Annotated in this window: 43 protein-coding genes (1 of these 43 only partly in view); 15 read left to right on the forward strand and 28 right to left on the reverse strand. The window is 52.3% G+C overall.

Annotation, left to right across the window (positions count from 1 at the left end):
- The 6 genes from ACOTX2_RS15935 to silC all read right to left on the reverse strand — a co-directional run.
- Nucleotides 1–1900, reverse strand: a 1900-nt coding sequence (locus ACOTX2_RS15935) for a heavy metal translocating P-type ATPase (protein WP_421625943.1), incomplete at its 3' end; no start/stop codon positions are given.
- A gap of 126 nt (nucleotides 1901–2026) precedes the next feature.
- Nucleotides 2027–2467, reverse strand: coding sequence for a DUF411 domain-containing protein (locus ACOTX2_RS15940; protein WP_000758228.1), 441 nt, complete (start codon nucleotides 2465–2467; stop codon nucleotides 2027–2029).
- A gap of 86 nt (nucleotides 2468–2553) precedes the next feature.
- A complete protein-coding gene (gene silA, locus ACOTX2_RS15945) occupies nucleotides 2554–5700 on the reverse strand; it encodes a Cu(+)/Ag(+) efflux RND transporter permease subunit SilA (protein WP_000574029.1) in 3147 nt (1048 codons plus the stop codon).
- Between the two features lie 10 nt (nucleotides 5701–5710).
- Entirely contained in the window at nucleotides 5711–7003 is a 1293-nt protein-coding gene (silB, locus tag ACOTX2_RS15950; protein WP_000157620.1) for a Cu(+)/Ag(+) efflux RND transporter periplasmic adaptor subunit SilB, read from the reverse strand.
- A gap of 113 nt (nucleotides 7004–7116) precedes the next feature.
- A complete protein-coding gene (gene cusF, locus ACOTX2_RS15955; RefSeq protein ID WP_001246155.1) occupies nucleotides 7117–7470 on the reverse strand; it encodes a cation efflux system protein CusF in 354 nt (117 codons plus the stop codon).
- 27 nt (nucleotides 7471–7497) lie between these two features.
- A complete protein-coding gene (gene silC, locus ACOTX2_RS15960) occupies nucleotides 7498–8883 on the reverse strand; it encodes a Cu(+)/Ag(+) efflux RND transporter outer membrane channel SilC (RefSeq protein WP_000475506.1) in 1386 nt (461 codons plus the stop codon).
- Nucleotides 8884–9072: 189 nt separating this feature from the next.
- Here silC and silR point away from each other — a divergent pair, with 189 nt between their 5' ends.
- From silR to copM, 4 genes are all read left to right on the forward strand, one after another.
- A complete protein-coding gene (gene silR / locus ACOTX2_RS15965; RefSeq protein WP_000697968.1) occupies nucleotides 9073–9753 on the forward strand; it encodes a copper/silver response regulator transcription factor SilR in 681 nt (226 codons plus the stop codon).
- Nucleotides 9746–11227, forward strand: coding sequence for a copper/silver sensor histidine kinase SilS (gene silS / locus ACOTX2_RS15970; RefSeq protein WP_000555736.1), 1482 nt, complete (start codon nucleotides 9746–9748; stop codon nucleotides 11225–11227). Before silR ends, silS begins: the two co-directional genes overlap by 8 nt.
- A 244-nt stretch (nucleotides 11228–11471) precedes the next feature.
- The gene (silE, locus tag ACOTX2_RS15975) at nucleotides 11472–11903 is read left to right on the forward strand and encodes a silver-binding protein SilE (protein WP_000790485.1); all 432 of its coding nucleotides are present in this window, start codon (nucleotides 11472–11474) and stop codon (nucleotides 11901–11903) included.
- 147 nt (nucleotides 11904–12050) lie between these two features.
- The gene (gene copM / locus ACOTX2_RS15980) at nucleotides 12051–12401 is read left to right on the forward strand and encodes a CopM family metallochaperone (RefSeq protein WP_000647570.1); all 351 of its coding nucleotides are present in this window, start codon (nucleotides 12051–12053) and stop codon (nucleotides 12399–12401) included.
- Between the two features lie 168 nt (nucleotides 12402–12569).
- Here copM and ACOTX2_RS15985 read toward each other — a convergent pair whose 3' ends face one another.
- The 8 genes from ACOTX2_RS15985 to ACOTX2_RS16020 form a co-directional block, all read right to left on the reverse strand.
- Nucleotides 12570–14396, reverse strand: coding sequence for an AAA family ATPase (locus tag ACOTX2_RS15985; protein ID WP_001239419.1), 1827 nt, complete (start codon nucleotides 14394–14396; stop codon nucleotides 12570–12572).
- A gap of 563 nt (nucleotides 14397–14959) precedes the next feature.
- Nucleotides 14960–15259, reverse strand: coding sequence for a helix-turn-helix domain-containing protein (locus tag ACOTX2_RS15990; protein WP_001097216.1), 300 nt, complete (start codon nucleotides 15257–15259; stop codon nucleotides 14960–14962).
- Between the two features lie 352 nt (nucleotides 15260–15611).
- Nucleotides 15612–16538 (reverse strand): hypothetical protein, encoded by a 927-nt coding sequence (locus ACOTX2_RS15995; protein WP_000262423.1) that lies wholly within the window; start codon nucleotides 16536–16538, stop codon nucleotides 15612–15614.
- A gap of 11 nt (nucleotides 16539–16549) precedes the next feature.
- Nucleotides 16550–18106, reverse strand: coding sequence for a TnsD family Tn7-like transposition protein (locus ACOTX2_RS16000; RefSeq protein ID WP_001324699.1), 1557 nt, complete (start codon nucleotides 18104–18106; stop codon nucleotides 16550–16552).
- 40 nt (nucleotides 18107–18146) lie between these two features.
- Nucleotides 18147–19595, reverse strand: coding sequence for an ATP-binding protein (locus ACOTX2_RS16005; RefSeq protein WP_421625944.1), 1449 nt, complete (start codon nucleotides 19593–19595; stop codon nucleotides 18147–18149).
- Nucleotides 19595–21718, reverse strand: coding sequence for a transposase (locus ACOTX2_RS16010; protein ID WP_000351437.1), 2124 nt, complete (start codon nucleotides 21716–21718; stop codon nucleotides 19595–19597). The genes ACOTX2_RS16005 and ACOTX2_RS16010 overlap by 1 nt, the downstream gene beginning before the upstream one ends.
- The gene (locus ACOTX2_RS16015) at nucleotides 21705–22547 is read right to left on the reverse strand and encodes a TnsA endonuclease N-terminal domain-containing protein (RefSeq protein ID WP_000090707.1); all 843 of its coding nucleotides are present in this window, start codon (nucleotides 22545–22547) and stop codon (nucleotides 21705–21707) included. Before ACOTX2_RS16015 ends, ACOTX2_RS16010 begins: the two co-directional genes overlap by 14 nt.
- A 142-nt stretch (nucleotides 22548–22689) precedes the next feature.
- Nucleotides 22690–23892 (reverse strand): NAD(P)/FAD-dependent oxidoreductase, encoded by a 1203-nt coding sequence (locus ACOTX2_RS16020; RefSeq protein WP_063148108.1) that lies wholly within the window; start codon nucleotides 23890–23892, stop codon nucleotides 22690–22692.
- A 228-nt stretch (nucleotides 23893–24120) separates the two neighbouring features.
- Between ACOTX2_RS16020 and pitA the strand changes: the two genes are divergently transcribed.
- Nucleotides 24121–25620, forward strand: coding sequence for an inorganic phosphate transporter PitA (pitA, locus tag ACOTX2_RS16025; RefSeq protein ID WP_022649706.1), 1500 nt, complete (start codon nucleotides 24121–24123; stop codon nucleotides 25618–25620).
- A gap of 54 nt (nucleotides 25621–25674) precedes the next feature.
- On the opposite strand, the gene uspB is transcribed toward pitA, so the two are convergent.
- Entirely contained in the window at nucleotides 25675–26010 is a 336-nt protein-coding gene (gene uspB, locus ACOTX2_RS16030; protein WP_003861224.1) for a universal stress protein UspB, read from the reverse strand.
- Between the two features lie 283 nt (nucleotides 26011–26293).
- On the opposite strand from uspB, the gene uspA reads away from it, so the two are divergent.
- Nucleotides 26294–26731, forward strand: a complete 438-nt coding sequence (gene uspA, locus ACOTX2_RS16035) for a universal stress protein UspA (protein ID WP_003861223.1) — start codon at nucleotides 26294–26296, stop codon at nucleotides 26729–26731.
- A gap of 92 nt (nucleotides 26732–26823) precedes the next feature.
- On the opposite strand, the gene rsmJ is transcribed toward uspA, so the two are convergent.
- Together rsmJ and prlC are read right to left on the reverse strand one after the other, a co-directional pair.
- Nucleotides 26824–27576, reverse strand: coding sequence for a 16S rRNA (guanine(1516)-N(2))-methyltransferase RsmJ (gene rsmJ, locus ACOTX2_RS16040; RefSeq protein WP_063148107.1), 753 nt, complete (start codon nucleotides 27574–27576; stop codon nucleotides 26824–26826).
- A 7-nt stretch (nucleotides 27577–27583) separates the two neighbouring features.
- On the reverse strand, nucleotides 27584–29626 hold the full coding sequence (prlC, locus tag ACOTX2_RS16045; protein WP_063148106.1) for an oligopeptidase A: 2043 nt from the start codon (nucleotides 29624–29626) through the stop codon (nucleotides 27584–27586).
- A 208-nt stretch (nucleotides 29627–29834) separates the two neighbouring features.
- On the opposite strand from prlC, the gene ACOTX2_RS16050 reads away from it, so the two are divergent.
- The 3 genes from ACOTX2_RS16050 (at nucleotide 29835) to ACOTX2_RS16060 (ending at nucleotide 33933) form a co-directional block, all read left to right on the forward strand.
- The gene (locus tag ACOTX2_RS16050; protein WP_022649709.1) at nucleotides 29835–30677 is read left to right on the forward strand and encodes a 23S rRNA (adenine(2030)-N(6))-methyltransferase RlmJ; all 843 of its coding nucleotides are present in this window, start codon (nucleotides 29835–29837) and stop codon (nucleotides 30675–30677) included.
- A 71-nt stretch (nucleotides 30678–30748) separates the two neighbouring features.
- On the forward strand, nucleotides 30749–32101 hold the full coding sequence (gene gorA / locus ACOTX2_RS16055; RefSeq protein ID WP_022649710.1) for a glutathione-disulfide reductase: 1353 nt from the start codon (nucleotides 30749–30751) through the stop codon (nucleotides 32099–32101).
- Between the two features lie 182 nt (nucleotides 32102–32283).
- Nucleotides 32284–33933 carry an alpha,alpha-trehalase gene (locus ACOTX2_RS16060; RefSeq protein WP_032626866.1) on the forward strand — a complete coding sequence of 550 codons (1650 nt, stop codon included), beginning with the start codon at nucleotides 32284–32286 and terminating at the stop codon, nucleotides 33931–33933.
- 110 nt (nucleotides 33934–34043) lie between these two features.
- Here the strand turns inward: ACOTX2_RS16060 and ACOTX2_RS16065 are convergent, their stop codons facing one another.
- The gene (locus tag ACOTX2_RS16065; RefSeq protein WP_063148104.1) at nucleotides 34044–35630 is read right to left on the reverse strand and encodes an STY4199 family HEPN domain-containing protein; all 1587 of its coding nucleotides are present in this window, start codon (nucleotides 35628–35630) and stop codon (nucleotides 34044–34046) included.
- 146 nt (nucleotides 35631–35776) lie between these two features.
- On the opposite strand from ACOTX2_RS16065, the gene ACOTX2_RS16070 reads away from it, so the two are divergent.
- Nucleotides 35777–36316, forward strand: a complete 540-nt coding sequence (locus ACOTX2_RS16070) for a GNAT family N-acetyltransferase (protein ID WP_063148103.1) — start codon at nucleotides 35777–35779, stop codon at nucleotides 36314–36316.
- 71 nt (nucleotides 36317–36387) lie between these two features.
- A complete protein-coding gene (locus ACOTX2_RS16075) occupies nucleotides 36388–36726 on the forward strand; it encodes a lysozyme (RefSeq protein ID WP_063148102.1) in 339 nt (112 codons plus the stop codon).
- Here the strand turns inward: ACOTX2_RS16075 and ACOTX2_RS16080 are convergent.
- Together ACOTX2_RS16080 and ACOTX2_RS16085 are read right to left on the reverse strand one after the other, a co-directional pair.
- Nucleotides 36705–37307 carry a response regulator transcription factor gene (locus ACOTX2_RS16080; RefSeq protein WP_022649715.1) on the reverse strand — a complete coding sequence of 201 codons (603 nt, stop codon included), beginning with the start codon at nucleotides 37305–37307 and terminating at the stop codon, nucleotides 36705–36707. The two genes, ACOTX2_RS16075 and ACOTX2_RS16080, sit on opposite strands and share 22 nt — an antisense overlap.
- A gap of 174 nt (nucleotides 37308–37481) precedes the next feature.
- Nucleotides 37482–38240 carry an SDR family NAD(P)-dependent oxidoreductase gene (locus tag ACOTX2_RS16085; RefSeq protein ID WP_023298834.1) on the reverse strand — a complete coding sequence of 253 codons (759 nt, stop codon included), beginning with the start codon at nucleotides 38238–38240 and terminating at the stop codon, nucleotides 37482–37484.
- A 119-nt stretch (nucleotides 38241–38359) separates the two neighbouring features.
- Between ACOTX2_RS16085 and ACOTX2_RS16090 the strand changes: the two genes are divergently transcribed.
- The 3 genes from ACOTX2_RS16090 (at nucleotide 38360) to ACOTX2_RS16100 (ending at nucleotide 41918) form a co-directional block, all read left to right on the forward strand.
- On the forward strand, nucleotides 38360–39259 hold the full coding sequence (locus ACOTX2_RS16090) for a LysR family transcriptional regulator (protein WP_032621978.1): 900 nt from the start codon (nucleotides 38360–38362) through the stop codon (nucleotides 39257–39259).
- 50 nt (nucleotides 39260–39309) lie between these two features.
- Nucleotides 39310–40335, forward strand: coding sequence for an inner membrane protein YhjD (gene yhjD, locus ACOTX2_RS16095; protein WP_022649719.1), 1026 nt, complete (start codon nucleotides 39310–39312; stop codon nucleotides 40333–40335).
- A gap of 260 nt (nucleotides 40336–40595) precedes the next feature.
- Entirely contained in the window at nucleotides 40596–41918 is a 1323-nt protein-coding gene (locus tag ACOTX2_RS16100; protein ID WP_022649720.1) for an MFS transporter, read from the forward strand.
- Between the two features lie 93 nt (nucleotides 41919–42011).
- Here the strand turns inward: ACOTX2_RS16100 and ACOTX2_RS16105 are convergent, their stop codons facing one another.
- On the reverse strand, nucleotides 42012–44054 hold the full coding sequence (locus ACOTX2_RS16105) for an AsmA family protein (protein ID WP_023298835.1): 2043 nt from the start codon (nucleotides 44052–44054) through the stop codon (nucleotides 42012–42014).
- A 65-nt stretch (nucleotides 44055–44119) separates the two neighbouring features.
- The gene (gene pdeH / locus ACOTX2_RS16110; RefSeq protein WP_015571521.1) at nucleotides 44120–44893 is read right to left on the reverse strand and encodes a cyclic-guanylate-specific phosphodiesterase; all 774 of its coding nucleotides are present in this window, start codon (nucleotides 44891–44893) and stop codon (nucleotides 44120–44122) included.
- A gap of 230 nt (nucleotides 44894–45123) precedes the next feature.
- Here pdeH and ACOTX2_RS16115 point away from each other — a divergent pair, with 230 nt between their 5' ends.
- Nucleotides 45124–46053, forward strand: a complete 930-nt coding sequence (locus ACOTX2_RS16115; RefSeq protein ID WP_063148101.1) for a sugar kinase — start codon at nucleotides 45124–45126, stop codon at nucleotides 46051–46053.
- Between the two features lie 392 nt (nucleotides 46054–46445).
- On the opposite strand, the gene ACOTX2_RS16120 is transcribed toward ACOTX2_RS16115, so the two are convergent.
- The 6 genes from ACOTX2_RS16120 to bcsB all read right to left on the reverse strand — a co-directional run.
- Nucleotides 46446–47936, reverse strand: coding sequence for a M16 family metallopeptidase (locus tag ACOTX2_RS16120; RefSeq protein WP_022649723.1), 1491 nt, complete (start codon nucleotides 47934–47936; stop codon nucleotides 46446–46448).
- A gap of 221 nt (nucleotides 47937–48157) precedes the next feature.
- Entirely contained in the window at nucleotides 48158–49444 is a 1287-nt protein-coding gene (dctA, locus tag ACOTX2_RS16125) for a C4-dicarboxylate transporter DctC (protein ID WP_022649724.1), read from the reverse strand.
- Nucleotides 49445–49603: 159 nt separating this feature from the next.
- Nucleotides 49604–51610 (reverse strand): biofilm formation regulator HmsP, encoded by a 2007-nt coding sequence (hmsP, locus tag ACOTX2_RS16130; RefSeq protein ID WP_023307153.1) that lies wholly within the window; start codon nucleotides 51608–51610, stop codon nucleotides 49604–49606.
- A 120-nt stretch (nucleotides 51611–51730) separates the two neighbouring features.
- Nucleotides 51731–55213, reverse strand: coding sequence for a cellulose synthase complex outer membrane protein BcsC (gene bcsC / locus ACOTX2_RS16135; protein ID WP_063148100.1), 3483 nt, complete (start codon nucleotides 55211–55213; stop codon nucleotides 51731–51733).
- Nucleotides 55195–56301, reverse strand: coding sequence for a cellulose synthase complex periplasmic endoglucanase BcsZ (bcsZ, locus tag ACOTX2_RS16140; protein WP_063148099.1), 1107 nt, complete (start codon nucleotides 56299–56301; stop codon nucleotides 55195–55197). Before bcsZ ends, bcsC begins: the two co-directional genes overlap by 19 nt.
- Before the next feature lie 6 nt (nucleotides 56302–56307).
- Nucleotides 56308–57671: the 3' portion of a cellulose biosynthesis cyclic di-GMP-binding regulatory protein BcsB gene (gene bcsB / locus ACOTX2_RS16145; protein ID WP_074172185.1), read on the reverse strand. Its footprint extends 1060 nt past the window's final position; the window shows 1364 of its 2424 coding nt (coding positions 1061–2424); the start codon falls outside the window, past its right edge; its stop codon occupies nucleotides 56308–56310.

The raw sequence follows: 57671 nt of genomic DNA on the forward strand, positions 1-57671 counted from the left end.
TTTTCACGGGATCCGAGATAGCTATCAGGCCTGCAAGGTCCCCGTCTGTGGCCACATAGATAACGGTAGCGCCTTCCATCCGCAACGTATCCGCAACGGCCTTTTGATTATCAATAACTATACTGTTTTCCTGCATAGCCAGTTCATTACCAATAACAACCCGTTGACCTTCGACATCGCCTGAGACACCTTTACCCGACGGTGCATCGAAATGAGTGACTGCGGGTATTGCGATCCCCTTTTCCTGTGCTGCTTTAACTACTGCCATACCCAGCGGATGCTGCGAGCCTTTTTCCACTGCGGCTGTTACACGCAAAAGAGATGTTTCCCCACCCGGATTGAGACTGATAATCCCTGTCACCGTAGGCGAACCTTCCGTGAGCGTGCCTGTTTTGTCGACAACCAGCGTGTCCACTTTTTCAAGACGCTCAAGGGCTTCGGCATTCCTGATTAACACCCCGGCCTGGGCTCCTTTGCCCACCCCCACCATTATCGACATCGGCGTGGCCAGCCCCAGCGCGCAGGGACAGGCAATAATCAGGACCGACACAGCCGCAATGAGACCGTGCGCCATCCTGGGCTCGGGCCCCCAGACAGACCAGATCACGAAAGCAACAACCGCGATAAGTATCACCAGAGGAACAAACCAGCCTGAAACGCTGTCAGCCATTCTCTGGATGGGGGCACGCGAACGCTGTGCATCAGCGACCATCTGAACAATTCGTGAGAGCATTGTTTCATCACCGACTTTCTCTGCACGGATGATGAGACTCCCTGTCTGATTAATGGTCCCCCCGATGACAGGGTCACCCTCCGTTTTGGTAACCGGCATAGATTCCCCGGTCACCATCGATTCATCAACGGTTGTTTTGCCTTCGATCACGATACCGTCGACCGGAATACTCTCTCCAGGTCTGATGCGGAGCTTATCGCCAGGCAGGACATCTTCCGCATTAATATCCGTTTCATGACCGTCATGATCCAGCCGTCTGGCGGTTTTGGGGGCAAGGTTCAGAAGCGCAGTAATGGCGCCTGAGGTTTGTTCCCGTGCCCGCAGCTCAAGAACCTGTCCCAGCAGAACAAGCACCGTAATAACTGCTGCGGCTTCAAAATAAACGGCCACCAGGCCATCCATGTTTCTGAACGATGCAGGAAACCAGGAGGGGAAGACGGTTGCAATGACGCTGTAAACCCAGGCTACGCCGGTCCCCATTGCAACAAGGGTAAACATATTCAGGGAGCGGTTACGTAACGACATTCCGGCCCGGGCGAAGAATGGCCAGCCACACCACAACACGACAGGGGAGGCCAGAAGCAGCTGCAGCCATGTGTTGTACTGTGGCGGTACTGTATTCCTCAACTCGGGAAACAGATGAGATCCCATTTCGAGTACCAGAACCGGAAACGCCAGCAACAACCCCAGCCAGAAGCGTCTTGTCATGTCGTGAAGTTCATCACTCGGCCCCGTGGATGCCGTAGCTACGAGCGGCTCCAGTGCCATTCCACAGACAGGACAGCTTCCGGGACCACTGCGGCGTATCTCCGGGTGCATCGGACATGTCCACACACCTTCAGAATTCTCTTTTTCCGCCTGGTGGTGAGGCTGTTTTATCTGATCAGGGCTGACTTCGTGATGATCGTGGTGATGGTGATGGGAATGTTCACTGGCATCTTCGGTAAGATAACGATCGGGATGGGCTTTAAATTTACTCTCACAGCTGGCGGAGCAGAAATAAAGTTGATGGTCCTGGTATCGAATGCTGCTGTGCGCCCTGTCGGGCAGGATGGCCATCCCGCACACGGGATCTCTCACCTTATGCAATACGTGGCCCTCGTCCGGGGATAATGTCTGCTCAGAAGCAGTCTGGTTGTTGTGTTGCACTGCATTGTCATTTTTCACAGTAACTCTCCTTATGCATACCGAAGCATCTTCTGTCTTCAGGGTATGTCATGGATGCGATTACCACGAATATCGCCGGCACAGGAGTGCCTGCTACCGGCGTCCCGTTATCAGCCGTTCCGCTGACTATTCGATTCGCTGGAAGACTTTTTTACTTCCATCCGGTGAGAATGCGATAACATCGTAAGCCTCTTTTCGGGCTCCCATCTCCATTCCAGGACTTCCTGCTGGCATACCGGGGGTGGCGAGACCGTATATACCTGAACCAGACTGCATTGCCTTATGTATCGTTGTCGCAGGCACATGGCCTTCAATGATCAAATTACCGGCAACCGCGGTATGACAACTTCGCAGTCCTGCAGGAATAGCATGCTTTTCTTTCAGGGCTGACAGCGCCTGATCATTCATGACGTGAGTTCGTACTTCAAACCCGTCTTTTTCCATCGCTTTGCCCCACAGGGAACAACAGCCACAGTTTTCAGATTTGTACATATCAATCACTTTTTCACTCGCCATCGCGGGCAGTGAAAGGCCGAGAGCCAGCGCCATCAGAACCACTTTTTTCATACTCACCTCTGTATATTATCGATTTAAACCCTGACGTCAGGGTGAATCAGTAAAGAAGGACACCCACAGGGGGTGCCCTTTCAGGTTCAGGACACGCTTTTTTTATGTCTGCGCAGCCAGATTAATTTGTAGGCGGCAGGAATAATGAACAGGGACAGCAGCGGAGCCGTGATCATCCCACCAATCATGGGTGCCGCGATACGGCTCATGACTTCTGAACCTGCACCGGTTCCCCAGAGTATTGGCAGCAGACCCGCAATGATCACCGCCACGGTCATGGCTTTCGGCCGGACACGCAGTACGGCACCATGATAGAGGGCTTCATCAAGGCCTTCCGGTGTGAACGTCTCTTTACGGGACAATTCCGGGTGCGCTTCAATGGCATGACGCAGATACATCAGCATGACCACGCCAAACTCTGCTGCCACCCCGGCCAGAGCGATAAACCCCGTTCCGGTTGCGACAGACATATGGAAGCCCTGCCAGTACAGGAACCATATCCCGCCAACCAGGGCGAACGGCAGGCTCATCAGGATCAGCAGGGCTTCATCAACCCGGCGGAATGCCAGATACAACAGGATGAAGATGATCATCACCGTCATCGGCACCATCAGCTTCAGTTTCTTGTTGGCATGCTCAAGCAGTTCAAACTGTCCGGAGAATGACACGCTGGTACCCGGTCTCAGTTTCACTTTCTGACTGATCGCCGTTTTAATGTCATTAACCACCGACACCATATCCCTGCCGCGCGCGTCAATGTAAATCCAGCTGGCTGGACGGGCATTTTCCGTTTTCAGCATAGTCGGCCCGGAAACGACCTTAATATCCGCAACATCGCCCAGCGTGATCTGCTGCTTCATCGGGGTCAGGATCGGCATCTGTTTCAGGGCCTGCGGGCTGTTCCGGTAATCCTGCGGATAGCGGATATTAATCGGGTACCGGGCCACGCCTTCAACCGTTTCCCCTACCGTCGCGCCGCCGATGGCTGATGAGATGAACAGCTGCACATCGCCCACCGTCATTCCGTAGCGGGAGGCTTTTTCCCGGTTGATATCCACATCAATGTAGCGCCCGCCTTCCAGTCGCTCTGCGAGAGCAGACACTACGCCGGGTACGGTTTTGGCGACCGCTTCGATACTCTGCGCCGTTGCATCGATATCGGACAGAACCGTTCCGGACACCTTGATACCTATCGGGCTTTTGATCCCGGTTGAGAGCATATCAATACGGTTACGGATTGGCGGCACCCAGAGGTTTGCCAGCCCCGGTAAACGGACGGTCCTGTCGAGTTCTTCAATAATCTTGTCAATCGTCATGCCTGGACGCCACTGATCCTCAGGTTTGAGCTGGATCGTGGTTTCAACCATTTCGAGCGGTGCGGAATCCGTGGCGGTCTCTGCTTTACCGGTCTTGCCAAATACAGAGGCCACTTCAGGAACGCTTTTGATTAACTTGTCCGTCGTCTGCAGGAGCGCTGCAGCTTCAGCCGGAGAGACACCCGGCAGGGTCGACGGCATATACAACAGGTCGCCCTCGTTAATCTTCGGCAGAAACTCACCGCCCACCTGGCTCAGCGGCCAGATAACGGTGAAAATGGACAAGGCCGCAACCAGCAGGGTTGTTTTTGGCCAGTGGAGAACCCGCAACAGCAATGGATGATACGCTTTGATCAGTACCCGGTTCAGGGGGTTACTGGTCTCTGCAGGAATTTTCCCCCGGATCCAGAATCCCATCAGAATCGGAATGACGATGATGGCCAGCGCGGCCGCGCCCGCCATGGAGTACGTTTTCGTGAATGCCAGCGGGCCAAACAGACGTCCTTCCTGACCTTCCAGGGTAAAGATAGGAATAAAGGACAGGGTGATGATCAGCAGGCTGATAAACAGTGCGGGTCCCACTTCAACGGAGGCATCGGTAATCACCTTCCAGCGGGTGGCGTTGTCAATCTGCTCACCCGGATGCTGATGATCCCACTCCTCAAGCCGCTTATGCGCATTCTCAATCATCACAATGGCGGCATCCACCATCGCACCGACGGCAATCGCTATCCCTCCCAGCGACATGATATTGGCGTTCAGTCCCTGGAAGTGCATGACGATAAAGGCGATACACAGACCAAGCGGCAGAGAGATAATCGCCACCAGGGCAGAACGTACGTGCCACAGGAACAGGGCACAGACGATGGCCACCACGATAAACTCTTCCAGAAGTTTGGAACTGAGGTTATCAATCGCCCGGTCGATGAGCTGGCTGCGATCGTAGGTGGTCACGATTTCAACGCCTTCCGGCAGGCTGGCCTTCAGCGTCTCAAGTTTATCCCTCACTGCCGTGATAACGTCGCGTGCATTTTTACCCGACCGCAGGATCACCACGCCGCCAGCGACTTCGCCCTGGCCGTTCAGCTCGGCAATACCACGCCGCATTTCAGGCCCGGTCTGCACGCGGGCAACATCCCGCAGATAAACCGGCACGCCGTTCTCGCCTGTTTTCAGGACGATGTTATTAAAATCATCAATGCTCTGAAGATAACCGCTGGCACGGACCATATACTCAGCTTCGGCCATTTCAACGGATGAGCCACCGGCCTCCTGGTTAGACGATTCAAGGGCCTGTTTCACTTCGGGCAGGCTGATACCATACTGAGACAATTTTACCGGATTGACCTGAATCTGGTACTGTTTCACCACGCCGCCAACCGAAGCGACCTCAGCCACGTTCGGGATGGTTTTCAGCTCAAATTTCAGGAACCAGTCCTGCAGAGAACGCAGTTCTGAAAGGTCGTGTTTTCCGCTGCGATCGACAAGGGCATATTCAAATATCCAGCCCACCCCCGTGGCGTCCGGACCGATTTCAGAACTCACACCGGCGGGCAGTTTTCCCTGTACCTGGTTCAGGTACTCCAGCACGCGGGAACGGGCCCAGTACAGATCGGTGCCGTCTTCAAAAATGACATACACATACGAATCACCGAACTGTGAAAAACCACGCACGGTTTTTGCGCCAGGCACGGACAGCATGGTGGTGGTAAGTGGATAGGTGACCTGGTTTTCTACAATCTGCGGGGCCTGGCCGGGATAGCTGGTTTTGATAATGACCTGCACATCTGACAGGTCAGGCAAGGCATCGACAGGCGTGTTAATAATCGTCCATGTGCCCCAGATGCTGAGAAACAGGGCCCCCATCATGACCAGGAAACGGTTGGCGACAGAGCGCCGGATAATCCATTCAATCATCGTCGTCTCCTCAGTGCCCTGAATGCATATTTACAGGCTGGTCAGACATTGCTGGCATACTGCTTTCTGTTTTTTCAGGGTGGCGCATACGTTCCAGTGCGCCCGTAATATTGGCTTCAGAGTCAATGAGGAACAGGCCACTGACCACCACGGTATCGCCTTCATTCAGGCCGGAGCCGATGCCGGACTGTTGCTGTGACTCATGCAGAACGTGGATCTGTTTCGGCACAAACTTGCCTTCATCATCAACAGTAATCACGCGCTGTTCTTTGCCGGTATCGATAACGGCCTGGCTTGGTATCAGCAGCATCTCCTGGCTTCTGGTATTCAGTTTCAGATAGGCATTCATGCCCGGCTTGAGAAACTCATCCTTATTAGAAACCTGGAGACGGACCTGAAGCGTACGGGTTGTCTGATCCACGCTGGGAAGAATATTCCATTTTTCGACATGGAATGTTTTATCCGGATAAGCCGGTACCGAAATTTCAAACTGCGACGTATCTTTCAGCAGATAGGCGATAGATTCTGGCACTGCAGCGCTGATCCAGACCGGGTCCATTCCCTGAATCTGAGCCACCACCTTATCTTTCGAAATATTCATGCCGGTGCGCAGGTCAAATGCAGTAATGACACCATCAATAGGTGCTTTAATGGTAAAACGGGTCTGAATGCTCCGGGTAGAACGCAGTCTCTGAATATCCTCTTCCGGCATACCTGCCAGGCGAAGCCGTTCCAGAACGCCTTTAATTTGCGTGGAAGTACCACCGGTGCTGGATAACAGAAGGAATTCACTCTGTGCTTCCACCCAGTCCGGAATGGTAATATCGATAAGTGGCGTCCCCTTCTTCACATGATCGCCAATCGTCATGGGGTAGACTTTTTCGACAAACCCGTCAGAACGCGCCTGCACAATAACAAACTGATACTCGTTATAGCTGACATTAGCCGGGATTGTCTGAGAATAATTCAGCATTCCTCGCGTGACTTTTTGCGTTTTTAATCCCAGATTCTGAACCTGGGTTGGGTCGATACGGATCCCGCCACTGCTTTTATCGCCACTGTCATCAGCATATTTTGGCACCAGGTCCATATCCATAAAGGGCGATTTTCCGGGTTTATCAAATTTGGTATCCGGTTTCATTGGGTCATACCAGAAAAGCACCTTTCGTTCCGGTGCCTTTTGTTCTGTTTTTTCTGTCTTTTGTGCTGAGTTTACATACTGCCAGGCAGTAACCGATATCAGCCCCCCTGCTATGAGGCTGCTGATAATTATTGCAGCATATTTTATCTTTAAAGAAGCCATACAATTTTCCGCTAAAAAATCAAAACACCTGGCATATGCGCCTGACGGTTAACTCACACATATACCTATGTGAATGTACAGGCGCACAGGATGTAATCGCTCCGGACAGCCAATCAGGACTGCGTCACGTTAATGCTTTTGAGTAAGGAGATATTGCCCTGCTGAATAAACGAGAAATCGACATGGTTGCCTGTTTTCAGGGCATTAATAGCATCGTCTGCATTAACAAAAGTAAAGCGCATGGTCATTGCAGGCCAGCCCACCGCTGGAATTGCTTCATGCGAAATGGTGATTTTCTTAGTATTCATATCAATGTCTTTAACGACACCGGTGCCCTTGATAACTTGCTGTACCGAAGCATCACTGGCAGTATTCATATCGCCATGCTGATGTGTTTCAGCATGAAGACCGGCAGAAAACATGACAGAGAAGGCACCAAATAAAACGGCTTTAAGTGAATTACGCATTTTAATTTCCTGATTAATTAAATAAATTTACTCTACCCAACCGCCACCCAGCGCGGTAAACAGATTAATTTCGTTAACCTGCCGGGAATAGGTAAGATCGAGAATGGTTTGCTGGGTAGCGAAGAGGGAACGTTCTGCATCCAGCACTTCGATGTAACTGACAGCACCACTTGCATACAATCCTCTGGCACGCTGGAGAGTTATCTGAAGTGAATCAAGATAACGCTGCTGTGACTCAAGTTGCTGGCTAAGGCTGTCGCGCAGCGCAAGCGTGTCGGAAACATCCTTAAAGGCTGACTGAATTTTTTGTTCGTAATTAACCACCGACTGTTGCTGGCGAATTTCAGCCAGCTTCAGATTGGCTTTATTCCTGCCAGCATTAAATATAGGAATTTCAATTTTAGGGATAAAATTCCACATTCCACTTCCTGACGTAAACAGGCTGGACAGCTCCGTACTGCTTGCGGAAAGACCACTGGTCAGGGTAATTGAGGGGAAAAAGGCCGCTCGCGCTGCGCCAATATTGGCATCAGCCGCTTTCAGCTGATATTCCGCTTCCATAATATCCGGTCGCTGCAGCAAAATTTGTGAAGACAGATTTGGTGGCAATTTTACTGGGGCTATCTCCCCGCCTTTCATCCCTTTTTCTGACGGAAGTGCGCGGTACGTTCCCAGCACCAGTTGCAGGGCATTGTTTGCCTGAGCCAGATCGCCTTCTCGTTTGGCTATTTCGGCGCGGGTACTTTCGATTTGTCCTCGCGCCTGTTCAAGTGCCAGAACGTTCGTACTCCCGGTCACGAGCTGCTGCTCAACGAAAGCATAGGACTGTTGATAATTTTTCAGCGTTTCCCGCGCAATACGAAGTTGTTCGTACGCCAGTTGCTGGCTGAAATAGCTTTGTGAAACGTTGGATACCAGCAGGATGTGTACGGCCCGACGGGCTTCTTCGCTGGCAAAGTAGTTCTGGCGATCAGCATCACTCATGTTCTTAAGTTTGCCGAAAAAATCGAGCTCATAGCTGAGCTCCAGTCTCGCGTCGTACTCCTGTGTGGTCGGCTTGTCACCTTTCAGACCACCGCTGTATGTTATCCCGGATGAGGCATTCAGCTGGGGATAACGATCTGCATCCGTGACGTTGAACTGGGCTCGGGCCTCTTCAACCTTCAGGGCAGCCATTCTCAAATCACGGTTATTAGTCAGAGCTTCACCGATCAACCGGGTAACCTGGGGATCGACAAAAAAGTTACGCCAGCCCGTATCCTGATAGCCATTTACCGCTGGCGTCAGGCTGTTATGGGACAGTGAAAACTGCTGGGGTACCGGTGCTGCGGGCCGCTGATATTCAGGCGCAAGCGACACGCAGCCTGCCAGGATGAATATCGTGCTAATGCTGAGTAATTTTAATTTGAACATAACGCTTCTCGTCCAGGCAGACCTGGTAAATGGTTCAAATGAAGTCCAGAGTATTGATAGGGGTACTTTACCTAACGCTCTCTGTTTGCCGGGTGACAGGATAATGACAATGTTGTCATTTTTGCTGTAATCCGTTGATAACGATCGTGGGCGCAATAGAATGACATTAGCAGCCAGCCGGGGAGCAAGATGAAAATATTGATCGTCGAAGACGAAATTAAAACAGGTGAATATCTCAGCAAAGGGCTTACAGAGGCAGGGTTCGTAGTGGATCACGCTGATAATGGTCTTACCGGATATCATCTCGCCATGACAGCCGAGTATGATTTAGTCATTCTGGATATCATGCTACCTGATGTGAACGGCTGGGATATCATCCGCATGCTGCGCACTGCCGGAAAGGGTATGCCGGTCTTACTGCTGACAGCCCTCGGCACGATCGAACATAGGGTCAAAGGACTGGAACTGGGTGCGGACGATTATCTGGTTAAACCCTTTGCGTTTGCCGAACTGCTCGCCCGGGTGAGAACCCTTCTGAGGCGGGGAAACACGATGATCACGGAAAGCCAGTTTAAGGTGGCTGACCTCTCGATTGATCTCGTATCCAGAAAAGTCAGTCGCGCCGGAAACCGCATTGTGCTCACCAGTAAAGAGTTCAGCCTACTGGAATTCTTCATTCGCCATCAGGGAGAGGTTCTTCCCCGCTCCCTGATTGCCTCTCAGGTCTGGGACATGAATTTTGACAGCGACACTAATGCAATCGATGTCGCAGTAAAGCGACTCCGCGCTAAAATAGACAACGATTACGAGACAAAGCTGATCCAGACAGTCCGGGGCGTGGGCTACATGCTGGAGGTCCCGGATGCATAGCAAACCTTCCAGACGCCCTTTCTCACTCGCTCTGCGGCTGACCTTTTTTATCAGCCTGTCCACGATACTGGCTTTTATCGCATTCACCTGGTTTATGCTGCATTCTGTTGAAAATCATTTTGCCGAGCAGGATGTCAGCGATCTTCAACAAATCAGCACCACACTGAACCGTATACTGCAGTCCCCGGTGGATCCGGATGATAAAAAAATAAGCAAAATAAAGGAATCAATTGCCAGCTACCGCAACGTTGCCCTTTTGCTCCTCAATCCCAGGGGGGAAGTGCTCTTTAGCTCAGCTCAGGGGGCGGCACTACGCCCGGCAGTGAATTCAGCAGATTTTAGCGAGCACAGCCGCGCACGGGATGTCTTTCTCTGGACGGTGGAGGATCCTGCGGGACCGATGGATACCGGGTCCGAAATGAAGATGGAAACATACAGGATTATCGCCTCCTCTGGTCAGGCGATATTTCAGGGCAAACAGCAGAACTATGTCATGCTGACTGGCCTATCCATTAATTTCCATCTCCATTACCTCGATGCGCTGAAAAAGAACCTGATTGCGATTGCCGTCGTGATAAGCCTGTTGATTGTTCTGATCATTCGAATCGCTGTCCGTCAGGGGCACCTGCCCCTTCGTAATGTCAGCAATGCCATTAAAAACATCACCTCCGAGAATCTTGATGCGCGACTGGAACCGACACGCGTTCCCATTGAGCTGGAGCAACTGGTTATCTCGTTCAATCATATGATTGGAAAGATTGAGGATGTCTTTACCCGCCAGGCCAATTTCTCTGCCGATATCGCGCATGAGATCAGAACGCCCATCACCAATCTGGTGACGCAGACTGAAATCGCACTGAGTCAGGATCGAACACAGAGGGAACTTGAGGATGTCCTCTATTCCAGTCTTGAAGAGTATAACCGGATGACCAAAATGGTCAGCGATATGCTGTTCCTGGCACAGGCAGATAATAATCAGCTGATACCTGACAGGGTCATGTTTGACCTCAGAGCGGAAGTCATGAAAGTCTTCGAGTTTTTCGAAGCCTGGGCCGAAGAACGCAATATCACGCTCAAATTTAACGGGATGCCCTGCCTGGTTGAGGGAGATCCACAAATGTTCAGAAGGGCGATCAATAATCTGTTATCCAATGCCCTGCGTTATACCCCGGAGGGACAGGCAATCACCGTCTCAATAAGAGAGCAGGAGAGCTTTTTTGACCTTGTGATTGAAAATCCGGGGAAACCAATCCCTGAAGAGCATTTATCAAGGTTGTTTGACCGTTTTTATCGGGTGGATCCGTCCAGACAACGAAAAGGAGAAGGCAGCGGCATCGGCCTTGCGATTGTGAAGTCAATCGTGGAAGCACATCACGGAAGAGTGCAGGTGGAATCGGACGTACACTCAACGCGTTTTATCTTATCCGTGCCCAGACTGGAGAAAATGATTCCGGACACCCAGTGCTGGGAATAAAGATTTAAATGACAAAGATGTCATTAGCCTGTCATGCAGCAAACAGAAGCCATTCGATATAATTAGTGCAACTTATCAGGAAGGCTGGATTGCTTTATCAATATCCGGCGTCAGTGGACGCCAGGAAATGAATATCCAGTCCCCTCCCGGAGAAATAAACACTTCCGAACCTGTTTCAGTTATGGAACTGAAAACACCGGTTGTACTCCCCCGGACATCACTAATTAAGAAATGGAGAGTTATCATGAAAAATATCGTATTAGCATCCTTGCTGGGCTTTGGCTTAATTTCTTCGGCCTGGGCCACTGAAACCGTGAATATCCATGAGCGGGTCAACAATGCACAGGCACCTGCTCACCAGATGCAGTCTGCTGCGGCTCCTGTCGGGATCCAGGGGACTGCACCTCGTATGGCCGGTATGGACCAGCATGAACAGGCCATTATTGCTCATGAAACCATGACGAACGGGTCGGCGGATGCGCACCAGAAAATGGTGGAAAGTCATCAGAGGATGATGGGAAGTCAGACCGTTTCCCCTACCGGGCCGTCGAAGTCATTAGCGGCAATGAATGAGCATGAAAGAGCTGCAGTTGCCCATGAATTTATGAATAACGGTCAGTCTGGCCCACATCAGGCCATGGCCGAAGCGCATCGTCGCATGCTCAGTGCAGGCTGACGGCGAGGGAAGTATCTGTGCTGTCCTTATTTCCTTGATAGATTTTTCCGTAACCGGATATATGGCAACATCTTTGCCCCCTACAGGGGGCATTTTTATCAGATTCTGCTACAGTTAACGGGCATCAACGCTAAAAGGATATTTTTTATGAAAGCCAGAAACACTTTATTTGCAGTATTAATGTTATCCCTGCCAGCGATTTCAGCAGAACATTCAGAAATGAAAATGACTGATATATCTACCTCGGCTTCGTCACAGGAATATATGGCTGGCATGAAAGACATGCATGACAAAATGATGGCTGCCGTAAATGAGTCCGATCCCGACAAGGCTTTTGCGAAAGGCATGGTAGCGCACCATGAAGGGGCAATAGCAATGGCTGAGACCGAGCTCAAATACGGAAAAGATCCGAAAATGAGAAAGCTCGCGCAGGACATCATTAAAGCTCAAAAAGGTGAAATTGAGCAGATGAATAAATGGCTTGATAGTCAAAAGTAAACATTGTAGACATGTCACGACAAGCGTGATTTTACATCGTTCCTGGGCGCGGGAGTCGGTTAATCTTTATATAATTCAAACCCGATTAATTTCGGGTTTTTACTACTCTGTACTCCGGTCCTTTGTTGAGGACCGGAATATATGCACCTGAGATGCTTATTTAATACATTATCTCGTCATGGATACAATGTCGCTCAGGATCTCAACCAGCTCGCTTCTCTCCTGCGTTCCGTCATGATAGGTTGATCTTGAGATGATTCTTTCTGATGTCATCTGAGGCCAGAATTTATCTAGTACATTATCGGGTTTCATTCCCACAGCCCGGCCGATTATTTTTTTAGCGTCACAGGTGTCCGTAAACGTGACGGCTACACCAGTAATTTCCTCGATAAGATCCGGGCACAGATAGTTTTCTATCTCACGTTTGCGCGTAGCGAAAAATACCTTACCGGCCTCCTCTACTTCTTTTTTACGCTTCTGGATGGACAGAACCTGTGCAGGGTCTCCCCCAATATCGGAGTCCAGAAATACGCACCAGGGAAGCCCCAGATCTTTGGCCAGATTCAATGTAACCCAGTGTTTGACGCTACCACACCCTCCTATGAGGACTGGCACTATTTTCACGTCCTCCAGAGAGGCTGGCAGCGCACCTGACTGTTTTAATGAACTGGCCGCATGCCTCAGGAAAGTAACATCCGACTTTCCCTCTACCAGAACAATCCCCTGCGCCCTTTCCATACCGGTCTCTGGCAGCACCCCCAGGCTTTCAGTGGCTTCCTTCAGCACTGCGTCATCCGGCATTTTTACTACGGGTTCACCCGCCTCATTTCGGGTAACATAACGTACGCCTTCGACAGGGATTAATCCGGCCAGCGCCGGGACATGGGTGGTGACGATAATCTGACGATGCGGCTGGCCTGCCAGTGCCAGTAACGCTTTCATCAGCATCATCTGATAGTTCGGATGCTGTGACGTTTCAGGCTCCTCTATGGCATAAATCACATTTCTGGGCGTCCCCGCGACATTCTTTTCAGCCTCAGCCCGAAAAAAATTCAACAGGATAAGCCTCCTTATCCCGCTGCCGCGCTTATTGATGGGGATGCCATTTTCCCCGTCCAGGGTGAAATTGAAGGTCCACTTGGGTTTCTCCTTAAATCGTGGAGTCAGTTCACTGGCGAGTTCGGGGGCCATTTCACGTAATTTATCCAGCGTTCTCTGTGCGACATCCAGGACGCTGTCCTGAATCTCATTTTCCAGCGCTGTAATTTTGTCCTGCAGCGCAGCCTGAGCGTCTTTTACGGCCTGCTGTAAGGGGTTTTTAGCTTCGGAATCCCCGTCGCTGCTTTCCCTGTCGGCTTTGAAAATCGCATACGTGGGCAGCAAATCGAGGATCTTACCCCATAATGATTTTGTGTCGGTTCCGAACTCTTTATCGACATCCAGCATAATTTCCGAACAGGTATAGGGGGCTGCGGCTTCCCTGATGGCCTGACGCCATAACGATGCAGTGCGTTTATCCGCCACATTTTTTTCAACTTCTTTTCCCACCGCCTTGAGCTCAGAAATTTTCATGCCCAGTAAATTTCTCAGGGGCTCCTCATCCGGGTGGATGCAGCGGATGCAGGTCTGCTCCGGTTTTCCTGAGGTCGTTGCTTTAAACGTTTTGACGATTTCAAAATTGCCGTCCTCATTCAGCAGATGTTCTGAGGCGAGCGTGGTCTGCACCCTGTCGTCGATCATGATAAAATCGGGCAGGTCATCAAATTCACAGGCTATTTCAAAACGGCCGTCCCCTTCTCTTAGGCTGAAACAGTTCATGTCATTCTTGTCAGCCTTCATTCCTTCTGTTTCAAAAAAAATAGCCAGCGCTTCCAGAAGCGTTGATTTCCCAAAGTCATTACGACCGACAATACCCGTCATGCTTTCATCAATAATGATTTCAGTAGAGTTTCTGTAGCCTCTGAAGTTTTTCAGTTTTAATTTTCTGAGCCGCATATGAAGTCCTGTGTGTAAGAAAGCGTTTTGCTGCAACCTGAATACAAAATATATTTTCAAATGCCTGCCAACAAGCAGGGATAACCGTTATTCAGAATATCTTAACGACATTTCGGGATTATGATCTGGTCGCGCTTTCAGAACTTTACTGCCCCTCAAAACACCGGAAACTAACTTGTGGTTGGTTACATGGCAAAGTTAAAACTCCAGAATCACGGGTAATGATTTCAATGCTTATTATATTTTTTGGAATTGACTCATGAGCTTTATAATTTAAATGATAATAATAACCATTCTTTTATGCGTAATATTTGCTACTGACACTGATGAATTTAAAAGAAGATAGATTTTCATTTACGGATAATTTCCTAAATTTATCGATAATGTGATCGACATAAAATTTTCACTGAAGAATGAAGAGATAATTTAAGGCCGAGCGAAATAGCTCAAAATGGTGTATTTAACATAACAGAAGAAATGAAAGGCTCTATCGCAACCTGATACTTCAGGCCGCTAAGGGGTTAATCTTGTTGAAGAAAAATTAGACCGGGAAGCGCCAGGCGTCACCATTTCTCCCGCCTGGCTGGAAGTGAAGAATAATTGTGCATAGCTCCGTATTCGGGCTTTGCATCTGACAATGGTTCCCTGGATGAAAGTACGATCTCCACTCCAAGGACGCTGAACACCCTAAACAAACGCTCAAAACCCGCACTTGCAGGGTTGGCCTCTAGTCGGGCATAAGTTTGCTGTGTTATACCCAAACGTTCAGAAACATCTTTTTGCGTCAGTCCATTGGCTTTGCGAAAGCCGATTAAAACAGGACGTAACTGATTCAAAGTCTTCAAAGCGTATTGAGTGTTCATAAGTGACCTTCCGTATCGACGAGTTAACAAGCATAACGCAGGGATTTACAGCATATAGGCTGTAATGCTCATTAACAGACTATAGGCTGTAATACGAATCCTGCCAAGATGCGGCATCTTTCAAATACAAGGCCGTATTGGGTAAGCAGTACACCGTTATATAGCACCCCTTGCCCCTTTGCTGGAGAGGGACCCACGTGATCGCAGGTCTTTTAGACGTTGTTGCTAACCGGCATCATACACAGGTGGTAACCCCCAGGGAAACTCTATGAGTGATAATTTATTCCTGCCCCAGTCAAAATATAAAACCTTATCTAACTAGCTTTCTTAGTATTTTATAAATGAAGTGAAATTAGCGAAGAAGTTTTACATTGTAAAGTGAGCAAAAATATTTACCATTCAACTGGCAAAATTTACAATCTGCAGCCCTTAGCCTGAGAAAATGCACATTAACAGAATAATCATCAAGTCCGATAGAGGCATAACTTACGTCCTCAAAAATATCAGAAATAAATGAGTTGAAATTACAAAAATTAACTTCACTTAACATCTTGAACACCGCAGAAATATATCTATCATGCATTATCTTGACTTCGATAACCTTAGATAAACTTGAATGCGACTTACATTTGAAGAGATCAAAGAGAAAGTAAATCAGCATATTTTTATTGTCCGAAATCCATTTTAAAATTTTATTACGTGCACATGGTAATATATACACTGGATTTTTGAAAGGGTTTGAAACGTCAACCACAAGGGAACAATAACCATGAGGATTTATTCCACTTATAATTAAGTCACTAAGTCCTTTCACTGCATTCAAATAGTTATCAAAACAAACCTCATATAAACTGGTACTATGAACTGCACATTTAGATTCAAACAACCATCTATGACGCAGATAACCAATGCCTTTAGAGTGTATATCTTCAACAATACATTTGTGACAGTAACGAATGTTTGAGATGTTTACCAATGGATATGAATTAGTTATGTGAAAATTTTTCCGACAGGCATCTTCAACAGCGTTAAAATACCCGTAAACACCAGAAGATAACGACACTATATTGGAAGTTAGTATATAACCATTTCTAGTGGCAAGAATGTCATATATATCCTGCAAGCTATGCAATTTGTACATATCAATCAGTTCGAAACGAGGAAAGGCATCGTACCTTAGTGCGCCATGCTTTGATATTATGTTCCTGCAATTGGATAAGTTATACATTATCTGTGAACGCAGAAGAAAACTGTGCCACAATTCATTTTCGTAAACCATATAACTCCCTCTTATTTAATTAGTTCCATTTTTCTGAGAAGTATCATTGTCATTGGTAGTTTATCTCTGTATTTCAAAAGCCAGCCATGCCCTCCCAGTAAAGCATCTAGACTTGTAAGTGACATCGAGTACTGCCCCTGAGATAAAACATCATTTATTAATGATGATGAGATAATATCTCTCTCGCTCCAGTCTACTCTTTTATTTTTATAGCATCGTATTGTTTTAGGAAGACAGGAATTAAGCCAGTCACATTCATGTTTATTTAGCCAATAGAAACTTGCATAACAACTTTCTTTGACTAACTTTCGTGTTATAGAAACGGATTGATTATGTATAAATCTTAATATTTTCTGCTTATGACGCCGTCTTAAAGAATCTTTTTTACATTTTTTACGCCATGAGCATAAACCGTAACAAGATGAAATTACAGAGGATACAGCTCCTTCCGATAATGAGTTTTTCTCAGCTATGGATGCCAGACTAAACCCCCTTACAGCCATAGACTTGATAAGCAATTCAGTGAATATATTAATTTTTGTGTTTCGCTTAAACGCCCTCAGGTATTTTTTATAAATAAGTGTTTTAATGTAACATCTGCTGCGACTAAATTCCTTCCCAAGGTTGCTAACACTAGTATTATTTTCAACTATATGAAAACTGTATTTCTTATGACTTTTAAAGATTTCTTTCTTTTTATTAGTACGACTTCCTGCATACGTTGGCCAGCAAGTATTTAACAAACAATAACAAAGCAAAAGATGCTTTGTGGGATGCTGACAACATTTGTCTTTGAGTATAGGCTCCCAGTAATGATAATCAGTTAGGGATGTTGGTATAAGTCCCGATGAACCCTCCCCAAATAACTGGCACTTAGCATAAACATGTGCGTAGAATACATTTTTCTTTAAATTTCCATCCAATGATAATAAATTCAACTTTTTAAGTACATCCATGTAATTGGGGTGTGTAATATCTTTTCTTCTGATTATATTTAGGGACTCATAACAAAACTTAGCAAAATCGAAGTCTATCTCATTGCTAAGTTGTTCTGTATACGAAACAGGAGGCATCAGTCCAATACGTATGTGCGGTGAAGAAGGGACATGGATGCTTTCAAGCGCTACCGGATGCCGATGGCAGGTTGTAACCCCATGAAGCTGATGCGCCAGATGCCAATAAGTAACACCATAATGAAAAGTATCTTCACGAGCGCAAACCGGGCAAAACTTCAATAGTGTGCGCTGCCCTAGTGAAAAATTACTAAGGCGGCACAATCGATTAAGCCTGGCAGGGGTCGTGTTGAAATCCATAATTTCATTACGACTGATTGGTAGTGCCCAGGCAAAAAGAGGGAGTAAAGTCTGTTCATGCCAGAGCTGATCTGCACTTTCGGATGTATGAAGAGAAATAGCCTTTAATCCTGAATTGAGAATTGGATGGACGTTCATATCAGGTTTGTTGAAAATGATCGTTAACAGAGAAGATGGGGACATACCGTACACGGTAGTTGTCCGACAAAACCGGCTGAACAAGGATTCATCAGGCAAAACAGGCAACATTCTCATTTCCCACACCTCTCTTTGACCGTTACGAACTGTTACCTCATTACAATTTATTAAGTGGATCTATATTTATAAGCCCGCAACGCTGAAGAGCATCGTAGGTATTTTTCTTTTCAGCTGTTCTGTTGATAACAAGATCGTGGTCAAGAGACAGTATTTTCTCGTCGAAATTGCGCAAAACCTCGTCTATTTTTCCTACGAATTCCTTGTGCTGTGGCCTGTCTATATCCCCAGGGATCAAAGACTTTAGGGACTTCTCTGCCATGATTTTAGCCGAAGCATCACCCTCATTAGATGCAGAGAGCCATTTAGCTTCCTCATCTTCAGTCGCGGCCCCCGGGAGTGGAGTATCCTTATATTCCTCCGTATGACTCACGAGTACCGGTACAGAGGCCGACAAGACTGCGCCAGTGATGATTTCATTGCCGCTACCGATAACCTTTAATTGTGCCCCCCGATAAATCATCTGAGCCAATCCAATATTGCCTTTAGATAAAATGAATAATTTTTCGTTTAACTCATCATTTAATGGAGTTTCAACATTTGTCCATTGTAATGGCCATAAATAATGAATAAACGATTGCCAGTCTTGTGAATCGTATCTAACATTCTTAATTTTCATGTAACCACCAGACTCTGCCCGCCTGGCAATTCTCATTTTCTTTGTCAGCGTCTCGTCAAAAGGATGATTTCCACAAAAAACCATAGATACCCCCATGGAATCTACAATTTCATGTAAAAAATCAATCAACTTACTCTCACCCCCGGTTCTTGAAAATTTAAGCCTCTGCATTTCATCAATAACAAGGATACCCAAAAATGATGATTTAATTCTTTGTGCAATCTGGCGAGCCAGAGCACCATTTCTAATCTCAGGTGTAGTTCGTTCAATACCAATTGCATCATCTAATTTTTGTAAAATCTCTTCACAAAGGTCTCTCACACTTGAATTGTATGGACAATTAATCTTTACCCATACAATTTGCTTACTGAAGCCGGGAAAAACTCCTTTATAGCTGCTGTGTTCTATAATCTGAGGGAAATGATCCATGACTTGCTCAATCATGGTAGTTTTTCCAGAACCACTCATTCCAACTATCGTAATAGTTTCAGCCTGGGATTTAAAATATCCACTTTCTGGCTCAATATCAGGACGCTCATTTCCATAGTAATGAAGATATTGAATTGTTCCGCTTTTTAAAGAATTACGAGCTGCATAGCTTTCCCTAAGTGCCCGTAAGATCATCTTATAAGCCTGGATAAGATTGGTTTGAGGGCAACGGAATTTCTTTATACGTTCGACATACTGCTCTCTAACATTCGCCGGGGCAGTCCAGCGGATTTTTTCGTCAATTTCGGGGAAATAACTCATTTCCAGAAGTACTTCATCTTCCGTAAGCGCTTCAGGAAGTGCTTCAATTAAGGGATTGCCACGATACTCAGGTAACTCCTGTTCTTTATATATCGCTGAAACGCGCCGTATAAGATTCATTATTCTGCGTCCTCAGTCTTCTTCTTACCTTTTAACCATCTTTGTTTCTCCTCCCGGCCAGGCAAAAGCAGAACATTACTGGATGAAGGAAGTAGGGGTTCAGATCTTCCATTAGCAACATGAGTTCGCCCTAATGAATCAAGTTCATTTTTCCTGTTCTTTTTAATATCTTTACCATGTACCCGGCGAGATTCGTATATTTCATTTAATCTTTCGTTACCTTTCCTGTTAAATTCATCTTTATTATTGATATTGCTGAGCGAATCCAGAGTAAATAAATTAATTTCTTTTTGAGTATCTACCCAATCAGCCATTACATCTGTATCAAGATGAGCTTTCCCTTTAAATACATCTCTTTTCTTAAGTAGGTAATGTTTTTTGAAAATGCTATTTTTGTCAAATCTTACATATATATAATCTACGCAATTGTCATCTATTCTTGCTTCACAAGTGGTTCTTCCAAATACTCTGACACCTGATGCAATTTCAGGATCACATTCATAAAAAAGATTATTGTACTGAATCCCACCGGCGGTAATGTTAGCGTTCACAGGGATTAACAATCGTGCGATCACTTCGTCGGCCCCAACGGCTCTTGCGCTGAATCTCCCGTGCTTTAAGCTTATCATCCAACTATTTTTTGGTGATATTACGAGATCATTTTCAATCAGTAAGGGATTGATATAAGCCAGTTCCTCATACGTTCTCTGATTATGTGCAAGTATCTCCCGAATCAGTAAAGACGTGACCTCCTGAATCGTTAAACAAGCCCTGGATTGCGGTGTTGGCTCTCCTTTAACAATCTTTCCCCTTCGTGTTGTTCCAATAAGCCTATGAATAACCTCATCATTCAGAATGCCGAAACAGCGTTCAACAATGCTTTTTCTGTCGCCTCTACCGACTGGCGCAAACTCAAGTTTTGTCAGGGGGGTCATCTCTTCCTGAGGTTTAAGACCAATCATCTCCCCGTTGTCACACATCAATGTTAATGGAATGTGAGAACAAGGCCAATCATCATCAGTAATAGAGATTCCAAATAATCTACAATATTCTTTTTTTGGCATAAAGCAATTTGCTAACGCTTGTCGGGCGGCTCGCCATGAAGCATGGTATAAAGAAACATGAAGGCCAACAATCATTCTTGTTGCACGATCCACCACTGTATAAATAGTAGGACGCCCAATGACTTTTCGTCTGTTTAAACTCGAAATAAGATGTACATCAGCGACAGTTGAGTCTATTTCGAAAACATCACCCGGCAAAACAGTTGTATTAGCCACACTACCTAAAAGCGCCCGCATTTTGAGGTCTATTTCTTTTTTCGTGTTCTTCTTATTTATCGAGAAATCTTTAGTGAAGAGTTTTTTATTCCAGTATGAAAATTGTTTTAAAGAAGGAACATATGGAGCTCTATTTTCTAGGTTTGCTGTTTTAATTTCATCCCTAAAATACAAATCAATATGTCTCTCTAATGTTTTCTTTATCGTATCTCCGTTAACTTTATAATGATACGTAATGAGAGATTTTCTAATATTATTTATATCTCTTTCATTAAGAATGAAAACACGTGATCGTTCATTAGGTAATGCTCTGTTTTTTTTGGAATTCCCAAGTTTAATTTCATGTTTGATTCTACTTTTCCCAGCGGCGCCACAGTTCGAGAATGCGGGTAGCAATGCATAAATATCCTGCCCATGTCGCCAATACAACGCCAGAAGCGTTCTGATAGTATATTGTGATATTTTTTTATTTCTTGAGTAATCCATTAAAAGGTGCGACTTTTTATGTAATGCATAGTCGAACAGAAACATTCTGTCATCTACAAGATCTTTAATGATATTGTAATTTTCATCTCGCCTTCCTCTGTCTTTATCTGTTAATTCTTTCTCATCTACTAACATATATGAAGGATATATATAATCTTTACAAGTTATGCTATTTGATTCAATATAATATTTAAACATTGAAAATGAGAAAGGGATTGGCTTACCCGTTCTTTCTGATTTTATTTTAAACAAAATTAACAAATCGACCTTTCTGTCAAAATCCAAAACACGGTAAAGTCCCTCTGCAAGCAAATCAGTGCCTTGAGAGAGCCAGACTGAATTCCTAATAATATCCATTTGCGTTCAGTCCTATATAGTGGTCATTGGAAATTATCTTTATCAGACCGGTTTCGAGTATTGGATATGATAAATCAACATTTATCATTTTTAATCCAATCATTGCCTGCAATAACATCATCGCTTCTTGTGCATCTACCCCAAAGATTGATGAAATCATTGCACGTAGTCCTACTATGGGATAAACATCTGGTTTAAGCTTCCATAGGATTTTATCAAGAGGATATTTATCATAAAATTCAGAACCATCTCTTAATACAGAAGTAGCCCAGCAAATGTTTTTACCGACGACGTTATTGAGTTCCGAGCCAACATAAATTTGAAACTCAACATCAATCAACTGCCAAAACATCCTCTCTATTTCAAGTTTTTGGGCTTCGCGTTCAGGTATGCTCTCGTTATGTTTTACTGCTATAGCTTTGTATCGAAGTCCGCCTTCAGGAGTTCTCAAGGTCAGTAAAAAATCGGTTGTCATAACATTCAGAACTTCGACAGGTACTCCTCTTACTCCCCTCACCATAGGATGTTGAAAATGTAGATGATTTGCTATTTGTTGGGTAAGCCGGAGAGGAAAGAGTGGGAATTGTTCCCGGATATCAATCACCGAGTCATTAAACTCAGCCAGATAGAAAAAGTTACTTTCGACAGAAGAAAGGAGATGATGGTTTCGAAACGTCTTAAGGCCAAAGACTATCGAACGGTTTCCACGGGATTTAACGTCCTGAGCTCTAAGCCAGGGCTGATAACTTTGGCCATAGCCCACTCCTATGCCGTCACCTAGCGCATTTTCATAATCCAAATAGGATTTGAGACGCCTACCCCTAGCCATGATCGTACCCTAAAAACGACATTGATACGTACCTATATGTGCATTTTATAGTCTCCAACCCTATAACCACACATTCAGTAATTATACAACATTAGCGTCGTTTTTTGAGAATGGTTACAACTTTAGTGCTTTGTGTACAACTTTATTGTCCTCGGACATCAGCGAGTGCCTGCGCGCATGCCCAGGCACTGGCCCACGCCCACTGGAAGTTATACCCGCCGAGCCAGCCGGTTACGTCCATCACTTCACCAATGAAATAAAGACCCGGCACGTTGCGGGCTTCCATCGTGCGGGATGAGAGTTCGTTTGTATCCACGCCGCCCAGCGTCACTTCCGCCGTGCGGTAGCCTTCGGTGCCGTTTGGCTGTACGCGCCAGTTCGTCAGCGTCTCCACCAGCGTGTCCTGCTCGCGGCTGTTGAGCTGCTTAAGCGCAACATCCGGAATTTGCCCTAACACCTGCAAGCACTCCACGAGACGCTTCGGCAGCTGCATCGCCAGGGTATTTTTCAGGCTTTGATTCGGGTGCGCGGCGCGTTGCTCATTGAGGAAGGCGTCCAGATCGCAGTCCGGCACCAGGTTTACGGAGACAAACTCCCCCGGCTGCCAGTAGCTGGAGATCTGCAATACCGCTGGCCCCGAGAGACCGCGATGGGTAAAGAGCAGGTTTTCGCGGAACACCGTGCCGTCTTCGGCCGTAATGACCGACGGCACAGACACGCCGGAGAGCGTCTGAAGCTGTTCCAGCAGCGGCTTATGCAGCGTGAACGGCACCAGCCCGGCGCGCGTGGGTAATACTTTCAGGCCAAACTGCTCGGCGATTTTGTAGCCGAACGGTGAGGCACCCAGCCCCGGCATCGAGAGGCCGCCGCTGGCGATCACCAGGTTATCGGCGCTGACGGTTTCGCCGTTGAGTTGCAGCGTGTACCCTTGCTCGTTACGGGCGACGTCCAACACTTCGGTGCGCAGGCGCATGACTACGCCGCCTTTCTCGCACTCGGCCACCAGCATATCCACGATTTGCTGGGCAGAGTCGTCGCAGAACAGCTGTCCCAGCGTCTTCTCATGCCACGCGATAGCGTGTTTACCCACCAGTTCGATGAAATCCCACTGCGTGTAGCGCGCCAGCGCAGATTTACAAAAATGACGGTTCTGGCTCAAATAGGCCGCAGGCTCGACATAAAGATTAGTGAAATTGCAGCGCCCGCCACCGGACATCAGGATCTTGCGGCCAGGCTTTTTTCCGTTATCCAGCAGCAGCACACGACGACCCGCTTGTCCGGCCATTGCCGCACAAAACATACCCGCCGCACCGGCGCCAATTACTACGGCATCAAACCTTTCCACGTCAAAATCCTCTTCGTTAACTGCCGCGGATTGTAAAGTTTCCTCAGTGGTCGCACCAGCGCAAAAAGATATTACAAAGCCATTTCATTGATATTTAAAGATTATCTATTCAGGCACATTTCTCAAATCAGGTGGTATGTCAAAAAAAGTCTATATTTCACTTTGCCCGTTGCGCATTTGTCCTGGATAATGCGCCGCGTTCATGTCCTCAAAATGGCGTAACGTCCTATGCTACATTTGTTTGCCGGCCTGGATTTACATACCGGGCTTTTATTATTGCTTGCTCTGGTTTTTGTGCTGTTTTACGAAGCGATCAATGGCTTCCACGACACTGCAAACGCAGTTGCAACGGTTATCTACACTCGCGCAATGCGATCGCAGCTTGCGGTCGTTATGGCGGCGGTATTTAACTTTTTTGGTGTCCTCCTGGGCGGACTGAGCGTTGCCTATGCCATTGTGCATATGCTGCCAACGGATCTGCTGCTTAACGTGAGTTCCGGTCATGGCCTGGCCATGGTGTTCTCAATGCTGCTTGCTGCGATTATCTGGAACCTCGGTACCTGGTATTTCGGCCTGCCGGCATCCAGCTCTCACACCCTTATCGGCGCGATTATCGGTATCGGTTTAACTAACGCCCTGATGACCGGTACATCGGTTGTTGATGCGCTGAACCTTCCTAAAGTACTGGGTATTTTCGGCTCTCTGATCATCTCCCCTATCGTCGGTCTGGTGGTAGCAGGTGGATTGATTTTCATCCTGCGTCGCTACTGGAGCAACACGAAGAAACGTGCACGTATCCACCTGACGCCAGCAGAGCGTGAGAAGAAAGACGGCAAGAAAAAGCCACCGTTCTGGACGCGTATCGCGCTGATCATTTCCGCTATCGGCGTCGCCTTCTCTCATGGCGCGAACGATGGTCAGAAAGGTATCGGTCTGGTGATGCTGGTTCTGATTGGCGTCGCACCGGCAGGCTTCGTGGTTAACATGAACGCCTCTGGCTATGAGATCACCCGTACCCGTGATGCGGTAAACAACGTTGAGACTTACTTCCAGCAGCATCCTGATTTGCTGAAGAAAGCGACCGGCGTAGACCAGTTGATCCCTTCTCCTGACTCTGGCGCACTGACTGCACCGGGCGAGTTCCATTGCCACCCGGCAAACGCGATTAACGCGCTGGAACGTGCGAAAGGCATGCTGGCCGATATCGAAAGCTACGACAAACTGGCTGTAGAACAGCGTGGTCAGCTGCGTCGTATCATGCTCTGTATCTCCGACGTGACCGATAAAGTCGCGAAGCTGCCAGAGGTCAATGCTGACGATAAGCGTCTGCTGAAGAAACTGAAAGGCGATATGCTCAACACCATTGAGTACGCGCCAATCTGGATCATCATGGCGGTCGCGTTGGCGCTGGGTATCGGTACGATGATTGGCTGGCGTCGTGTGGCGACCACCATCGGTGAGAAGATCGGTAAGAAAGGCATGACCTATGCTCAGGGCATGTCCGCGCAGATGACGGCGGCAGTGTCTATCGGTCTGGCGAGCTACACCGGTATGCCAGTCTCCACCACCCACGTACTCTCTTCGTCCGTGGCAGGTACCATGATTGTTGACGGCGGCGGTTTGCAGCGTAAAACCGTGACCAACATTCTGATGGCCTGGGTGTTCACCCTCCCGGCGTCCATCCTGCTGTCTGGCGGTCTGTACTGGATTTCGCTGAAGCTAATTTAATCGGCTGAAGGCGACAAAAAAGCGGGTCAGGAAACTGGCCCGCTTTTTTTATGCTCAGTGCCATATCATCAGCGCAATCATACTCACCACAACCAGACCACACAGGGCGCTGGTCAAAATGAACTGACGACGCAGGCGCTCGCAGCGACGGATAAACTCTTCATCGTGGTGATCGCGGTAGCGCTGGTAGTAGATATACCCCACCAGACGCATCTGCTTGCTGGGCTGTCCGTGCGAGGTGAAGAACCCTCCACCGTCCACATATTGATAAAGCAACGGATCGCAACCACGAAGTACCACTAACAGCGCACGTAACGATGAGAAGTAGCGCGCCATATTCACTATGCAAACCACGCATAACGCCCAAAACAATGCGACGGTGCTAATCATACATCCTCCCCGGCGTCCACCCACGAAGCAAGGCTCCTGAGCTACCGCACCCCAATGCCCTGACAGACAGTTCAGTGAAAGAATGACTAAAAGTCGATCCGGTTCGCGTTTTAATATCCGAACGGCTCATTAAATAGTGTAGGAGATCCGTTAATTTTTTTGCCACAAGGTTAATCGTTATCAACACCAAAGCTTGAAAAATATGTTTAACTGGGCCGTAATGAAAGCATCAGACGACGGCTTTCCCATTTAGTCATCGATAACTTAAGGAAGGAGTAACACTATGGCTTACAAACACATTCTTATCGCGGTAGACCTCTCCCCGGAGAGTAAAGTGCTGGTTGATAAAGCAGTATCCATGGCACGTCCCTACAACGCGAAAGTTTCGCTGATTCATGTTGATGTGAATTACTCCGACCTCTACACCGGTCTGATCGACGTGAATCTCGGCGATATGCAGAAACGAATCTCCGAAGAGACTCACCACGCGCTGAGCGAGCTTTCTACCAACGCGGGCTATCCAATCACTGAAACCTTAAGCGGTAGCGGCGATCTGGGCCAGGTGCTGGTTGATGCGATTAAGAAATACGATATGGACCTGGTGGTATGCGGTCACCATCAGGACTTCTGGAGCAAACTGATGTCTTCCGCACGTCAGCTGATTAACACCGTACACGTGGATATGCTGATTGTTCCACTGCGTGACGAAGAAGACGAGTAAGTGCAAAAAAGCCCGGTGGCGCTAACGCATACCGGGCCTACAAGCGGCACTGAATGTAGGCCGGGCAAGGCGAAGTCGCCACCCGGCTTTTTTTATTCCGGCGTACCTGAGTAGATATCAAAGCGATGCCCTTTGGTGGTCACCGCGTTAGTGGTCGCAACGTCCGCCAGCGGCGGCGCATAGTCAGGACGTTTCACCACCACCCGCTTCGTCGCCAGTTGACGAGCCGGCTCCAGCAGGCCATCGGCATCTAAATCTGGCCCCACCAACGACTGAAACACCCGCATCTCTTTCTTCACCAGCGCGCTTTTCTGCTTATGCGGGAACATCGGGTCGAGATAGACCACCTGCGGGCGCGGGGTGATATCGGTCAGCGCCGTCAGGCTGGAGGCATGAATAAGTTGCAAACGTTCCTGTAACCACGAGCCGATTTCCGGGTCCGCATAGCCTCGCGTCAGCCCGTCGTCGAGCAGCGCGGCGACAACCGGATTACGCTCCAGCATCCGCACACGGCAGCCCACCGAGGCCAGCACAAACGCATCGCGCCCCAGCCCCGCCGTGGCGTCCACCACGTCCGGAAGATAGTTCCCTTTAATGCCAACCGCCTTGGCCACCGCTTCGCCGCGACCGCCGCCGAACTTACGCCGGTGCGCCATCGCGCCGCCGACAAAATCGACAAAAATCCCGCCAAGCTTTGGCTCATCGCGCTTGCGCAGCTCCAGATGTTCCGGCGTCATCACCAGCGCCATCAGGTTCTCTTCATCATGTTCCAGCTCCCAGCGGGCCGCCAGAACAGATAAGGCGCCGTCACCGGCGCCTGTTTCATCTACTAAGCAGATCTTCACGTAGCAATCAGCCTTTGATTCCGTAATGCTCCAGCATCGCATCCAGCTGCGGCTCGCGGCCACGGAAGCGTTTGAACAGCTCCATAGGCTCTTCTGAACCGCCGCGGGTCAGGATGTTGTCGAGGAACGACTGACCGGTTTCGCGGTTGAAAATCCCCTCTTCTTCGAAGCGCGAGAAGGCATCCGCCGCCAGCACGTCGGCCCACAGGTAGCTGTAGTAGCCTGCGGCGTACCCGCCTGCAAAGATATGGCTGAACGCGTGCGGGAAGCGTCCCCAGGTCGGGCCTGGAATGACGGCAACCTGCTTTTTAATCTCAGCCAGGGTTTCGAGGATTTTCGCCCCCTGCTCCGGGCTGAACTCGGCGTGCAGGCGGAAGTCGAACAGGCCGAACTCCAGCTGACGCAGGATAAACATCGCCGCCTGGTAGTTTTTCGCCTCCAGCATTTTATCCAGCAGTTCTTTCGGCAGCGGTTCGCCCGTTTCGTAATGACCGGAGATAAACGCCAGCGCGTCCGGCTCCCAGCACCAGTTCTCCATAAACTGGCTTGGCAGCTCGACCGCATCCCATGGCACACCGCTGATACCGGCGACGCCAGCGGTTTCGATGCGGGTCAGCATGTGGTGCAGGCCGTGACCGAACTCGTGGAACAGGGTGATCACTTCATCGTGGGTAAACAGCGCAGGTTTGCCGCTCACCGGACGGTTGAAGTTACAGGTCAGGTAGGCGACAGGTTTTTGCAGGGAACCATCCGCTTTACGCATCTGGCCCACGCAGTCGTCCATCCACGCCCCGCCGCGCTTGTTCTCACGCGCGTAGAGATCGAGATAGAAGCTGCCGCGCAGCTCGTTGTTCTCGTCATACAGCTCGAAGAAGCGCACGTCCGGATGCCAGACGTCGATGTCGGTACGCTCTTTCGCGGTAATGCCGTAGATGCGCTTCACTACCTCGAACAGACCGTTGACGGCTTTGTTTTCCGGGAAGTACGGACGCAGTTGTTCGTCGCTGATGCTGTAGAGGTGCTGTTTCTGTTTTTCGCTGTAGTATGCGATATCCCACGGCTGAAGCTCGTCCACGCCGAACTCCGCTTTCGCAAAGGCGCGCAGCTGAGCTAACTCTTTTTCACCCTGAGGACGGGCGCGTTTCGCCAGATCGGTCAGGAAGTCGAGCACCTGCTGTGGGTTCTCGGCCATTTTGGTGGCGAGGGATTTATCCGCGTAGCTGTCGAAGCCCAGCAGCTGTGCCAGCTCGTGGCGCAGGGCGAGGATCTCCGCCATCACCGGGCTGTTATCCCACTTACCGGCATTCGGCCCCTGATCGGAGGCGCGGGTGCTGTAGGCGCGGTACATCTCTTCGCGCAGGGCCTGGTTGTCGCAGTAGGTCATCACCGGCAGATAGCTTGGGATATCCAGCGTTAACAGGAAGCCTTCCTGCTCTTTCGCTTCGGCCTGGGCTTTTGCCGCCGCCAGCGCACTTTCCGGCATACCGGCCAGTTCGGATTCATCGGTAATCAGCTTCGTCCAGCCCATGGTGGCGTCGAGGACGTTGTTGCTGTACTGGTTGCCCAGCTCGGACAGGCGCGCAGCGATTTCGCCGTAGCGAACCTGTTTTTCTTTTGGCAGGCCAATCCCGGACAGTTCGAAATCACGCAGCGCGTTATCGACCGATTTTTTCTGCGCCGTGTTCAGTTCGGCATAATGGTCGCCGTCGCGCAGGTCGCGGTAGGCTTTGTAGAGCCCCTCGTGCTGGCCGACCCAGGTGCTGTACTCGGAGAGCAGCGGCAGGGTCTGTTCGTAGGCTTCACGCAGCTCCGGGCTGTTTTTCACCGAGTTCAGGTGGCTCACCGGGGAGAAAATGCGCCCCAGCACGTCGTCCACTTCGGCCAGCGGCTGACACAGATTTTCCCAGGTGTACGGCGCGCCCTGCGCGACCACGTTCTCTACCGCCGCGCGGCAGTTTTCCAGCGACTGGGTAACGGCTGGAACCACATGCTCAGGGAGGATTTTAGAAAACGGTGGCAACGAAAAAGGCGTCAGTAATGGATTGGTCATAAACGCTGTCCTGTTGAAATAGATGAATGAAGCGCGCATCCGGCGCTGTGCATATTGTTTTCTGTAATGGGGTTAAGTGTAGAGGATTTCAATGCCGGAGGTTGTCGAAAAACGCCCTGTGGCGCTGTGCTTACCGGGCCTACGGGTAATCTGTGCCGTTCTGCTGTAAACTGTGGAAAATCGTCAATTCAGCGGAAAATCATTACCCATGCTCAGTTATCGCCACAGCTTCCACGCTGGCAACCACGCCGACGTCCTTAAACACACCGTTCAGAGCCTGATCATTGAAGCGCTTAAAGAGAAAGACAAGCCGTTTCTCTACCTGGACACCCACGCGGGGGCGGGCCGTTATCAGCTGAGCGGCGAACATGCCGAGCGTACCGGTGAATATCTGGAAGGCATCGCCCGTATCTGGCAGCAGGACGATCTGCCTGCCGAACTGGAGCCGTACATCGGCGTGGTGAATCATTTCAACCGCAACGGCCAGCTGCGCTATTACCCTGGCTCTCCGCTGATTGCCCGCCAGCTGCTGCGCGAGCAGGACAGCCTCCAGTTGACCGAGCTGCACCCAAGCGACTTCCCGCTGCTGCGCGCTGAGTTTCAGAAAGATAACCGCGCCCGCGTGGACAAAGCCGATGGCTACCAGCAGCTAAAAGCCAAACTACCGCCGGTTTCGCGTCGCGGCCTGGTGCTGATCGACCCGCCGTACGAAATCAAAACCGACTATCAGGCGGTGGTGGCCGGTATCAACGAAGGTTACAAACGCTTTGCGACCGGAACCTATGCCCTGTGGTATCCGGTAGTGCTGCGCGCGCAAATTAAACGCATGATCAAGGATCTGGAGGCGACCGGCATCCGCAAAATCCTGCAGATTGAGCTGGCGGTGCGGCCCGACAGCGACCAGCGCGGCATGACCGCGTCCGGCATGATTGTGATTAACCCGCCGTGGAAGCTCGAAGCGCAGATGAACAACGTGCTGCCGTGGCTGCACAAAACGCTGGTGCCAGCCGGTACGGGCCACGCCACCGTAAGCTGGATCGTGCCGGAGTAATCGCAGCCATCGGTGGAACCTATTGATTTCAGGTATACAATCGCGGCAATTCACGATTAAGGACAAAAGCTATGACTAAGCATTATGACTACATCGCAATCGGCGGCGGCAGCGGCGGCATCGCCTCCATCAACCGTGCGGCCATGTACGGCCAGAAGTGTGCGCTGATTGAAGCCAAAGAACTCGGCGGCACCTGCGTAAACGTGGGTTGTGTACCGAAGAAAGTGATGTGGCATGCCGCGCAAATCCGTGAAGCTATCCATATGTATGGCCCGGACTACGGCTTTGACACCACCATCAACCACTTCGACTGGGATAAGCTGATCGCCAGCCGTACCGCCTATATCGACCGTATTCACACCTCGTACGATAACGTGCTGGGCAAGAATAACGTCGACGTGATCCGCGGCTTCGCCCGTTTCGTGGATGCGAAGACGATCGAAGTGAACGGCGAGACGATCACCGCCGATCACATCCTGATCGCCACCGGTGGCCGTCCGAGCCATCCGAACATTCCGGGCGCGGAATACGGCATCGACTCCGACGGGTTCTTCGAGCTGCCTGCTCTGCCAGAGCGCGTTGCCATTGTAGGCGCGGGTTACATCGCGGTTGAGCTTGCTGGCGTGATTAACGGCCTTGGGGCGGAAGCGCACCTGTTTGTGCGTAAACACGCGCCGCTGCGTAGCTTTGATCCGCTAATCGTCGACACGCTGGTCGAGGTGATGAACGCCGAAGGCCCAACCCTGCACACCAACGCCGTGCCAAAAGCGGTGGTTAAAAATGCGGACGGTAGCCTGACCCTGGAACTGGAAGATGGCCGCAGCCAGACCGTTGATTGCCTGATCTGGGCGATTGGTCGTGAACCGGCCACCGACAACTTCAACCTGGCCGCAACCGGGGTGAAAACCAATGAAAAAGGCTACATCGTCGTTGATAAGTTCCAGAATACCAGCGTACCGGGTATTTATGCCGTTGGTGATAACACAGGTGCCGTAGAACTGACGCCGGTTGCCGTGGCCGCGGGGCGTCGTCTTTCCGAGCGTCTGTTTAACAACAAGCCGGACGAACATCTGGATTACAGCAACATCCCGACCGTGGTCTTCAGCCACCCGCCAATCGGCACCGTCGGCTTAACCGAGCCGCAGGCGCGCGAGCAGTACGGCGACGATCAGGTGAAAGTGTATAAATCGGCGTTTACCGCGATGTATACCGCGGTCACCTCGCACCGTCAGCCGTGCCGCATGAAGCTGGTCTGTGTGGGCCCGGACGAGAAGATCGTTGGCATCCACGGCATAGGCTTTGGCATGGACGAGATCCTGCAGGGCTTCGCAGTGGCGCTGAAGATGGGCGCAACGAAAAAAGACTTCGATAACACCGTGGCGATCCACCCCACTGCGGCAGAAGAGTTTGTAACAATGCGTTGATATTGATGCCCCTCTTCAAAGGGGCATTTTTTTAACATTCATAAATCGTTGCAAAACGAATGCTCCGAAAATCGTGATCTACCGCACATATCCCTCCACATCCACCGAAGCGAATGTCTACGCTTATAAGACGCCCGGAAAAACCTGTCTTTTAGAACACACAACCGGAGGTCCTTATCACCATGTTCAACCAGAAACTACAGGCTACCGAGAACATCGAGTTCGAGATTGCAGAAGAGCTGCGCTACGAGACCGATCCCTGCGAGTTGAAACTGGATGAAATGATTGAGGCGGAGCCGGAACCCGAAATGATCGAGGGGCTACCTGCCTCCGATGCCCTGACGCCTGCCGATCGTTATCTTGAACTGTTCGAACATGTGCAGTCGACACGGCTGTTTGCGGACAGCAAAACTTTCCCAGACTGCGCGCCGAAAATGGACCCGCTGGATATCCTGATCCGCTACCGTAAAGTGCGTCGTCATCGGGATTTTGACCTGGCGCGCTTTGTGGAGAATCACTTCTGGCTGCCGGAGGACTACAGTAAAGAGTATGTCTCTGATCCCGGCTTCTCCCTGAAAGAACACATTGATAACCTGTGGCCGGTGCTGACGCGCGAGCCGCAGGATCACATCCCGTGGTCGTCGCTGCTGGCGCTGCCGCAGGCCTATATTGTGCCCGGCGGGCGATTCAGCGAGACCTACTACTGGGATTCTTATTTCTCCATGCTGGGGCTGGCAGAAAGCGGTCGTAACGATCTGCTGAAATGCATGGCCGATAACTTCGCCTGGCTGATTGAGCGCTACGGACATATCCCGAACGGCAACCGCACCTACTACCTCAGCCGCTCCCAGCCGCCGGTTTTTGCCCTGATGGTGGAGCTGTTTGAAGAGGACGGCGTGCGCGGGGCGAAGCGCTATCTTGAGCATCTCAAGATGGAGTACGCCTTCTGGATGGACGGGGCGGACTCGCTGCTGCTCAACCAGGCCTATCGCAGTGCGGTGCGCATGCCGGATGGCTCATTGCTCAACCGCTACTGGGACGATCGTGATACGCCACGGGATGAATCCTGGATTGAGGACGTTGAAACCGCCCGTCATTCCGGTCGTCCGCCGAACGAGGTGTATCGCGACCTGCGCGCCGGGGCAGCCTCAGGATGGGATTACTCGTCCCGCTGGCTGCGCGATCCTGCGCGGCTGGCCAGTATCCGCACGACGCAATTTATCCCCATCGATTTGAACGCATTCCTGTTCAAACTGGAGAGCGCTATCGCCAATATCTCAGCATCGAAAGGGGATAAAGAGACGGCTGATCTGTTCCGCCAGAAAGCCAGCGACCGGCGCGCGGCGGTGAACCGCTATCTGTGGGACGAAGAGAACGGCTGTTATCGTGATTACGACTGGCGCCGTGAAGCCCTGGCGCTGTTCTCTGCGGCCAGCATTGTGCCGCTGTATGTGGGCATGGCGACGCATGAGCAGGCTGAACGGCTGTCCGATGCCGTTAAAGCCCGTCTGCTCACGCCGGGCGGTATTCTCGCCACCGAATATGAAACAGGTGAGCAGTGGGATAAGCCGAACGGCTGGGCACCGCTACAATGGATGGCGATCCAGGGGTTCAAGCAGTACGGCAACGACTCGCTGGGGGATGAGATCGCCTGGAGCTGGCTGCACACGGTAAACCATTACTACAAAACCCATCATAAGCTGATTGAGAAGTACCACATCGCCAGCAGCACGCCACGCGAAGGTGGCGGGGGGGAGTATCCGTTGCAGGATGGCTTCGGCTGGACGAATGGGGTGGTGCGGCGGTTGATTGGGTTATATGGTGAACCTTGAGCCTTGCCCCTCACCCTAACCCTCTCCCCTGAGGGGAGAGGGGACTTAACGGTGCGGCCTTTTCTCCCTCGCCCCTTTGGGGAGAGGGCCGGGGTGAGGGGGAAAAATAATCAGCGGATCACTTCATAAATGGCAGTCTGGATGGACTGCCATTTTTTTGTACTGGCATCGGGCTGCGTCTTCGCGCGGCGCGTTGCCATATCGGCGTCGTGCTGCTGACGTTTCACTACCGCCGGGACGGTACAGAATGCTTTCAGGTACTGCTTACGCATAGACGTCAGCGATTCGCCGTTCGCCATCGCATGGCTAAGCGTATTAATAAAGCGTCGGCAGGGCTTTTGCTCTGTCATTTGCAGGCGGTAGCGCAACATCACTTCCAGCACGTCATCGTAGCCTGCCGACAACGCCTCCTCCGTCCATGACATTTTCCAGTCCATGCCGCCCTGCAAGAACAGGAGCGCCACGCGGGTATCATTGCGGCTAATCGCTGAACGGAAGTTGTTTTCATCCCAGGTGACACCCATGCGCGTCAGCGTTTCTCGCGAGGAAGGCGTTTCGCGCATCTCCTGCACCGGCGCGGGAGATGCCGTGCTGGCCACAGTCGGCTGCGGTTTACTGCTGGTTACCAGCCAGGCTCCTCCCACGACAATCGCGATAACCATCACGCCAACCGCTCCCCACAGCACGCCGGAAATCAGCTGTTCGCGCTGCTCTGGCGTACGCGCGGCGCGCTGAGTCGGTTTCTCTATGCTGTCACGCACTTCAAACAGATCGCCGCCTGTTGTGCGGTCTATTTTTTGCGCCTTTTCCCAGAATGCATGCAGCTCGCTTTCATCCACCGCCATCAGCGCCGCCGGGTTAACGCGTGTCCGCCCTTCCTCAAACGCGCGCTGAACGGAGCGGGTGATCTGCGTGTAATAGCTGTCGAGCAGCTGGATTTGCGCCCCGCTCAACGGCTGCTGCACGGTGATGCTGTTGCGGATTTGACGGATATCTTCGAGGAAGGTTTGCAGGGTTTTGCGGGGTTCTACCAGCAGCGTCAGCATGTCCGGGGCGTTAAACAGCGACGCGTAGTAGCGGCTAAATTCTTTCTTATCCACCAGCAGCTGGGCCAGCTCACTAAATAACATGCCGCTCAGAACATCATTAATTTCACCGTTTTTCAGCCAGCGACGCACACGTTCAGCATTAAACAAGGTCTTAAGATGATTATTCAGCCGCACCGGATCGGGCCATGCCTGCTGTATCAATCCTTTTATCATCAGCTCAATGGCACGCACCTGTTTCTGCGCCTGGAGCTGGCTCGCCTTGTCTGGCACCCTCCCGGTATCGTAGGTCAGAAGGGGCTGTTGCAGACGCAGATATTCAAGGGATGTGACGAAGCGCATCGCCGCAATCAGCTGGTTTTCGCTGACATCCTGCCCGCTTTCATACTGGGGAACGCGCTGCTGAAGCAAGCGTAATTGCAGCGTAATGGCCGTCATTTCCGCATCATTCAGGTTCAGCTTTCTGGCTACGGCACCCCACCCGCCCAGCCCCAGGCGGGCGCTATCCAGTTGTTCCAGAAACCAGCGTGGATCTTTTCCTTCAGAAACATGTACATTCAACAGAAGTAAGATTTCAACAGACGCCTGGCGGATCGCCGCCAGACAGTGTTCAAACTGTTCGCGGGTATGATGCGATGAGCTAATCATCATTGTTTTCCTTGAGAGACAATGAGTACCGCCAAAGCGGCATTAAAAGTCGTTTTTCTTTTTATTTATAGGAGGTTAAACATACCTGACTTTCTGTTGAAATAAAGTGACAACCCTATAATCATTTGCAATGTCTCCGGAGGATCGTCATGCCCGCCTTAACCACCGCGCGTCTCACCTGCTTGCCGCTGCAAGAGCAAGACTGGCCCTTTTTTCTGTCGCTACAGCAAAATCCTGACGTGATGCGTTTTGTCGCCCATGAGCGTAGCGAGGCTGACATTCGGGAGGCCTTTGAGTCTCGTCTGTTGCCGTGGGCACCGGGCAGCTCGCACTGGCTCTGCCTTATGGTGCGTGAGACGGCCAGCCAGACGCCGCTGGGCGTAACCGGCTATGTGCACCGGGAAGCAGATTGTGCCGAAGTCGGTTTTCTCTTTGCGCCCTCTGCGCAGGGGAAAGGTTACGGCTTTGAATCTCTGCGGGCGGTGTGTGATTTCGCGCTGACCCAGGGCAATATCCGTCGGCTCACCGCGACCGTGACGGCGGGAAATATCGCCTCAAGGCGACTGCTGGAAAAAACAGGTTTTCAGCTGGAAGGTGAGTTGCGCGAGAGTTATTTCCTTTCAGGGCAATGGCATAACGACTGGCTATTCGGTTTACTGAAAAAGGAATATCCGTTCAGTAAAACCTGATCAACGGCCATTTGGCGGATATTCCCCGGGCTGTTTTCCCTTTATAGTTCCGCCATAAAGAGGAAACGCTTATGACGGGTTATGCAATGCAGATATCTTCTGCTGCAATCGCATTAATTAAAAAACAGCAGGGTCTTTCCCTGGAGAAATACCGTGACGAAAAGGGAATATGGGTTATAGGTTACGGTCACGTGATTCGCCAGTGGGAAAAATTTAACGGCCTCATCACGCCGACTGAGGCGGAGAATTTGCTTTTCAATGATATTCATTTATGTGAGTCGCTGCTGCGGGAAATGAACAAACGCCCATTAACCCAACAGCAGCATGATGCACTGGTATTAACGCTCTTCAGTTTTGGGGAAGATCCCCCTCTGCCAGAGAAGATCCTTCAGGCCGTCGCCCGGGTATAGTACATCGCGGCCTGCGTCCGGTTTTTGACATCAAGACGACGGAAAAGCGTCTCAAGATGGGCTTTTACCGTTGCCGCACTGATATTGAGATTACGACCTATCTCTTTATTTGACTCTCCGGCCGCCAGTAATTTCAATACCTCACGCTGGCGCTCACTTAACAATGACAGCTCATCATGAGAGGAGTGCTGGTTCATCCACTCGCCGGGAAAACAGACCATCCCTCGCGATACAGAATCCAGCACGGCGGAAAAGCGTTCGGGATTCGCATTACGAGGGATTATTGCCACCACGTTGCGCTGTAGCATTTGCTCAACCCAGCGAGGCTCTTTTTTCGTTAACACCAGCACCACGCGCGCTGTTGGAAAACGATTCATAATCTCTTCCGGTAAAGCCACACCGTTATCATGAATTAAATACCCATCTATCATGACGATAGCGGAAGGTGACGCGGATAAGTGTGCCCATAATTCATCAGTCTGACGAGTTCCTGTCAAATCTATTTCCGGAATTAATTTCTGCAAACTGCACTTCGCTCCATGAATAAATAATGACTGCCTGTCAAACATGATTACTCGCATCGTATTACTCCTCTGAGAATAGCGAAGGGGGATTCTACAGAGGCATTTTTTAAGAAAAAACTCAATGAATGGAGAGGTTACAATTCACCCAGCTCTCTTTATATCTTTCATCATTTAGACACACCTGCTTTAAGGATTTCCTTAAGAGGGTTCCTTCCCCCTTAAGTCTGAACATTACAGGAACATACCGCCTGAAACTTCAATACGTTGCGCATTCATCCAGCCCAGTTTGTCACTGAGCAACGCCGCAATGGCGTCACCGATATCATCGGGCAGGCCCACCCGTCCCAGCGCCGTCTGCGAGGCCAGCAGCTGGTTAAGCTCCGCATTATCCCTTACGCGTCCGCCTCCAAAGTCGGTTTCAATCGCGCCAGGCGCGATGATATTGACGGAAATTCCGCGCACGCCAAGCTCTTTTGCCTGATAGCGGGTCAGCACTTCCATCGCCCCTTTCATTGCCGCGTAAGTCCCTGAACCTGGCTGAGTAAAACGGGCCAGTCCGCTTGAGACGTTCAGGATCCGTCCTCCGTCTTTTATGAGCGGCAGCAGCTGTTGTGTGAGGAAAAACGGACCTTTGAAGTGAATATTCACCGCATCATCAAACTGCGCTTCTGTCGTCTCGGTATAGGGTGCGTATAACCCTGTACCTGCGTTGTTCACTAAATAGTCAAAGGTGTCACGTTGCCAGACGTGTGTAAGGGTTTCCTTCACCTGTTGAGCGAAGCGCGCAAAACTTGCCGTATCGCCGACGTTAAGCTGCAATGCTGCCGCTTTTCTACCTTTTCCCTCAATTTCGCGTACAACTTCCTGCGCCTCCTGCTGACTGCTGTTCCAGGTCAGGATGATATCTGTCCCTTCCGCAGCAAGCTTCAAAACCGCATTTTTACCCAGGCCGCGGCTACCGCCCGTCACTAATGCAATACGTTCACGCATAATTCACCTCGTTTCGACTGCGATGAAGATTGAGAATGAGCTTATTAGATGGTAAAAAATCAATAAATAGTGCCGCCAACGCTTCACTGTTTCATTTCAAATAACAATGACCCATATCTATGGATAAAATATACGCAATGCAGCTTTTCCTTCGCGTCGCGGAACTGGAGAGTTTTACCCGCGCGGCGGAGACGTTAAGCCTGCCGAAGGGGAGTGTCTCGCGGCAGATCCAGGCGCTGGAGAACGCGCTTGGCACTCAACTGCTGCACCGCACTACCCGCCGCGTCAGCCTGACGCAGGACGGCATGGTTTATTACGAACGCGCAAAAGATCTGCTGATGAATCTGGACGAACTGGACGGCATGTTTCTGCACGACCCTTCCACCATCAGCGGTCGGCTACGTGTAGATATGCCCGTTGCCATTGCACGAAATGTCGTCATTCCGAAACTGCCTGCATTTTTACAACAGTTTCCCGGCATTGAGCTTGAGCTGAGCAGCAGCGATCGTCTGGTCGATGTCATCCGCGAAGGATTTGACTGCGTGGTTCGCGTGGGAAACTTGAAGGACTCCGGGCTTATCGCCCGCCCGCTTGGGAAGCTTTCAGTGATTAACTGCGCCAGCCCGGATTATCTCACGCGATTCGGCTACCCTGAGACGCTGGATGATTTGGGCTCACACGCCCTCATTCATTACTCCGCCACGCTGGGCACCCGTCCTCTGGGTTTTGAGTATTTCAACGGCAGCGCGACCCAGTGGATAAAAACGGGAGGCGTTTTGACGGTTAACAGCACGGAAACCTACCAGGCCGCCTGTATCGCCGGGCTTGGCATTATTCAGGTCCCGCGCGTCGGGGTGCGTGATGCCCTGCGCACGAAAAAACTCGTTGAGATCCTGCCGCAATATCGGGCTGAACCAATGCCCGTCTCCCTCATTTATCCCCACCGCCGTAACCTCTCCCGTCGGGTGCATGTGTTTATGGAGTGGCTTACCGAACTCACAAAAAGTTACGTGGACTAGTCGCAAGCTATAATTCAGTAACATCCAGCTCAACGAAAAGGAAAATGCGCGTGACGCCGGAAAATAACCCGCAACGACCGACTCAACATTTAGATTATGAACCCATCAAAAAGATGGATAACGAGCCTGAAGCGCCGAAGGAGCCTGGAACGACCAGCAAAGCGCTGGGCACCGTGACCGGCATAGCCGAAAAAATTCAGCAGATACCCGCGATTGCTCACCTGATCCGCGCCGCTGAGCGCTTTAACGACCGCATGGGAAATCAGTTTGGCGCGGCGATCACCTACTTCTCTTTCCTGTCGATGATCCCCATCCTGATGGTGTCGTTTGCTGCCGCCGGTTTTGTTCTGGCGTCTCACCCGACGCTGTTGCAGGACATCTTCAATAAGATCCTGACCAACGTCAGCGACCAGACGCTCGCCACGACGCTCAAAAGCACCATCAATACCGCCGTGCAGCAGCGTACCACCGTGGGTATCGTCGGGTTGCTGATTGCGCTCTATTCCGGGGTTAACTGGATGGGCAACCTGCGTGAGGCCATTCGCGCCCAGTCGCGTGACGTCTGGGAGCGTACGCCGCAGGATCAGGAGAAGATATGGGTGAAGTATTTGCGCGACTTTATCTCGCTGATTGGTCTGCTGGTGGCGCTGGTCATCACGCTCTCTATCACCTCGGTCGCCGGTTCTGCGCAGCAGATGATTATCTCCGCGCTGTATCTGGACTACATTGAATGGCTGAAACCGGCCTGGCGCGGTATAGGGCTTGCTATCTCCATCTTTGCTAACTACCTGCTGTTCTTCTGGATCTTCTGGCGTTTGCCCCGCCATCGGCCGCGCAAGAAGGCGCTGATCCGTGGGACGTTGATTGCCGCCATTGGCTTTGAGGTGATCAAAATTGTGATGACCTATACGCTGCCATCGCTGGTGAAGTCCCCCTCCGGCGCGGCCTTTGGTTCGGTGCTGGGGCTGATGGCCTTCTTCTATTTCTTCGCACGCCTGACGCTGTTCTGTGCCGCGTGGATCGCCACCGCAGAGTATAAAGACGACCCGCGCATGCCGGGAAAAACCCACCACTGATGTCCTGTCGGGCTGATATTTCAGCCCGATTCATCATTTCAGCATATAAATCCAGACCGTAACTTTTATTTAACTCAAAACCAGTTTTAATGACTGATATTTAAAATGTGTGAAGCATTTCATGGAAGTGTTTTCGCTGGCCTGAAAATTATCCGCTTTTTGTTGCTTTTATGACCATGTCACGCCTTTGTTACAGATTGAAATGTCGCTTTTGCTGTGCCTAATATGGCCCTTCGTTCGTCCAAAAATAAGAAAATATTATGCAAGCAACAGCCACCACACTTAACGAAGGGGCGGAACACGTTCCGGTCAACTCCCGCAATAAAGTCGTCGTCGCATCGCTGATTGGCACCGCCATTGAGTTCTTCGACTTTTATATTTACGCCACCGCTGCGGTCATTGTCTTTCCGCATATTTTCTTCCCACAGGGCGACCCGACGGCAGCCACGCTACAGTCTTTAGCTACCTTTGCTATCGCCTTCGTTGCGCGTCCTATAGGTTCAGCGGTCTTTGGCCACTTTGGCGATCGCGTCGGTCGTAAAGTGACGCTGGTTGCCTCGCTGCTGACGATGGGGATCTCCACCGTCGCCATCGGCCTGCTGCCGACCTATGAAACTATCGGCATTCTGGCGCCTGTGCTGCTGGCGCTGGCGCGCTTTGGTCAGGGCCTGGGGCTGGGCGGGGAATGGGGCGGCGCGGCGCTGCTGGCGACCGAGAACGCCCCGGCGCGTAAGCGTGCCCTGTATGGCTCTTTCCCACAGCTGGGCGCGCCGATTGGCTTCTTCTTCGCGAACGGCACCTTCCTGCTCCTCTCCTGGCTGCTGACCGATGAACAGTTCATGAGCTGGGGCTGGCGTATTCCGTTCGTCTTCTCTGCCGTGCTGGTGCTGATTGGCCTGTACGTGCGCGTGTCGCTGCACGAGACGCCGGTCTTCGCTAAAGTCGCCGCGGCGAAAAAGCAGGTTAAAGTTCCGCTGGGGACGCTGCTGACCAAACACCTCCGCGTGACCGTGCTGGGTACGTTCATCATGCTGGCGACCTACACGCTGTTCTATATCATGACCGTGTACTCCATGACCTACAGTACCGCCGCCGTACCGGTCGGACTGGGCCTGCCGCGTAACGAAGTGCTGTGGATGCTGATGATGGCGGTTATTGGATTTGGCGTGATGGTGCCCATCGCGGGCCTGCTGGCGGATAAATTTGGCCGTCGTTCAAGCATGATCGTCATCACCTCGCTGATCATCCTGTTCGCACTGTTTGTCTTCCCGCCGCTGCTGGGTTCAGGTAGCCCTGCGCTGGTGATGGCGTATCTGCTGATTGGTCTGAGCCTGATGGGGCTGACCTTTGGCCCAATGGGCGCGCTGCTGCCGGAGCTGTTCCCGACTGAAGTGCGTTATACCGGCGCGTCGTTCTCCTATAACGTTTCGTCTATTCTGGGCGCCTCGGTGGCCCCGTATATCGCCACGTGGCTTCAGGCGAACTATGGTCTGTTCTATGTGGGTGTCTATCTGGCGGCCATGGCAGCGTTGACGCTGATTGCGCTGCTGCTGACGCACGAAACTAAGCATCAGACTCTGTAAGCGAATGCCGGGTGGCGGCTACGCCTTACCCGGCCTACGATTCACATGTAGGCCGGGTAAGCGCAGCGTCACCCGGCAAGAACAGGCCACACCTTACTTCTTCATCTGCGACAAAATCGTCCGACACTGATTCGCTTCGCCTTCTGACGGCGAAATCAACGCCAGCAGCGCCGCCGCAGGGGTGACCAGCGTGGCGAGGGCGGCGGCAACCGCACCGCGCGCAATCAGCGGCCCGGCCTTCACGCCCGCCTGCGGATCTTTGAAGGTCCCGCGAACGTAGAGCGGCGAGCGCAGGGTGATGATGCGAATGCCTTTACTTTCCGGATCGATGGTTAAATCCAGCTGCTCGGACGCCATGCTGGCGGTACCGGTGATGTTGATAACCGCGTTTTCCGTGTCGAATGCGAAAATCTGCGGACGCGCCACACCGTTGACCAGGTCCACGTTTGCCGCCGCGCAGTTCACGCGCACTTCATCGTCTCCGAAGATTTGTCCGACGATGAAGTTACCGACGTTCAGCCCCAGGATCTCCATCAGGTTACGGCTCACCAGCCCGTCGTTCATCAGCAGCTTCAGGTTGCCGTTTCCGCTGCCTAACAGCGCGGCCACAGAGTTACCCGTGCCGCGAATATCCGCATCGCCGTTCATCTCACCGAGGGTTTTCTGCATCAACTCCACGTCCGGCATCAGCTCTTTCAGCTTCAGACGACGCGCCTGGATCTCCGCCCTTCCCTGCATCGGCTTTTTATCCCCCTCCAGGTGGATATTCGAGGAAATGGTTCCCCCGGCCATGCCAAACTTCAGCGGTTGCAGGCGCAGATCGGCGTTTTTCAGGATGATATGGGTCGAGAGGTTGCTCAACGGCAGCGTGCTGCCATGCTCAATTTTACGTCCTTTGAAGCGCACGTCCGCATCCATTACGTCCCACTTGTCGGTTTCGAAGCGGTCATAGGGCAGCACTTTACCCGCAGGCTGAGCGTCCTTTTTGACCTCTTTTGACTTCGTGCCTTTACCCGAATCTACGCCAATCAGCGGACCAAGATCGGCCAGACGCAGCTGGCGGGATTCAACGTCCCCCTCCAGTTTCGGGCGCGGTTTTCCGGTGGTGTAGGTCAGCGTGCCGTGTATATCGCTATCGCCGATGCGGCCGTTGAACCCCCGGTAGTCAAAGACGGACGATTTTTCAGCGTCGATTTTTGCGACCAGCCGCCCGTCCGTTTCAAACGGCGGGGTATCCGGCAGCAGCACGCCGGTGAGATCGTACAGTTCACCCAGCGAATCCCCGGCAAACTTAAGCTGGAGGTCGACGCCGCCCATGTTCATCGGGTCGTTAACCGTGCCCACGAACGCCACGCGGGTATTGCCCGAGCGGAAGTCCGCCTGCACCGGGAATGGCGTACCCTCGCTCCTGAGCGCCAGCATACCGCCGATTTTGCCTTTACCGGTCAGTGGCTGGCCGTTGTAGCGCCCTTTCGCTGTCAGGCCGAAGACGTAATCGCCGGCTTTGCTGTCATCGCCTTTGGCTTTGCTGCCCGTCACTTCGCTAAACGGCAGCGGCTTGCCCAGCGGATCGACGAGGATCTCCACGTCAGCCTTACTTACTTTATCGTCAATGGCGATCCGCCCCCGATCGAACAGAATATTGTCGAGGCGGAAAGACCACGAAGAGGGCTGCGCATTCGGATCTTTATCGCCGCTGCTGGCGAGATCGAACGTCCAGTTGTTGGTTTTCTCCGACAGGCGAATCAACCGCGCGTCGGGCTGCTGAAGTTTGATCCACGGCAGATACACCGTTTTGGTTAACAGGGCTAACGGCGCCAGCGTGGCTTCCACGCGCGGCAGGTGGATCATGGTCACTTCGGGGATGTCCGGCGGGTTGCCAAGAATGATGTCGTCAGCGTGAACGTGCGGCCAGGGCACCCAGCTTCGCCAGCCGGTTTCCTCTTTCTGACGCTCCCACACGACCCCCAAATCGCCACGTATTGCGAAGGGGCGGTTTAGCTCGGTCGAGACTTTCTGGTTGATGGTCGGTTTGAGGCGGTTCCAGTCAAACGTGGCGATAATGATGATTAAGACCACGATCAGCAACAAGAAAATCCCTGCTGTCCAGGAAATCACCCTGGTTGTTTTTGTCATTGTTGTCCCCTTTCCTGATGAACTTGCCTTTAAAACTATAGTTCAGACAAAGGGAAGCGGGCAGATCAGAGGGTGGTTATCACCTTTTCCAGGGTATCCATGGGGACAGGACGAGAGAGGAAATAACCCTGTGCCGCCGCTGCCGGAGAATTTTGCACGTCGCGCCACTCTTCCAGCGTCTCTACGCCTTCCACAATGACGCCCTGGCAATAGCGGTTCATCAGTTGCAGGAGCATCGTAAACAGGTTCCGTCCTTCCGGTGTCTGGCGCAGCATGATAAACAGATCGCGGGCCACTTTGATGTAGTCATAACGCACTTCGCTCAGGGCGGAGAAGTTGGCCATACCGGTACCGAAATCATCCAGCCACAGCGGGCCAAACTCACACATCGAGGCAAATGAGGAGTCCTGCGGCAGCTGAACATGTTCCACCAGCTCGAAGCGCATCCACGGCAAGGTGGCAATCAGCGCCTGCAGCGTCGCATTCTGACGTAACGCCATCAGGGTTGGGCCATCCACGTTCACCGAAGCCAGAATACCGTGCTGCTCGAAGAACGCCTGCTTCGTCGCCAGCATTCTCAACTGCTCTTCCAGCACGTCGATGCGCTGACGCACGGCAACCTCCGCAAAATAGCGGTCCGGCGCGATACGCTGCGAAGGGTTCGATGGATGAGTGACGACCGTTAACACCTCAATTGCCATTAACCGACCGTCAGTACGGTAGATAGGCTGATAGGTATACGCTCGCTCACATTGCAGCCAGTAGCGATGCTCCTGCAAGTTCTCAATACTTGCCTCAGGCGTAGTGCTCAGCCGCTGGATAACCTGCTCTGACTTCATTTCGGATGTCCTGTTGTATGGGATAGCCTTTCTGGACTCGTCACTGAGTTATCGGCCCGCCAGGTGAGAACTTTATGTTCAATTCAGCGGGAAAATGAAATTAAGATGACAGAAATATGCCGGAACACGCGCTGGCTCAAAAAAAATAATGGAACGTCGTTTTAATATGGTTGACCGTAAAAAACACACAGCGCACACTACCCTTAATTACTCTGTTCAGGTTCACGACTATGTCTAAGAAAATTGCCGTGATTGGCGAATGCATGATTGAGCTGTCCCAGAAAGGCGCGGAAGTCAGCCGCGGTTTTGGCGGCGATACATTGAACACCTCCGTTTACATTGCCCGTCAGGTCGCCCCCGACGCGCTGAGCGTGAGCTACGTTACCGCGCTGGGAACGGACAGCTTCAGCCAGCAGATGCTGGAGGCCTGGCAGGGTGAAAACGTTGAAACTTCGCTGATCCAGCGAATGGAAAACCGTCTGCCGGGTTTGTACTACATCGAAACCGACAGTACCGGCGAGCGCACCTTCTATTACTGGCGTAATGAAGCGGCTGCCAAATTCTGGCTGGAAAGCGATGCCGCCGCTGCGATTTGCGAAGAGCTGGCCACCTTCGATTACCTCTACCTGAGCGGGATCAGCCTGGCGATCCTGAGCCAGCAGAGCCGTGAAAAGCTGCTGTCACTGCTGCGCGAATGCCGTGCCAACGGCGGTAAGGTGATTTTCGATAACAACTACCGTCCGCGCCTCTGGGCCAGCCGCGAAGAGACGCAGCAGGTGTATCAGCAGATGCTGGAATGCACCGATATCGCCTTCCTGACGCTGGACGATGAAGATGCCCTGTGGGGTGAAAAGCCGGTTGATGAGGTCATCGCCCGGACGCAGGCCGCTGGGGTCAGCGAAGTGGTGATTAAGCGCGGGGCGGAGTCTTGCCTGGTGGCGGTGGCGGGTGAAGCCGTGAAAGAGGTGCCGGCGGTGAAGCTGGCGAAAGAGAAAGTGATTGATACCACTGCGGCGGGCGATTCTTTCAGCGCGGGGTATCTGGCGGTACGTTTGACGGGAGGTACGCCAGAAGCGGCAGCGCAGCGCGGACACTTGACGGCCAGCACGGTGATTCAGTATCGCGGAGCGATTATTCCGCGCGAGGCGATGCCTGCTTAAGGAATGGGCGGGCTGATGCCCTCACCCTAACCCTCTCCCACAGGGCTGAGGGTTCCCCACAAATTAATGCGAGCACTGAGCAATCCCCTCGCCCCTCCGGGGAGAGGGTAGGGTGAGGGGAACATACGGCGGTGGTGGTCATTCCGTTCACTTTATGTTCCTTGCTACTCTGTAACGACATGACCGGTGAACGTGCCAGGGTGGCTCAGTCGCCACCACCCTGGCGACCCGGGCTCTCGGCGCATCCCTGCGCCTCGCCCCGGCCTGCAGGAAACGCCTCAGCGATTTACAGCCGGACCAGGGCATCGCTGACAGCCCTCAGTCATTTAGAAAGCAACTTTATTGCTTCTGCATAAAATCCCTCAGCCCACAGGGAGAGGGAACGCAGGGCCTTACTGGCCCTGCGGAATATCGCTCGCATCCTGGTGCAAATCATCGGCCGCCGCCTGTACTGGCTGCGACGGCGTCGCCATGATGGCGTTCCAGGTGGCCTTTAACTCTTTCATGTCATATTCCGGCTCACCTTTCGGCTGCAACAGAATCAACGCCATATCCTGAGACAGCTGCTGCCGCAGATCCTGATTCAGCATCTCCACGGTCAGACCGTTCAGGAAATCCTGACGCAATTTCTGATACTGCTCCGGCGCGATATCCACGACCTGATTCTGTAAGGAGCGAATGCGCTGGCTGATTAAGATATCGGTATCGGCGCGGGCATAGGTGGCAAACAGTTTCTGCAATTCGAGGGATTTCTGCGCCACCAGGGCGTTAAATTCCTCTTCAGACAGGCCCTCTTTACGCACTTTAGCCAGCTCTTTCGCCACCACGCCGAGATTCGCGTTCAGCTTATCACCCGGCGATTCGACGTTAATGGCGCACTGGGCGCGCTGGAACAGCACGCGGCAGTCAAAGCCCAGACCAATGTCTTTCACGTTGTTCTTGCTGAGCGTCTGCTGAACATGCCAGAACAGCGCTTCACGCGCCAGGTCCGCACGCCAGTAACGCAACAGCGCCGAGGACTCGCGGATCGGCTGCCAGGCGGTATCCCACATCATCGAAAGACGATCCTGACGCACGGTATCCGTCATGATACTGACCGTCTCAGGACGCAGCGGGGACAAAGTAGGAACAGGGGCGGGCGTTTCACGCTTCCCTTTTAGATCGCCAAAGGCTTTGTTGATCTGCTCTATCACCGCACGGCTGTCCACGTTGCCCACTACAATGAGGGTCATGGCATCCGGGGTGTACCACTGCTGGTAGAAAGATTTCACCTGCTCTGGATCCACCGGCTGTTTCAGCGGTTCTGCCGGGTCGTGGCCAAGCAGCGTGGACCCTTTCAGGCGGTAGCGCCACCAGCCTTCTTTGGTATCCGTCGGCCAGGTCGCCACCATGTCGCTGTTGCTCAACGCATAGTTTACGGTCTCAGGCGTAATCGCCAGTTTGCCGGTGGCATCGGAAAGATAGGTCAGCGCTTCTTTAAGCAGATCGTTACGGTTGTTGGGCAGGCTCAGATTAAACATGGTGTAGTCATAGGAGACCACAGCCGGGGGCAGCGGACGTTTAGGATCGATGGCCTGTTGCCATAAAGAACGCACCTGAACCGCCTGCAAACTGCCGCTCTGGGTGAGCGCCAGTCGAGGAATAAAATGGCTTAAGCCGGTCTGCTGGGTGCTTTCAGTGAGGGAGCCGGTATTCACAGCCAGACGAATTTCAATGCGATCGCTCGGACGTTGCGGAGTGGATAACACCTGCCACTGGAATCCGTTCGCCAGTGTTCCCTGTTGCCAGGCCGGGTCTGGCTGGAGCGCATCTGCCTGCACATAACTGGCTGCTGCCATCATCAGCAAACCGCCGGTTAAGAGTCGAATTTTTGTGCCCTGCATGTGAACCCCTGATCAACATTCCTGGTTAAAGAGAGTGTCTCGCGACGTGAGCACTCAAAGATGACGATGAAAACCTTCCGATTAGACAGCGTGTTCAGCTAAACGTCACGGGCGGAAGCGAAATATACCCAAAAAAATTTTGTCGAAATATGACAGGTATGAGCGGTTATTATGCGCAGGTGCCCGCATCCCCACAAGGGAATACGGGCATTTATGAGGGATTAAGAGGATAAACCGGGGGTTTTGTCCTCAGATGTGCGATTATTCAGCGTATCGTTAAGTTTCTTGTGATCCAGCTCTTTTACCCACTTCGCCACCACAACCGTCGCCACACCATTACCAATCAGGTTGGTTAACGCGCGGGCTTCAGACATAAAGCGGTCGATACCGAGGATCAGGGCCAAACCCGCCACCGGCAGATGGCCAACCGCTGAGATAGTGGCCGCCAGCACGATAAATCCGCTACCCGTTACGCCCGCCGCCCCTTTCGAGGAGAGCAGGAGGACGACCAGCAGCGTAATCTGATGGAAGATATCCATGTGGCTGTTGGTGGCCTGAGCAATAAAGACCGCCGCCATCGTCAGGTAAATCGAGGTGCCGTCCAGGTTAAAGGAGTAGCCCGTAGGAATAACCAGCCCCACCACTGACTTACGGCAGCCCAGCTTTTCCATTTTATCGAGCATACGCGGCAGCGCGGACTCAGAAGAGGATGTGCCGAGGACAATCAGCAGCTCTTCACGAATGTAACGGATAAATTTGAAGATGCTGAAGCCGGTCGCACGAGCGATGGAGCCGAGCACCACCACCACAAACAGAATACAGGTGATGTAGAAGCAGATAATCAGCTGGCCAAGCTGTACCAGCGTGCCGACGCCGTATTTCCCGATGGTGAAGGCCATCGCGCCAAAGGCACCAATCGGGGCCAGACGCATAATCATGTTGATGATGCCGAAGATAACCTGCGAGAAGCTTTCAATGACGTTAAAAATCAGCTGACCTTTGCTGCCAAGACGGTGCAAGGCAAAGCCAAACAGCACGGCAAACAGCAGTACCTGGAGGATATTTCCGCTGGCGAACGCGCCAATCACGCTGCTCGGGATCACGTCCAGCAGGAAGGCAACAATCCCCTGATCTTTCGCCTGTTCAGCGTAAACCGCCACCGCTTTCGCATCCAGCGTGGCCGGGTCAACGTTCATGCCCGCGCCAGGCTGTACCACGTTGACAATAATCAGGCCGATAATCAGCGCGATGGTACTGACAATCTCGAAGTACAGCAGGGCAACCGCCCCCGTACGCCCGACCGCCTTCATGCTTTCCATGCCGGCGATACCGGTCACCACGGTACAGAAGATGACCGGCGCGATGATCATTTTGATGAGCTTAACGAACGCGTCGCCAAGCGGTTTCATTTGCGCGCCCAGCTCCGGGTAGTAGTGACCGAGCAGAATACCGATGGCGATGGCTGTCAGGACCTGGAAGTAAAGACTTTTGAAGAGTGAGGTTTTCATAGGGTGTCCCTGGAAAGAATAACTACAGGCTTTGTAAGGTTATGGTTAACCTGCGGCTTTAAAATAACACCCACATAACAGGACAGAAATAAACGGGGTTCAAATTTGAAACACAAATGTTAAGAACTTTGAGCTGGCTCGCACAAGCCAGCAACAAAATTACACTTTTGCGTTATTGCCAGCGTCGGCGAGATAGCGTCGCTCAAAGGTATCCGTCGGCACGGCGCGGCCAAACAGGAAGCCCTGACCGCTCTCCACACCCGCCGCAGCCAGCCACTCGCGCTGGGCTTCGGCCTCAATACCTTCGGCAGTCACGTGCAGGTTCAGGCTGTGCGCCATCTGGATAATGGCCTGCACCAGGCTGCAATCCTCCGGCAGCCCTTTCACAAAGGTTTTGTCGATTTTCAGGACGTCCACCGGCAGGGTTTTCATGTGCTGGAGCTGACGCAGGCCGGAATACCCCATACCAAAATCGTCAAGCGCAATGCGGATCCCGGCATTACGCAGCGGTTTCAGAATGGCGACAGCGTCGTCAGGATTGTCAATACAACGGCTCTCGGTGACTTCCAGGATCAACGTGTGGGGCTGGATGCGGTAGCGATGGATCAACTCGAGCATATCCGGCACCATAGTCGGGTGCATCAGCTGTAGCGCAGAAAGATTCACCGACAGCGGCAGCGTGATGCCCCGTTGTTGCCAGGCCGCAAGCTGGCGGCACGACTCTTCCAGCACCCAGTATCCGACGGTGACCATCAGGCCGCAGGACTCGATACGTTCGATCATCCCCTCAGGCAGCTCCCACGTGCCGTCCGGCTGCTGCATGCGCAGCAACGCTTCGGCGCTGGTCACTTCACCCGTGCGCAAATCCACCTGCGGCTGTAGCCAGAGCGCAAACTGGCGATTGTCCATCGCCGTCAGAATGTCGCTCTCTTCCGTCAGGCGCTGCTGGGCTTTTTCCATTTGCTCCGGATCAAAGAACTGGATCTGGTTTTTGCCTTTTCGGCGCGCGGTAAACGCTGCTGAGAAAGCCCGACGGTATAACTGCTCGGCGGTCAGACCACCGTAGTACATTGCGATACCAATGCTGGCACTTGGGCGTAGCTGGATACCCTGAATGGGTAGCCGCTCATTTATGACAGTGAGTACTTGCTGACCTAACGTAATAGCGTGCCACGGCTCTTTTACACCGTGCGCAATCACCACCAGGTCATAGCCGCTGACCTGGGTAAGTACCATGCGCGGCGCCAGCACAGATTTGATTTTTTCCACCAGCGTCAGTAATAGCATCTCGCGCTGGCTCTCTTTCAGCACGCCCGTCGTGTCCTGCAAGGTCTCGCAGGCAATCACCATCAGCGCGGTGGTCTGCTGGCGAGCGACGGTCTGCTCCAGCAGGGCCATTAAAAACGCTTTGTTTGGCAGGTCGGAAACCGGGAAACGGGTGGCATTATTACTGACCTCTTCCTGCTGACGCAGGACACGCTGCTGGTTGATATTGTAACTGCGGACCAGCATGCCAATTTCATCGTCGTGATGCAGACGCGGCAAGGGAAGCTGATGCCCCATGTGCTCCTGCGGAGAGAGGTCATTCAGCTCCCGGGCTATGCGGCGCAACGGATGCACAATTAACCGGTTGATGCACCACGTCAGCGCCACGCTCAACATTAAGGTTAAAAGTAAGTAAGTAGTCACTAACGTAGCAACCCAACTCATGACGAATTTATACATGCGGTACGAGTCCGCCTGTAGTACCAGATAGGCCAGCGGCTGCGGGTTAGCCGGTCTTTCCAGGGAATAGAGAGGCAGGGAAATCTGCACCGGCAGTTCAAACAGGCGCATCACCATCATCGGGACGGGACGCTCCGGGATAAAGCTCATCCGCAGCGCCTGGAACTGGTTCGGCAGCACTACGTCGGCGCGGCTCACGATACCGGCGGGCTGAATGCGTTTCAGGATGGATTCCGCCTCGGGGATATCCCCTTTCAGGATCGAGGCCGACAGGGGTTCCCGCACCGAGCGAGCAATACTTTCCAGTTGCGAAGCCGTGTTATAGCGATTCTGCTGTACGGAATGAAACAGCAAAATGACGCAGAAGATGAAGACAAACAGCATTGTGACGGCAGACACCATCGCCATCTGTTTGATCGTTAAGGAACGGCTGACACGCAAAATGACTCTCCACAAAACTCGAAGCGCAGGGCGCACCAGGGCGTAAACCTGGTGCGCCCGAGTATACCCGATAGCTGCACTTTTAAGAGAGACTTACAATTAGATTAAGCAAAAATCCGATCACCAGTCTGCATAAGGCACCAGCGGTTCCGGCGGTAAGTCCATATCACCCTGCCAGCCTGCGGCAGAATACCGAACATAGAGCAACGCATGGCTCGGGGTATAGTCTTTCGCTTCCTGAATATCGACGCCCAGACCGACAAACCAGTTGGACGTCACACGGCGTTCAACAATCGCCCTTGCGGTATAACCCGTCCCTGACGAGCTACTTCCGGTTCCCATCACACCTTTATCGGTATAACGGCCTGGCTCATTGTCCGGGATCAGCCCCTGCAACGGATAACGCATCACATCCTTTGTTTTTGAATGGGACCATGAGACGGAACCGCCCAGCTCCCATGACCAGTTCTCTGTGCGTTTACGCCAGTTCACCGGTAAGGCGAACGACACATACTCCTGGGGACTGTAGTAACCGCCCTGGCCCAGCGAATAGCCACTTAAATCCTTATCGTAATGCCAGAGCATGTTGGACACACCGACCGTCAGACGCTCGTTGTTCTGATTGATAAGCTTGTAGTAATAGCCGGTCATCCAGCGGACCCGCCAGTTATCTTCGACATTCTTCCCGGTGAGGCTGTCGGCACTCAGGCTTGACCAGATCCCGTTAGCTTCGCCTTTGTCGTAGCTCATGCTCACGCCGCCACCGGTAGCACGCACGCCGCCCCAGGTGGTGTCGGTATTAGGATCTTTTTGCCCGGCGAAGGCCAGCACCGAGCTGGAAATCGGACGACGATGGGCGTTCAGGGTGTAGCCAATCGGCCCCAAGTCGTTGCTGTAGCTCAGGCTGCCCACCACATCGACCACGTCGAAGCCCATCGGCGTTGTACCGATGTCCCACGCCCAGGTGTTGTTCTGCCAGCCGACGGCCACGCTGGCGCCGTTGGCCGACTGGTTCGTGCTGCCGTGACATGGCGTTTCGGCGCAGGTACCCCACGTTGGATCGTAGGTTCCATTGTCCGTATCAAAGGAACCGGCGTTCATATTGACCAGATCGCTACGGAAGAACATGCGGCCATCCGATAGCGGCGCATCCACCTGGAGCATAGTGGTGTGCGCTTTCAGGTCGGAATAGCCCCCCGTGCCGCTGGATCCCCAGTAGTCGTGTTGCAGCGTGACGTTCAGATCCTGCTGACGATAAAGATCGCCTGCATCGCTGCGCACGCCGCGCTTCAGCCAGTCATCTTTCTCATCGTTACGCGTGAGCCGCGTAAAGCTGTCGTTATCGGTTGGACGAGTCGTTGTGATGCCCGATGAGACCATCGCATCCTTCCAGGTGTCCAGCGCCTGCTGAGGCTGGCCGTTTTGCGCCTGGAAGCGGGCGGCATCACGCATCACCAGCGCACTTTCCATAGAAGGCGGCTGCGATTTTGCCTGCGGAAGAATGGTGTTGAAGGTCTTTTCTGCCGCGGCTGAATCGCCCAGACCGGCCTGCGCCATGGCGATCCGGCGCTGCATATTGAGGGAGAGCGGTTCGCCGTTTTGTGCCGCGGGCAGTTTCGCCAGCTCAGCGCGAGCGGCGTCCCTGTTGCCCTGAGCAAGATTGACTTCGGTCAGGCCGAGAATTGCGTCTTCGTTCTGCGGTTCCCGTTGCAGGACGGTGTTGTAGGCGGTTTTCGCGGCCTCGTGATCGCCACGCTGTTCAGCCCAGTCTGCCAGCGTTAAGTCAATACGGGTGGACGGGGGCTGCTGGCGAAGCAGCGCTTCCGCTTCCTGCTCTTTTCCACTGTCGCGCAGGCGGTTGGCGGTTTCCAGCACCTGATTACTTTGCAGGCGGTCCGCCAGCGCCTGGATGTTGCCGTTCCACTTGTCGCGCGGCAGCGTGTTCAGATGCGCCAGCGCGGCCCGGTCCCGATCGTTACCGGACAGGTACAGCCCGCTGGCGTAAACCTGATCCGGATCGCCCGGTTTCTGGCTTGCCAGCTGGCGCATCAGGTTATCTGCCTGGCTGCGCTGACCCGCGCTATACAGATCGCGTGATAGCCGGTAGGTGATCCACACGTCGCCCGGGGAAAGCGCAAGGCGTCGGCGCTGAATTTCTGCGGCCTGCGCATAGTTTCCCTGGCTTTCCAGCTGTTCAGCCTGAGCCGAGAGCTGCTCGTTCGTCAGGCTACGTTCAATATCATCAATGCTGCGGCGCTGGCTGGCAGAGAGCGACTGAATAAACTGCGTCGCCTTCTCCGGAGACTGCTCGCGATAAATATTGGCAAGACCGCGTACCGCGTTGCTGTTGCCGCTGTCCATCCGCAATGCCTGGCGATAATAGCGTTCAGCCGCGTCGTTATCTTTGCGCGCCGCCGCCGCGTCACCCAGCCCCAGGACCGCGTAGCTGTCCGTATTGTCAATGTTGCGCGCCTGCTGATAATAGCGTTCCGCCTGGGCTGTCTTGTTGGCTTTCAGGGCGTTGTCACCCTGCTGGATCAGCAGCCAGTATCGGTTAACCTTCAGCAGGCTGTCCCATTTGCCCCGGTTGTCGCTCTGCGGATCGAGGGCGATCGCCTTTTCAAACTGCGCAACCGCGCGGGCGCGATCGCCTTTCTGCGAATAGGCCTGCCCCAGCGCGCCTACGGCTTCACTGTCGGCGTGGTTGGCGCTGACTGCTTTCTGCAACTCCGTTACCGCTTTACTGCCCTGCCCGGCATCCACTGCGGCTAACCCTTCGGCTTTGGCGCGAAACGCCGGATCGGCGAGCTGTTTTTGCTGCGCTTCAAGCTGGGCGCGCGCCGCCGTCACGTTATCGCCATCGCTGAACACGCTCAGGTATTGTTGCAGCGCGGTAACGCTGGCGCTGCTGGCCGGCTGATCTTTGATCTGCTGGTACCACATGTCCGACGCCTGACTGCGGCCATTGTTCGATTTGGCCATCTCCTGTAAAACCGCAAACCCTTCATCACGCCGTCCACTCTGGAACAGAAGCTGCGCCAGCGAAGCCTGTAGCGGGGCGTTGCCCGGACTGCTGGCGTTGATTTTCTTCAGCTGATTAATGGCAAGATTGCGGCGGGCAGGCTCTTTCGCCACCACGTTCCAGTACTCCGTCGCGATGTCGCCGCTGGGCGGATTACCGTCAAACAGTTTGTCATACGCGGCAATAGCTTCCTGCGTGTGCCCGGTGGTGGCGAGCAGGCGAGCCTGCTGGAGGGCCTGGCGACCATCCGGCGTGGAGAGCAGCATGGTCGTACGGGAGGACTGGTACGCACTGGAATCGGGTGCCATTCCTTTCAGGCGATCCAGCTCTTTTTGCGCGCCCGCCGTATCCCCCTGTCGTAACAGGTAGCGGAAGCGAGCGGCAATCACGTCCGGGTTGTTGGGGTCGATCAGCTCAAGGCGATAGAGCGACTGGCGCACCAAATCCTCACGCTGGGTGGATTCCCCCAGACGAACCTGTTCCAGCAGCTGTCTCTGCTGCGGGGAGTTGGCGGCCTGGGCCAGGGGCATGAGCGCCAGGCCAAGCGATAAGGCGAGTAGATTTAGTGTGAACGTGCGCATTCCTGGCCCCAATCCGGTAGTAATTCACCTTGCGCGGTGAAACGAAAACGATGCTGATCCCACCCTTGTCCAAAGAGGGTCAGAACGTAGCTGTAATAAGCATTGTTATCGGGAAAACGATCGGCGACACGCTGGCGTTGCACCGCCTGCGCGTCCCGTTCTTGTAAAAATGGAAGCAGGGAGGCAGAAAACCCTACCGGCCCATCTCCGGTACGTTTCCCGGTCGCTACGTCCACTTTTTCCGGCGGTAAGCCTTGTTTGATTGTGGTGGTCGCCATGGGCTTGAAACGCGCCAGTAGCCGGGCTTTTTGCGGATCGTTATCGTTCATCATCCCTACCCACAGATAGACGCGAATCGCATCGTAACTGCCGATCAGGGTCGTATCCTGCTTCAACTGCCAGCCGCCCTTTTTCTGGTATTTCACCCAGTTCGGGGAAAATCCTTTTGGCGCGGTCTCCAGCAGCAGACGCAGGTTGGTTTCACGGAGCGTTGTCCACGGTGCGCCGAAACGGGTGAAATAGCTCGCAAGCTGCGGCGGCAGGTAGCTGGGGTTGAAGCGCCAGACACTCTCATCGGCAAAACCGACTTTACCCGGCAGCAGCATAGAACCCAGCCCCGGCACCTTCACCACTTCCTCACTGGCAATGCGCGTCAACAGCGCCTTACCCGTGCGTGTGTAATCGGGATTTTTCCACAGCCGCCCGGCTTCCAGCAGCGACCAGGCAATCCAGATATCGGCATCGGACGCGGAGTTAGGGTCGATAACCGCCCAGGTGTTGTCGTCCTTTTTTCCCCATAGCCACGCCGGGAGATGTTGGGCTAAATCCCCCTCGGCAAGGTTATCGCGCGTCCATGTCAGCAGCAGATCGAACGTCTTGCGATCGTTTGCTGCCAGGGCAAAGAACAGTCCATAGCTTTGCCCTTCGGAGGTGGTGATTTTGCGCGCGTCACTGGGATCAATGACGCGCCCACTTTCGCTCATATAATCCTGCTTGAACGTCTCCCAGGCAGGCCAGCGACAGGCGGCATGCAGATTCGCCGCCGCCAGCATCAACGCTGCGACTACACACCCGCGAAAGATTTTCATCACGGCTTACTCATGGTCCGGGTTAAGACGACGACGGCTGATGATTCGCAGCAGACGCCACAGTACCCACGCCAGCAATACAACGCTGAGCGCAGCCAACACGGCCAGCAGCACCGGGTGGTTAGAGAGGGCGTACCACAGGCGTTCGAACCACGGCAGATGACCGACGTAGTAGACATCCCCCACGCGCAGGCTGTTTACCCCCGACTCACGGATCACCGAGACGGAACCGAACATTGCCGCCCGTTTACCGCTGTCGTTCATGGCCGTGTTGAGCAGCTCATAGCCGCGCGGGCTGTCCGCCAGCAGGGCGATCACGCTGCGCTGGTCGTTATACGGAGACTGGAAGCCAACAATCGCAGCCATCGGACCCGTTGAGCTTACGGTCGTCCTGATATTGGCCTGGCGATCGCCGCTGTCCGGCATGATGCTCGGGAACTCGGTCTGACGCAGCGGCGTGTTGACCCATGACTGAGCCGCCTGCACCAGCAGATCGACGCGCTTCTCGTCTTTCAGCTTGTCCGGAATATTGCCGATGACCATGATATCGGCATCTTTGTTCTGGATTTGGCTACCGTCATCCGTCACCGTCACGTTGATAGCCGGTAAGCCGGTTTGCGCCCCGACGGTGCCCATGGTGTCCAGCAGCGTGGCAACCTGGCCTTCATTGGCCGCTTTTGGCATCACGACAATCGATTCAGAGAGATCAGCCATGCGGCTGAACGGGAAACTGGCGTTAGCAAACGCACGCAGATCCGGCATCGCGATAAAGTGGTAATACTTCGAGAAGTCGATTGTGGAATCATCACCAATCACCACGTGGTTTTGCACCGGCTGGAAGGTAATACAGTTTTCCACCGATCCACCCGGCATCGGGTTCATATACTGGAAGTTAAACCGCAGCTGGTTCACCGCACCGAGCTTCAGCGCCGGGATCGACACATCGGTTTTGCCATCCAGCAGCCCCTGCAATACAGGCAGACGAAGCATCAACCGGTTTGTCTCCTGGCTGCTGGTCAGGCTGAAGGATTGCAGGAACTGGTTGTTGAGGCTGATATCCATGCGCGAGCTGTCTTTGGTTACCGGCGCGGTGTAACGGTAGTTCAGGTTGATATCAATACCGTTGGTGCGCAGCAGATAGAGATCCGGCGGCAGGTTCAGCGACAGGCTGACAGGAGAAGGTTCAAGCCCGGTTGACTGCAATTGCTCTTCATAGGTTTTCAGCTCGCCGAAGGTAATCGCGCGGTCGGTGCGGACCCAGTTCGGCGCATCATAAGGCTTACGTGCCAGCAGCGGTTTCACCTCATCCACCACGACGCTATTACCGCGGAACAGGATATTGCCCTGCGCAATGCCTTTTGCCGCCTGCA

Source organism: Enterobacter cloacae complex sp. IR5412, assembly GCF_049237385.1.
Taxonomy (GTDB): Bacteria; Pseudomonadota; Gammaproteobacteria; order Enterobacterales; family Enterobacteriaceae; genus Enterobacter; species Enterobacter intestinihominis.

Bases quoted from the DNA above. Each gene is read 5' to 3' on its own strand.
- ACOTX2_RS15940 (WP_000758228.1), bottom strand. From the start codon at position 2,467: ATGAAAAAAGTGGTTCTGATGGCGCTGGCTCTCGGCCTTTCACTGCCC.
- silA (WP_000574029.1), bottom strand. From the start codon at position 5,700: ATGATTGAATGGATTATCCGGCGCTCTGTCGCCAACCGTTTCCTGGTC.
- silB (WP_000157620.1), bottom strand. From the start codon at position 7,003: ATGGCTTCTTTAAAGATAAAATATGCTGCAATAATTATCAGCAGCCTC.
- cusF (WP_001246155.1), bottom strand. From the start codon at position 7,470: ATGCGTAATTCACTTAAAGCCGTTTTATTTGGTGCCTTCTCTGTCATG.
- silC (WP_000475506.1), bottom strand. From the start codon at position 8,883: ATGTTCAAATTAAAATTACTCAGCATTAGCACGATATTCATCCTGGCA.
- silR (WP_000697968.1), top strand. From the start codon at position 9,073: ATGAAAATATTGATCGTCGAAGACGAAATTAAAACAGGTGAATATCTC.
- silS (WP_000555736.1), top strand. From the start codon at position 9,746: ATGCATAGCAAACCTTCCAGACGCCCTTTCTCACTCGCTCTGCGGCTG.
- silE (WP_000790485.1), top strand. From the start codon at position 11,472: ATGAAAAATATCGTATTAGCATCCTTGCTGGGCTTTGGCTTAATTTCT.
- copM (WP_000647570.1), top strand. From the start codon at position 12,051: ATGAAAGCCAGAAACACTTTATTTGCAGTATTAATGTTATCCCTGCCA.
- ACOTX2_RS15985 (WP_001239419.1), bottom strand. From the start codon at position 14,396: ATGCGGCTCAGAAAATTAAAACTGAAAAACTTCAGAGGCTACAGAAAC.
- ACOTX2_RS15990 (WP_001097216.1), bottom strand. From the start codon at position 15,259: ATGAACACTCAATACGCTTTGAAGACTTTGAATCAGTTACGTCCTGTT.
- ACOTX2_RS15995 (WP_000262423.1), bottom strand. From the start codon at position 16,538: ATGGTTTACGAAAATGAATTGTGGCACAGTTTTCTTCTGCGTTCACAG.
- ACOTX2_RS16000 (WP_001324699.1), bottom strand. From the start codon at position 18,106: ATGAGAATGTTGCCTGTTTTGCCTGATGAATCCTTGTTCAGCCGGTTT.
- ACOTX2_RS16005 (WP_421625944.1), bottom strand. From the start codon at position 19,595: ATGAATCTTATACGGCGCGTTTCAGCGATATATAAAGAACAGGAGTTA.
- ACOTX2_RS16010 (WP_000351437.1), bottom strand. From the start codon at position 21,718: ATGGATATTATTAGGAATTCAGTCTGGCTCTCTCAAGGCACTGATTTG.
- ACOTX2_RS16015 (WP_000090707.1), bottom strand. From the start codon at position 22,547: ATGGCTAGGGGTAGGCGTCTCAAATCCTATTTGGATTATGAAAATGCG.
- pitA (WP_022649706.1), top strand. From the start codon at position 24,121: ATGCTACATTTGTTTGCCGGCCTGGATTTACATACCGGGCTTTTATTA.
- uspB (WP_003861224.1), bottom strand. From the start codon at position 26,010: ATGATTAGCACCGTCGCATTGTTTTGGGCGTTATGCGTGGTTTGCATA.
- uspA (WP_003861223.1), top strand. From the start codon at position 26,294: ATGGCTTACAAACACATTCTTATCGCGGTAGACCTCTCCCCGGAGAGT.
- prlC (WP_063148106.1), bottom strand. From the start codon at position 29,626: ATGACCAATCCATTACTGACGCCTTTTTCGTTGCCACCGTTTTCTAAA.
- ACOTX2_RS16050 (WP_022649709.1), top strand. From the start codon at position 29,835: ATGCTCAGTTATCGCCACAGCTTCCACGCTGGCAACCACGCCGACGTC.
- gorA (WP_022649710.1), top strand. From the start codon at position 30,749: ATGACTAAGCATTATGACTACATCGCAATCGGCGGCGGCAGCGGCGGC.
- ACOTX2_RS16060 (WP_032626866.1), top strand. From the start codon at position 32,284: ATGTTCAACCAGAAACTACAGGCTACCGAGAACATCGAGTTCGAGATT.
- ACOTX2_RS16065 (WP_063148104.1), bottom strand. From the start codon at position 35,630: ATGATGATTAGCTCATCGCATCATACCCGCGAACAGTTTGAACACTGT.
- ACOTX2_RS16070 (WP_063148103.1), top strand. From the start codon at position 35,777: ATGCCCGCCTTAACCACCGCGCGTCTCACCTGCTTGCCGCTGCAAGAG.
- ACOTX2_RS16075 (WP_063148102.1), top strand. From the start codon at position 36,388: ATGACGGGTTATGCAATGCAGATATCTTCTGCTGCAATCGCATTAATT.
- ACOTX2_RS16080 (WP_022649715.1), bottom strand. From the start codon at position 37,307: ATGCGAGTAATCATGTTTGACAGGCAGTCATTATTTATTCATGGAGCG.
- ACOTX2_RS16085 (WP_023298834.1), bottom strand. From the start codon at position 38,240: ATGCGTGAACGTATTGCATTAGTGACGGGCGGTAGCCGCGGCCTGGGT.
- ACOTX2_RS16090 (WP_032621978.1), top strand. From the start codon at position 38,360: ATGGATAAAATATACGCAATGCAGCTTTTCCTTCGCGTCGCGGAACTG.
- ACOTX2_RS16100 (WP_022649720.1), top strand. From the start codon at position 40,596: ATGCAAGCAACAGCCACCACACTTAACGAAGGGGCGGAACACGTTCCG.
- ACOTX2_RS16105 (WP_023298835.1), bottom strand. From the start codon at position 44,054: ATGACAAAAACAACCAGGGTGATTTCCTGGACAGCAGGGATTTTCTTG.
- pdeH (WP_015571521.1), bottom strand. From the start codon at position 44,893: ATGAAGTCAGAGCAGGTTATCCAGCGGCTGAGCACTACGCCTGAGGCA.
- ACOTX2_RS16115 (WP_063148101.1), top strand. From the start codon at position 45,124: ATGTCTAAGAAAATTGCCGTGATTGGCGAATGCATGATTGAGCTGTCC.
- ACOTX2_RS16120 (WP_022649723.1), bottom strand. From the start codon at position 47,936: ATGCAGGGCACAAAAATTCGACTCTTAACCGGCGGTTTGCTGATGATG.
- dctA (WP_022649724.1), bottom strand. From the start codon at position 49,444: ATGAAAACCTCACTCTTCAAAAGTCTTTACTTCCAGGTCCTGACAGCC.
- bcsC (WP_063148100.1), bottom strand. From the start codon at position 55,213: ATGCGCACGTTCACACTAAATCTACTCGCCTTATCGCTTGGCCTGGCG.
- bcsZ (WP_063148099.1), bottom strand. From the start codon at position 56,301: ATGAAAATCTTTCGCGGGTGTGTAGTCGCAGCGTTGATGCTGGCGGCG.